The organism is Luteibacter mycovicinus, assembly GCF_000745235.1.
In the GTDB taxonomy this organism is placed as follows: Bacteria; Pseudomonadota; Gammaproteobacteria; order Xanthomonadales; family Rhodanobacteraceae; genus Luteibacter; species Luteibacter mycovicinus.
The window spans coordinates 1,195,815-1,251,719 of sequence record NZ_JQNL01000001.1 but is presented as its reverse complement, the minus strand read 5'-3'; the positions used below and the strand labels follow the sequence as shown (position 1 = coordinate 1,251,719).

Below are 55,905 nucleotides of genomic sequence, written 5' to 3'. Positions count from 1 at the left end.
TACCAGCCGAGCGCGCCCTGCGCCGCGGCGGTGACCACGACGGACACGCCGCCGCTGAGGCCCTTGAGTGCCGAGGCGACCAGCTGCATGCCCCAGACGGCCCCCATCAGTGCGGCCAGCTGCACCGAAATGGTCGCGACGAGTTTTCCGGATTCGCTCCGGGTCAGCGGCAGGCCGTAGACCCGGCCGAGCTGCACGACCATGGCGGCGTCCAGGCCGCCCGCCAGCAGCAGGTCGGCCACCGGTACCGGATTCAGGGCCACGGCCACCGCCTTGGCGACGCAATACTGGCGGATGACTCCGGACGCGACCTCACGACGCGTCGCGGCGACGCGCTCGCTGATCTGGTCGGTGAGCCGCCCGGCGAACAGCCCGGCGTTGATCGCCGAGAGCGTCTTGCCTTCCCGTTCGGCGATGGCCAACAAGCGTGATTTCAACGCCGTGACATCGGGCGGGCGCGGCTCGGACGACAGTCGCTCGTGGCCGCTGGCGTCGAGTTCGACGACCGACCGGGAGGACGGCTGGGCCGCCACGGCGATCACGTCCTCGCGCCGGACCAGTGTCGCGGTGTGCTGGCGCAGTCTCTCCAGCAGGCCGTCGCGCTCGTCGTCGCTGTAGCGATCGACCTTGTTCAGTGCGACCAGCAGCGGACGACGGGTGGTCGCGAGCGTGCGCAAGGCATCCCGTTCGTCCCGGGTGAGGTCGCCGTCGGCAACGAAGACGATGAGGTCGCTGACCTCGGCGACTTCAAAGGCGAGTTTCTCGCGCGCCTCGCCGCCCAGCTCGTTGATGCCGGGCGTGTCGATGAGAACGAGTCCCGCATTGGCGGCTTCGTCGAGGCGGGCCGCGTCGGCTTCCGTCGTCGTACCGTGCAGCACGCCGACGGTGAACGCCTCGCGGCCAAGCAGTGCGTTGCCCAGCGCCGACTTTCCCGCGGAAACGCGGCCGAACACGGCGACATGCAGTTCGTCGCGTTCCAGACGATCCAGCATGCTTTCGATGCGGCGGAAGTCCGCCGCCATCGCATCGCGCACGCCTGATGGGATCGACGGATCGTCGAGCAGTCCGCGCAGACTGGCCGCGACGGCGCCGCCGCGCTCGTCCGTCGCGGCAGCGCGAGGCACGCCGCGACGGAAGCGGTCGGAGAGACCGCGCAAGCGGTCGCGGAAGCCGCCCACCGTCGCCTTACTTCGGCAGCAGGTTGAGCGAACCGTTGACCAGTACCTCGTCGGCGATGGTCGAGGTGTCCTTGTAATCGCCGCTGCCCACGCCGAAGTCCAGGCGCTTCAGGGTACCGGTGACCGAAAGACGTGCGCCGCCGGCGTTGGGCGAGAACACGACCTTCAGTGCGACCGGCTTCGTCACGCCGTGCAGCGTCAGGTTGCCGTTGGCGATGACGTTGCCCTTGGCGTCCTTGCTGAAGCCGGTCGTGACGTAGTGCGCCGTGGCGAACTTCTTGACGTCCAGGAAATCGGACCCCGGCAGCGCGTTGTCGCGGTCGCTGTCGCCTGTCTTCGCCGTGGCGGCATCGACGGTCACGTCGAATTTCGACGCGGCGAGATTCGCGGCGTCGTAGCTGATCGCCGCATCGAACTTGCCGAACGTGCCGTCGAACTGCTGGCCCTGGAACTTGCCGCTGAAACCGAGCGTGCTGCCGGGGCCGACCTTGTAATCCGCGGCAGACGCGGCGAACGGCAGGGCCAGCGCGACGGTGAGGGCGGACAGGCGGCGGATCATCGGGTTCATGGCGTATCTCCGGGAGGGGTAGAGGTGTTCCGCTTTGCACGGCCGAACGGCAGCATGCGGCGGAGTGTGTCGTCGCGGTCGATGAGATGGTGCTTGAGCGCTCCGCCGACATGGGCGACGAGCACGGCCAGCAGGAACCAGAACAACCAGACGTGGACGGTGCCGAGCGTGTCGGACAGTCCGGGATTCTTTTCCACCAGCGCCGGCAGGTTGAACTGCTTGAAATACTGCAACGGAAAACCGTGCGCCGAATTGAACGCCCAGCCCGACAGCGGGATGGCGACGATGAGCAGGTAGAGCAAGCCATGTACCGCATGCGCGGCGATCTGCTGCCAGTGCGGTGCCGGCTCATCGGGTGGGCGACGGTCCACCGCGCGCCACATCAGGCGGAGCAGGAACAACGCCAGCACGGTGAGTCCGATCGACTTGTGCAGGGCGAACATATTGATCTTCTGCAGCGACGGCTTCAGGCCGTCCATCCAGAAAGCGAACGCGCCGTTGCCGAGGATCAGCAGCGCCATGACCCAGTGAAAGGTCTTGGCGACGGTGCTCCAACGGGAGGTGTCACTGCGCAGGGGCATCGGGGGTTTCCTTGTCGGAGCGGGTCTGGGCGTCGCCGCCACGGATGGCTTCGATCTCGAGCCATACACTGACGTCATTGCCGATGGAATTCTTGTTCGAAGTCATTCCGTACGCCGCGCGATCGAGCGTCACGGTGGACGAGAAGCCGGCCACGGTGTGCAAGCCGTAAATGGTCTTGCCGATACGGTTCACCCGGAACGGAAGATCGAGGGGCAGCGTCTTGCCACGCAGGGTGAGCTTGCCGTGGACGATGCCATCGTCGTCGGTTTTCTTTTCGACCGAGTCACTGACGTAATGCGCGGTTTTCGCGCGGTCGCTGTCGAGCAGTGACGCACCACGTACCGCCTTGTTCCACTCGGCGTCGCCCATGTCGACGGAGGCGAGATCGATGGTCGCGTCGACCGAGGACTTCGACCAGTCGTCCGGATCGAAGCGCACGGTGCCCTCGGTGACTTTCAGTCGGCCAAAGGATCGCGAGAAGCCGTTGTGCTCGACGTTGAACACGACCTGGCTGTGCACCGGATCGATCCGGTAAGCCGTGGTCGCGCCATGCGCATACAGGGGCGCGATCGCGAAGAGGACAGCTGGCAGGAAGCGGGCGTTTCGCATGAGGGGAGCCGGTTCCGGACGAGGGCCGCGCCGCGGCCGATACGAGGCAGTGTGGCCGAGCGGGCGTCGCTTGTCAGCCCGCCCGTCGCGAACGCATCGTTCACTTAACGATCCCGCAAGGCGTCGCCGGTGAGTTCGGCCAGCCGGCGGAGCCGCGAGCCGCTGGCGTCGCCGAGCAACTCACGCATGCGCTCTCCCGCATCGGCCTGGTCGAGGGTATGGCGTTCGGCAAGCGTGGCGGCCAGCGCACGGCCGAGGCTGTCGAAGATCAGGGCATAGGCGAAGGCGTGCAGCACGCCACCGCCCAGCGTTCCCAGCCCCGGAAACGCCTTGAGCGCGTTTCCGGCCACCGCAAGCACGATCGATGTGCCGGTTCGCAAGGTCATGCGGGCCTGTCGCAGGAGATTGTCGACGTCGACGTCGGTGACGTTGACGCCGTACAGGTCCGCCAGGGCCCGCACGAGGCTTGCCGCCAGAGCGCCCTGAATCACGAGGTCGGTGCCGGGTGCGACGGCGGCCATCGCGCCGACGATGGCGCGTCGCGCGTAGCGCGCGACGATACGATCGGCTTCCGCGGCTCGGTGGGCTTTTTCGTACTCACCGGTACGTTCGTGGACACGTGCGAGCACCGCGTTTTCGCGAAGCGCCTCGAGGCCCTGCGCACCCGGCGCGACAAGCCGCGCGATGGCGTCCACGAGGGCATCGACGTCAGGCTTGCGTCGGCGTGTGACGTCCTCGGTCGTGCCATCGGCGAGACGGCGGGTGAAACGCTCCTCGCCCCCCGCACTGATCGCGACGACGGCGTCGGGAATTCCGGTCGTCTGGCTGCGCACCTGCCGCACGATGCGCTCACGGTCTTCCGGCGACCACTGGTCCGCCTTGTTGATCGCAAGCACCAGCGGCTTGCCGAAGTCGCCCAGCCAGCGCAGTTCGTCGCCCTGCGTGCGCGTGAGGTCGCCGGCGCAGACGTACACGACGGCGTGCGCACGCAACGCCTCGTCGCGTGCCATGCGTTCGCGTGCGTCGCCGTCCGCTTCGGCCGAACCGGGGACGTCCGCGAGCGTCCATTCCCCACCGCGAGGCATGGCCCCCTCGAAGTGCGTCACCTCACGTGTCGTGCCGCCGCGCACGTCGCTGTCCGGGCGCGCGTCCGGTATCAGCGCGGCGATGAGCGACGACTTGCCCGTGGATATCTCGCCGAAGACCGCGACGTAGAGTTTCTCGCTGGCGCGACGCCGGTCGAGTTCGCCGAGTTCGCTGCGAATTTCCTCAACCTCGGAGCCGGATTCACGAAGCGTCTGCAGGCGCGCTTCCAGCGATGCACGGTCCGGTGCGACCACCGGTCCACGAGGTCTGCGGGGACGCAGCCACCAGAAGCCGACCGCGATGCCGCCGCCCGCGAGGATCGCGATGGCGATGCCCAGCAGCCAGCGCATGCCCTCCGGCAAACCCATGAAACGCTGGGCCAGCGCCAGTCCGCGGTCGATCGCCGCCAGCAGCAACCAGGCGAGGGCGGCGAAGCCGATGGCGGCGATGAGGAGGCGCAGGCGGCGTGACATGCGGCCATTCTACGGGCAAGCGCAGCGGTTCATGCCTACAGTCCGTCGGGACGTCAAGTCGTGCGGAAAGCTTCAGCCGCATGCCATGATCGGGTTCGAACCAGGAACCCGGCGTATGCACCACACGCTCTTCGCGAGATGGATTCTCGTGGTCACGATCCTCATGGGCGTGGCCATCCCCACATCGGCAGCCCTCACGACGGCGCCGATCCCCACCCCCCAGTTCCGCAGTTACGGCTTGCACGAGGGCTTGCCCAGCAGCAAGGTGCAGGCCGTGGTGCAGGATGCGCGCGGATTCATCTGGGTGGCCACCGCCGCCGGGTTGTCGCGGTTCGACGGCGTGGAATTCACCGTCCCGCGCATCGGGCCTCGCCGGGAACACGCGATGCCGACGGGCGGCTTGTCGGTGCTCTTCGTCGACCATGACGACAGGATCTGGATGGGCGGAGCCGAGACGGGTCTGGGCCGCTACGATCCCGACACCGGCGTCTTCGTGCAGTGGCGCGACGGGTTGACCAGCGACGACGTCCGCGCGATCGCGCAGACGCCCGATGGCGCTATCTGGGTCGGTTCGGCGAAAGGTCTCGATCGCATGCGCGCCGACGGAAGCGCCCCGGAGCGAGTGGGCGACCTCCGGGGCGGCGCGGTCAACGCATTGCATGTCGCCGACGACGGGCGCCTGTGGATTGGCGCAGATACCGGCCTGTTCGTGGCGGACAGCGACGGCAGGGTGTCGCCACGCGCGTTCACGGACGGCAGCCCGGTGCGCGTGCAGGGTATCGGGGGCGGCCCGGCGGAACTGCGGATCGCCACCGATCGCGGCCTGTTTCGTCTGACCGCCGACGCGCGTCCCGTGCGCGAACGCCGTGTCGCCGCAGGCAGAGTGTTCGGCACGCTGGCCGACAGTCACGGCATTCTCTGGATCGCATCGGCGCAGGGTCTCTCGATGCTCGACCGATTCGACCGGATGCATGACGTGGCTGGTTCCTGGACCGCCGCAGGCGGTCTCCCTGGCCGCACCGTGCGCGGCATGCTGGAGGATCGGGAGCACGGCCTCTGGTTCGCGCTGAGCGATGGCGGACTGGCGTATCTGGGTCCCTCGTGGGACGACTTCACCCGTTTTTCCCATGTCGCCACCGACCCGCACACCTTCCCCGGCCGCACGGTGACCGCGGTCGCGGCGCGCGAAGGGGGAGGCCTGTGGGTGGGCGGCTTGCGTGGGTGGATCCGCGGGTTCGATCCGGCGACCGGGCACACATCGCCCGGATTTGAACTCGGTGCGCCGCGCATCCAGTCGCTGCTCGCGCTGCCGGGGCAGCGGCTGCTGATCGGTACCGTGGACGGTCTCACCGTCGGCCGCGGACGAACCGCCCAGCCCGTTCTGCGCAGCACGATCGATCGCCCGGTCACGACCATGGCTTCCGGGCCGGGCGGTGACGTGTTCGTCGCCGCACTGGATGCCGGCCTGTTCCGGGTCGATGCCGACCTCGGCCATGCAGCGCGCGTTCGCTTCGCCGAGACGCCGAGGGGCTGGGCCGATACGCGCCAGATCGAAATGGTCGACGGCGACCTCTGGCAGGCGAGCCTGGCCGGCCTGGCCAGGCAGGACCGCGCGACGGGAGAGATGCGTTTCATCGAAGGCGTCGCGCGCGGGAGGATCAACGCGTTCGAACCTGACGGCGACGGCTTCTGGGTGGTCCGGCCCGACGCGCTCGAGCGGTTCCACTGGCAGGGCGCGAGCGCCGTACGCGACAGACACATCGGTGGCGCCGAAGGCTTCCCCTCCACCGAGATCCTCAACCTGCGTCGTGACCGTGGCGGACGGCTCTGGTTGTACGGTCAGACAGGCGTGTGGCGTTTCGACCCCGAGCATGGCCGCTTCCGCTCGTTCGGCATGGCCGACGGCCTTGCAAGCGGGGAGTTCACTCACGCCACCACGGTGCTGCTCGACGACGGCAGCATGTATGGCGGGACGCTCGCCGGCCTCGTCGGGTTTCGTCCCGACGCGCAGCGCGATCACGTCCGCCGCCCGACCATCACCGTACTGGGCGCGACGGTGTCGCGTCACGGTCGACGTGAAGTCCTGCCCATCGAAAACGGCACCCTGAACCTGGCGTGGGACGATCGCGAGCCGCGTCTCTCCGCGCGCGTCCTCTCGTTCGTCCACCCGGATCGCAACCACGTCAGGTTCGAGGTTCGCCGCGACGATGACGCCTCGCCCGTTCGGGTGGCCAGCGACGGGGAGCGCGTTTTCGAGGGTTTGCCGGCAGGCAGGTATGCCATGTCGATCACGGGCGCCGGCCGCGACGAGCTCAGCCCGGCGCTTCCCGCCGCCTTTGTCGTGGTGATGGAAGCGCCGCCATGGCAGCGCTGGTGGGCATGGGTCGGATACGCGCTGCTCGCGACGGCCGCGGTCGTCGCGGTGCTGCGCGGGACCCGGAGGCGTGTGCGTCAGGCGATGCGCATGCGGCTTGCCGAACATCAGCGACGCATGGCCGAGGAGGCGAGCGCGGCGAAGACGGAATTCATGGCGACCCTGGGTCATGAAATACGCACTCCCATGACCGGCGTGCTCGGCATGGCCGAGCTGCTGGCGCGTACGCCGCTCGATGACGCGCAGCGCGGCTATGTCGATGCGGTGCGGCGCTCGGGCGACACGTTGTTGCGTCTGGTCAACGATGCGCTCGACATCGCCCGCATCGAATCGCGGCGACTGGTGCTCGAGTCGGACTGCGTGTCCATGCGATCGGTCGCGGACGAGGTGGTGGCCCTCGCCGCGACGAGAGCGCGTGAGAAAGGACTCGCACTGACCGTCAGTGTGGACGCCGCCGTGCCCGCGACGCTGCGCGGCGACGCGGTCCGCCTGCGTCAGGTACTGCAGAATCTGGTGAACAACGCGGTGAAGTTCACGGAAGCGGGTGGGGTATCCGTCGCGCTGTCCGCATGCGCCGGCTCGCTCATCATGACGGTGTCCGACACCGGGCCGGGCATGTCGGCTGAACTTCGCGCCCGGCTGTATTCCCGGTTCGAGCAGGGTGCCTCCCCGCGGCGCGCGGAAGGATCGGGACTCGGCCTCGCCATCTGCCAGGAGCTGGTCGCGCTGATGGGTGGATCGATCGAGGTGGCGAGCGAACCGGGCTGCGGCACCCGTTTCACGGTGAGCCTGCCGATGCAGCCGTGCGCCTGCGCGGGTCACACCTGCATGCCCGCGCCCTCGTCGATCGGAACGCCGGGCGGGTGGCGCGTGCTGCTCGTCGAGGACGACCCCGTGGTTTCGGAAGTGATCGCGAACCTGCTCCGGGCGCGCGGCCATCTGGTCGCCGCGGTGAGCGATGGCCTCGCCGCGATGAGCGAATTGTCGGCCGGCCGCTACGACGTCCTTCTGCTCGATCTCGACCTCCCGCTGGTCGATGGCTTTCAGATCGCCCGGATGGTCCGCCGCATCGAAGCGATGGCGAGCCTGCCGATCGTCGCCGTGACGGCACGTTCGGCGGGGGACGAGGTCAGCGCGATACGCGAGGCGGGCATGGATGCGCTCCTACGCAAACCCATGAGTGGCGATGAGATGGACGCCGTGCTCGAGCGTGTGTGCAGGACGCCGCTCGCGGCGGCGTCCTGAGGTGTGGTGCGCTAGCCGAATCGTCTGAAGTAGGCGAGGGCGCCTGCGACCAGCAGCGTCGTCGGTAACAGGTTGGCCAGCAGCGGCGGCATGCCGTAGACGGTGCCGAAGTTGACCATCGCACCCTGCAGGAAGTACCAGCCGATCGCGAGGATGATGCCGATGAAGAGGCGCTTGCCGAGGCCACCGGAACGCAGCGAGCCGAAGGCGAACGGCATGGCGCACAACACCAGCACCAGCGTGTTGAGGGCGAACAGCGCGCGACCCCAGAACGCGACGGCGTACACGCCCGAGTTCTGGCCGTTGTTGTCGAGGTAGCGGATGTTGCGCCGCAGATCGGCCATGGACAGGTACTCGGGGTGGATCACCGACTGCTCCAGCACATGCGGATTCAGGCGCGAGGCCCAGGTCTGCGTGTCCTGGTTGGTCGAGTGCGTACCCTGGTCGTCGAGCGTCGTCGTGCGGACCTTGCTCATGATCCACTTGTTGCCGTCATGCGTGGCGCTGTCGCCATGCGAGAAGACCGACAGCTGCCCGTCCGGCGTGAAGCTGTAGACGCGTACGTCGACGAGTTTCACCGTGGTGCGGTCACCGTCCTGCACGGCGATGGCCGACTTGGCGTTGATGATCCTGCCGCCGTCACGCGCCCACAGGCCGCTGCTGGTCGAGCCGAGATTGCTCGAGCGCATGCGTACCTGGATGGCCTGCGCATGCTGGTCGCCGTAGGGGGCGGCGGTTTCGCCCATCACCACGACGGCGAGAGTCAGCACGGCGATGACGCCCGCCGCCGATCCGGCGATACGCAGCTTGGACATGCCGGCCGCGCGCAGGGCGGTCAGCTCACCGGTGGCGGCAAGTCCGCCCAGGCCGAGCAGGCCGCCGATCAGTGCGGCGTTGCTGAACATCTGATAGAGCCGGCGCGGCAGCGTCAGCATGATGTAGGCGATGGCGTCGTACAGCGAGAAGCCGTTCTTGCCGATGTTGCCCAGCTGGCGCACGAACTGCAGCAGCGAATCGAAACCGGCCAGCACCAGCCAGACCAGCAGCAGCGTGCCGAGTACGCTCATGGCGATCAGGCGGTCGGCGCGCTTGACGGTGAGGGTGGCCATTACGCGGCTCCCTTCACGCGACGCGGCGTGTTCTGCTTCCAGAAGTACCAGGCGGCCACACCGAATACGACCACGTGCAGGATCCACACGGGCACGGAGGTGTGCAGGTGGCCCTTGATGATCTGGGCGCGGGCGATCAGCTGCCAGATGACATAGAGGAAGTAAGTGAGCACGGCGATCAGCAGGCGGCCGTATCGGGCGTCGCGCGGGGCCTGCTTTGACATCGGCAGCACCATCATCATCAGGACGAGGGTGCTGACCGGCGCGGCGAAGCGGGAGACGATCTCGCCGAGGGCGTCCGGCGTGCCCGCCTTGATCAGCTGCGACATGGTGGATTCGTGAGCGGGATCGGTGTCCTCGTCGTCGTCGACGATGGACGACAGCGAGGCGTCGTTACGCTCGTACTTCATGCGGCGCCAGTTGTCGGCCGCCAGCGGCACCTCGAACTGCCAGCCGTCGTACAGGGCGAGGAAACGGTTCTGGCCGTCGCTCTCCTGGTACATGCGACCGCTCTTGGCGCTGACCACACGGACCTGCGGGTTGCCGTCGCTGTCGGTGCGGTCGGTAGCCAGGAAGGTCTTGCCCAGTACCGTGCCGTCACGGCTCAGGGTGTCGACGAAGATGATGCCGCCCTTGCCGGGCAGTTCGGTGAAGCGACCGGCGTCGAGGCCGGCGGCGATCACGGACTTGTTCGCCGCCGCGATGACCTGGTCGGCGGTGCGTGCCGACAGCGGCCCCAGCCAGAGCGAGACCAGGCCGACCACGATGGTGGCGACGACCGCCAGCAGGGTGACCGGGCGCAGCATGCCGCGCGGACCCATGCCGGACGAGGCCAGGACGTGCATCTCGCTCTCGCGGTACATGCGACCCAGGGCTATCAGGGTGCCCAGGAAGGCGGACATCGGCAGCAGCGTGGAGAGCAGGTCCACCATCTGCAGGCCGAGCACCTCGAACATGACGGAGGGCTGGATGCTGCCGTTGGCGACCTTCTGCAGGACGTTGGCAAACGCGCCGCCGGAGAAGATGACGAGCAGGACCACGGCCGTCGCAATGACACCGTAGGCAAGTTCGCGCAGGAAATAGCGGTCGAGGATGCTGAGCATTTGGTAGAATTGGCGGTTCGTGCCGCGTCAGTCCTGGCCGGCAAACCACAAGTCTAGCCTGTCCGGGCCCCGGCGGGCTTTTGCAGGACCATCAGATATGTCAGTTCAGTTCAGCCTCGGTTCCAGCGCTCCCGAATCGACCGCCACCCCGGTCGCGGTCGTCGGTGTCTACGAGAACGGTGTCCTGACCAGCGCCGCGGCGCGGATCGACACCGCCGGTCAGGGCGCCATCAAACGCCTGGTCGAGGCTGGCGACATCACCGGCAAGGTCGGCAACCTCGTCACGCTGCTGCACCCGGCCGGTGTCGCCGCCGCCCGCGTGCTGGTGGTGGGCCTGGGCGCCCAGAAGACGTTCGACGCCGCCCGCTACCAGCGCGTCACCCTGGAAGCCGCCCGCGCCGTCGGTCGCCTGCCGGTCACCGAGGCCACCAGCTGGCTGCCCGAAATCGACGTGCCGGGTCGCGACGCCGCCTGGCGCGTCCGTGTCGCCGCCCTGGCCACCGACCATGCCGCCTACCGCTATACCGCCACCGTCAAGCCGCGCGACAAGGCGCTGCCGGAGCTCGGCACGGTGAACCTGGTCGGCCCGGCCGATGGCGAGACCGGCCTGGCCGAAGCCCGCGCGATCGCCGAAGGCGTTCGCTACGCCAAGGAACTGGCCAACCTGCCGCCCAACATCTGCAACCCGGTCTACATCGCGGATCAGGCCAGGGCGTTTGCCGAGGCTCATGAAGGCGTCACCTTCGAGGCCCTCGACCGCGCCGACATGGAACGGGAAGGCTTCGGCTCGCTGCTGGCCGTTGCCCGCGGCTCGGCCAATCAGCCGCGCCTGATCATCCTGCAGTGGAACGGCGGCAAGGACGGCGACAAGCCGTATGCCTTCGTCGGCAAGGGCATCACCTTCGACACCGGTGGTATCAGTCTCAAGCCGGGTCCGGGCATGGAAGAAATGAAGTTCGACATGGGCGGCGCCGCCGGCGTGCTCGGCGCCTTCGTCGCCGCGGTGAAGCTCAAGCTCGCGGTCAACCTCGTCTGCGTCGTCCCGGCCGTCGAAAACATGCCCGACGGTGACAGCTATCGCCCGGGCGACGTGCTGACCAGCCTCGCCGGCATCACCATCGAAGTGCTCAACACGGATGCCGAGGGTCGCCTGATCCTCTGCGACGCGTTGACCTACACCGGCAAGCGCTTCGACCCGCATACCATGATCGATGCCGCCACCCTCACCGGCGCCTGCGTCGTCGCGCTGGGCAAGCATGCCAGCGGCCTGATGACCAAGGACGAGTCGCTCTCGGCCGAGCTGCTCGCCGCGGGTGAGTCCACCCTCGACCGCGCCTGGCGCCTGCCGCTCTGGGACGATTACCAGAGCCAGCTCGAGTCGGGCTTCGCCGACGTGGCGAACATCGGCGGCAAGTACGCCGGTGCGATCACGGCGGGCTGCTTCCTGGCGCGCTTCACCGAAGGCCGTCGCTGGGCGCACCTCGACATCGCCGGCACCGCGTGGGACGAAGGCCGCAAGGGCATGGCCACCGGCCGTCCCGTGCCGCTGCTGACCCAGTGGCTGCTCGACCGCGTCGCGTCGGCCGGCTGATCCCGCGACGATGCCGCGCGCCGACTTCTACCTGATCGACAAGCCGCGCTTCCGCGAGGATCCCCTGCTGCTGGTCTGCGAACTCGCCAAGCGCGCGTTCGGCGCCCAGCAGCCGACCCTGATCCTCACGCGGGACTTCGAACAGGCCGAGGCGATCGACGAATACCTCTGGGCTTTCGACGAGGATGCCTTCATCCCCCATCAGCTCGCGGGGGATGACGACGACGCCAACACGGCGGTTCTGATCGTGCCGCCGGGCGTCGAGGCTGCGGACCGGCCGATGGTGATCAACCTGCGCGATGTCTGCGCCCCGGGGCACTTCGACCGCGTGCTGGAAGTCGTGGCGGCGGATCCCGCCGAGCGCGAGGGGTCACGGGCGCGGTGGTCGGAATACAAGAAAGCCGGGTTTGAAGTGAACAAACACGACATGTGAAAAAACAAACCCGCCAGATGGCGGGTTTTTTTATCGGTGACGTCTCATGTAGGAGCGCGCCCCGCGCGCGAAAAGCCTACAAGGCGGTAATGGGGCGCCCCCTCATCGGGGTGCCGCTTCATCGCTTCGTAGGCTTTTCGCGCGCAGGGCGCACTCCTACCCAGCTGGGCGCTACGCGCCCAGCTTTTTCGCCTGCTCGCGCATCGCATCCGCCTGGCGCGTCCAGTCAGCAATGCGCTGGCGCTCCTGCTCGACCACTTCAGCCGGTGCGTTGGCGACGAAGTTGGCGTTGCTCAGCTTGCCTTCGCATTTGCGCACTTCACCCTCGATGCGGGCGATTTCCTTCGCGAGGCGTGCCTTCTCGGCGCCGACGTCGATCAGCCCCTCCAGCGGAATCAACGCTCGCATGCCACCGATCACGGCGGCAGCGGCGGCAGGCTCTTCGCCTTCGACCCACACCGGCGTTTCGACGCGGCCGAGGAACGCGATCTGCGCGGCGAACTTGGCCGCACGTGCACGATCGGCCGCGTCGCCGTCGGCGAACAGCAGCGGAATGACTTTGCCCGGCGCGATGTTCATCTCGGCGCGGATACGACGCACGCCGGTCAGCACCTCCTTGACCCATTCGACCTCGGCGGTCGCGGCGTCGTCGCCTTCGACGTCCGCGGCTTCCGGGTAGGGGCGCAGCATGATCGTTTCGCCGTCGATGCCAAGCAGCGGGCGCACGTTCTGCCAGATCTCTTCGGTGACGAAGGGAATCAGCGGATGCAGCGCACGCAGCAGCGTCTCGAGGACGTGCACCAGGGTGTAGCGGGTGGATGCGATGGCGGCTTCGTCGTTGCCGTTCAATGCGGGCTTGGACAACTCGAGGAACCAGTCGCAGAACTCGTTCCAGGTGAACTCGTACAGCGCCTGCGACGCGAGGTCGAAGCGATAGGCCGCGAGCTGTTCCTTGACCGTGCCCAGCGTGTCGCGCAGGCGGGTGAGGATCCAGCGTTCGGCTTCGGTCGTGGGCTTGACCGGTGCGATGCGCGCTTCTTCACCGAGGTTCATCAGCACGAAGCGCGACGCGTTCCAGAGCTTGTTGACGAAGGCCTTGTAGCCGCCGGCACGCTCCAGGTCGAACTTGATGTCACGACCGTGCGTCGCGAGCGAGGCGAAGGTGAAGCGCAGCGCGTCCGCACCGAACGCGGGAATGCCGTCGCCGAATTCCTTGCGCGTCGACTTCTCGATCTTCTCCGCCATCTTCGGCTGCATCAGGCCGCGCGTGCGCTTGGCCAGCAGGTCGTCGAGGCTGATGCCGTCGATGATGTCGAGCGGGTCGAGTACGTTACCCTTGGACTTGGACATCTTCTGGCCGTCCTTGTCGCGGATCAGGCCCGTGACGTAGACGTCCTTGAACGGGACTTCGCCCGTGAAGTGGTCGGTCAGCATGATCATGCGGGCGACCCAGAAGAAGATGATGTCGAAGCCGGTGACCAGCACGCTCGACGGCAGGTAACGGTCGAAACCGAGCTCGGCCTGGCGCTCCGGGTTCGGCCAGCCCAGCGTGGAGTGGCTCCAGAGGCCGGACGAGAACCAGGTTTCCAGCACGTCGTCGTCGCGGCGCAGTGCACCCTCGTAGCCCTGCGCAAGCGCCTTGGCGGCGGCCTCGGCCTCGTCGCGTGCGACGATCACGCTGCCGTTGTCGGTGTACCACGCCGGGATGCGATGGCCCCAGGTCAGCTGGCGGCTGATGCACCAGTCCTGGATGTTGCCGAGCCAGTGGCGGTACGTGCTGATCCAGTTTTCGGGCACGAACTTCACGTGGCCGTGCTCGACCAGTTCGAGGCCGCGCGCCGCCAGCGTGTCCATCTTCACGAACCACTGCCACGTGAGATATGGCTCGATGACCTGGCCGCTGCGATCGCCGCGCGGCACCTGCAGCTTGTGCTTCTTCGTCTCGACCAGCAGCTCGGCCGCTTCGAGATCGGCGAGCACCGCCTTGCGCGCGACATAGCGGTCCAGTCCGCGGTACTTCTCCGGCGCGGCGTCGTTGATCTTCGCCTCGTCGGTGAGGATGTTGATCATCGGCAGGTTGTGGCGCAGGCCGATGGCATAGTCGTTGAAGTCGTGCGCCGGGGTGATCTTCACGCAACCGGTGCCGAAGTCCTTCTCGACGTAGTCGTCGGCGATGATCGGAATCTGCCGGTCGGACAGCGGCAGGTCGAGCATCTTGCCGATGAGATGCGCGTAGCGCTCGTCTTCCGGATGCACGGCCACGGCCACGTCGCCCAGCATCGTCTCCGGACGTGTGGTGGCGACGATCAGTTCACCCGAGCCGTCGGACAGCGGGTAGCGGATCGACCACATCGAACCGTCTTCTTCCTCGCTGACCACTTCGAGGTCGGAAATCGCGGTCTTCAGCACCGGATCCCAGTTGACCAGCTTCTGGCCACGGTAGATCAGGCCTTCCTCCGACAGGCGGACGAAGGTCTCGATCACGGCCTCGGACATGCCCTCGTCCATGGTGAAACGCTCGCGCGACCAGTCGCCTGACACGCCCAGACGGCGCATCTGGCGGCCGATGATGTCGCCGGATTCCGCCTTCCACTCCCAGATGCGGGCGATGAACGACTCACGGTCGAAATCGGCGCGCTGCTTGCCTTCGGCGTTGAGCTGGCGGGTGACCACCATCTCGGTGGCGATGCCCGCATGGTCGGTACCCAGCTGCCACAGCGTGTCGAAGCCACGCATGCGGTGGTAGCGCACCAGCGTGTCCATGATGGTGTGCTGGAAGGCATGGCCCATGTGCAGGGTGCCCGTGACGTTGGGCGGCGGCAGCATGATCGTGTACGGCGTGCCCTTGCCCGACGGCTTGAAATAGCCGTTGGCCTCCCACTGGGCGTACCACTTCGACTCGATCTGGCTGGGCTCGAAACTCTTGTCCATGCGTGGGCTCTCGGATCGCGCCGTGAAGGGGCGCTCTTTGGAAGACGAAAAGACGGCCATTGTAGGCGATACTTGCCGGATGACTGAACCTGAAGTGGCCGCGATCCTCGGCGCCGAAGGGCCTTTCGCCCGTGAAGTACCGGGATTCGCCCCGCGCGAGGCCCAGCAGCGCATGGCGGAGGCCGTGGCCGAAGCCATCGCCGAGCGCGACATCCTGATCGCCGAGGCCGGCACCGGCACCGGCAAAACGTTCGCTTACCTCGTTCCCGCCTTGATGTCGGGGCGCAAGGTGATCGTTTCCACCGGCACCAAGGCGCTGCAGGATCAGCTGTTCTTCCGCGATCTGCCGCGCGTGCACGCCGTGCTGGGCAGCCGGGCCAGAACCAGCCTGCTGAAGGGCCGGGCCAACTATCTGTGCCTGTACCGGCTCGACCAGTCCGTCCGCGAGGGCAACCCGGACCGGCAGCTGGCCTCCCAGCTCTCGGCGATCCGTGCCTGGTCGGCCCGCACCCGCCGTGGCGATCGTATGGAGATGGTCGATATCCCGGAAGATTCGCCGGTCTGGCCGCGGGTTACCTCCACGCCGGAAAACTGCCTTGGCGCGGAGTGTGCGTTCTTCGACGACTGCCATGTGGTGAAAGCCCGCCGCGATGCGATGGAAGCCGATATCGTGGTGGTCAACCATCACCTGCTGATGGCCGATCTGGCGCTGAAGCAGGAAGGCTTCGGTGAAATCCTGCCCGGTGCCGACGCCTTCATTCTCGACGAGGCGCACCAGATCCCCGAACTGGCCGGCCAGTTCTTCTCGCAAAGCGTCAGCGCACGGCAGATGACCGACCTGGCCCACGACGCGCTGGCCGAAGCGCAGGGGGTCACCGGTGCGACCAGTCAGCTGCTGGAACCGGTCGAGGTGGTGCAGGACCTGGTCAGGAGGCTGCGCCTTGCCATGGACTCGCTGCCGCCGAAGGGGCCTTTCGGCGCCCTGGATCGCGACAGCACCGTCCACGATCTGCTGACCGAATTGCGCGATGTCATGGCCGCGCTGTCCGATCTGCTCGGTTCGCTGGGGGAGCGCTCGCGCGGCCTGGCCAATGCCTTCGAACGCGCGCAGATGCTCAGCCTGCGGCTCGACCGCATCGCGGAGGAACACTCGGCCAGCGACGTGCGCTGGTACGAAACCTTCCCGCGTGGCTTCGCGTTGCACGCGACGCCGCTGGACCTCGCTTCGCCGCTGCGCGCCATGCGCATGGCCACGGATGCCGCGTGGATCCACACCTCGGCCACGCTGTCGATCGCGGGCGACTTCGGTCATTTCGCCCGCCAGCTGGGTATCGAGGATCCGCAGACCCTGCACGTCGAGAGTCCCTTCGATTACAAGCGCCAGGCGCTGGCCTATCTGCCGAAGGATCTGCCGGATCCCTCCGCGCGTGACTTCACCGACAAGGTGATCGTGGCGATCCGTCCCGTACTGGACGCGTCGGACGGCCGCGCGTTCCTGTTGTTCACCTCGCACCGCGCCCTGCGGCGTGCCGCCGAGTTGCTGGAAGGGCGCGTGCCCTGGCCGCTGTTCGTGCAGGGCAGCGCGCCGCGCCATCGCCTGCTGGAAGAATTCCGCGCCAGCGGTCGTGGCGTATTGCTCGGCGCGGCAAGCTTCTGGGAAGGTGTGGACGTGGCCGGCGAAGCATTGAGTGTCGTCGTCATCGACAAGCTGCCGTTCGCGATGCCGGACGATCCCGTCCTGCAGGCGCGACTCGAGGCGCTCGAGGAAGCGGGCATCAATCCGTTCATGGGCTGGCAGGTGCCGACGGCGGTGATCGCGCTGAAGCAGGGCGCGGGGCGGTTGATCCGCGACGTGAACGATCGTGGCGTCCTGGTGCTTTGCGATCCGCGCCTCAGCACGAAGGGCTACGGCCGACTTTTCCTCGCCAGCTTGCCGCCGATGCCGCGTACGCGTGAGCTGTCGGATGTGACGGCGTTTTTCGCTCAGGGCGAATTGGCTGGTTGAGCCTGGCCGGCCCCGCCTGCGCGGCCTTGTCCAGTCGGAGCCCTCGCCTGCGGCTACCGGCCCCGAGGGTCACCCCCGCCGTCTCTTTGGTGTACCGAGGTGGGTTGGTGGTCGAGCGGGGTGTGGCTTCTTCGCTTCGTTGGCTTTTCGCGCGCAGGGCGCGCTCCTACAGGCCGCCATGTATCCCACCATTGCGGTCGCCGTGCGGTAGGAGCGAACCCTGTTCGCGAACCCTCACCCCGGCTAAGGCGAACGAGGCCATCCGAAACAGGCAGGCGAGCGGTCCAAGCCAACGACGCGACACCACACGCCGCGGCAAAACAAAGGCGATGGCGCAAGCCGAGCCCGCGACGGCCAGCCCCAACACCCCGCGCAGTATTTCGCCAGAACTCGCCCCGTCGAAGCCACACGCCAGACGGTGGGTCACCTCACGCGGAGCCCACCATCGCCCTCACTATCGACGAGGGAGACCCCCGATGTTCCGCTGGACGCAGACGATTACCGCCAAGGTGCTTGGCATCGGGCTACTGGCCCTGCTCATGTTGATCCCACTGACCCAGGCCGACGGCCTCGTGCGCGAGCGGCAGTCGATGCGCGACACCGCGTCGGCACGCGTCGCCGATGGATGGGGCGGTGAGCAGACTATCGGCGGCCTCGTGCTCGCCGTTCCCACGCGCAGCGAAACCCACGACGCGGACGGCAAGCTGGTCGCCAGCCATGACGGCACCGAAATCGTACTGGCGGACGACCAGAGCACTGTCGCCGACCTCAGCGTCGAAAAGCGCCGGTTCGGCATGTACGAGGTACCGGTGTACACCGGCGACGTCACGTTGCGCGGTCGTATCCTGCCCGAAGACATCCGTCGTTTCGCCGCGGACAGCGGTTCGACCTGGTTTCCCGGCAAAGCGGAACTGCGTCTGCTGATCGCCGATACGCGCGGCCTGCAACACATCACCTCGGTCACGGTCGACGGCAAGCCCGTGCGCCTGGCGTCGTCGACGGCACGCATGGGGCCGTACACGGTGTTGTCCACACCCATCGCCGTCGACCCGGCCCGCGACACGCCGCTGGACTATGTGATGACCCTGCGCATTGCGGGCACCGAATCGTTTTCCGCGTTGCCGCTGGCCCGCAACAACAGCGTGCGGGTCCGTTCGCCGTGGCCCGATCCGAGCTTTACCGGCGCCCTGCTACCGGGAACGCGCAGCGTGACCGCGAAGGGCTTCGACGCTTCGTGGCAGGTGCTGGATCTCAATCGGGCCTACGGGCAGCACTGGCGTGCCGACGACAAGGATGTCGAGGGGCGGCTCGAGTCGTCGGCGTTCGGCGTGAAGCTTTACCAGCCTGGCGGGGTATACCAGCAGAACGACCGTGCCGGTAAATACGGTCTGCTGTTCATCGCGCTGACCTTCGTCGCCTTCTTCCTGTTCGAAGTACTCAAGGGCCTGCGCCTGCATCCCGTGCAGTACCTGCTGGTGGGCGCCGCCATGACGAGCTTCTACGTCCTGCTGCTGGCTCTTTCCGAGCAGATCGGCTTCGGGCCGGCCTACGCGGTGGCGGCGGGCGCGGTGGTGTCGATCGTGGGCGGTTACGCCGTGGCGGCGCTGCGCGCCCGACGGGCCGGGTTCACCCTCGGCGGCGTCCTCGCGCTGGTTTACGCCATACTGTACGGCCTGATCGGCGCCGAGCAGTACGCGCTGCTGATCGGCGCGGTCGTGCTCGTGGCGGTAGTCGGGCTGCTGATGTACCTGACCCGCCGGATCGACTGGTACGCCCAGGGAACACCGTTCAACCCCACGCCGGATACGCCATGAACTTCCTCGCCATCGAAACCTCCACGGAAGCCTGCTCGGTCGCCCTCGTCCACGGCGACGAGGTGATCGAGCGCAGCGAGATCGCGCCGCGCAGGCATGCGGAACTCGTTCTGCCGATGGCCGACGAGCTGCTCGCCGAAGCGGGCCTGAAGCGCGAGGCGCTCGATGGCATCGCCGTCGGCCGTGGCCCCGGTGCGTTCACCGGGGTGCGCCTGGGCGTATCGCTGGCACAGGGCATGGCGATGGCGCTGGATGTTCCAGTCGTCACCGTGTCGTCGTTGCAGGCGCTCGCACTGGAAGCGCCGGAAGACGATGCGGCCATTCTGTCTGTCATCGACGCGCGCATGGGCGAAATTTATGTCGCGGCGTGGCGTCGCGAGAACGATGGCAGCGTGAGCCTGATGGATCGTGAACGTGTGGACACGGCGGCCGCGCTGGTGTTGCCTGACGCATCCGCATGGCACGTCGTCGGTACGGGCTGGGCGACATACGAAGCCGTGCTGCGCGAGCGGATCAAGGCACCGATCCGCTCGGCGGACGGTGCGTTGTTCCCGCAGGCGCGGCATGTCGCGGAAGTCGCGGCGCGCATGTTCCGTGACGGTCAGGCCGTCGCGCCGGAGCTGGCCCTGCCGGTCTATCTGCGGGACAAGGTGGCGCTGACCCTGGTGGAGCAGGGGCGGGCCTGAGGCTCGCCGGATCGTCAGCGCGAAACGATCACCGCCTCGATCACCGCACACACGTGCTCGAAGCACGCGTCGTCCAGCCACAGACTGTTGGTGATCGTCAGCGTGCGCGCGGCGAAATCGCGGGCGTTCGGTACATCGTCGCCGCCCGGCATGGCCTCGAGGTATTCGTAGTCGGGCAGGGCGTGGACGAACATGCGCGCCACGCCATGCCGCGATGACCACAGGCGTTTCAGCACCGCGTCGCGCATGGCTTCGTCGGGTAAACGAAGCATCAGATAGGGCCACGTTCCGCCCTCGTCGGTGAAGACGTGGACGCCGGGAATCGATGCCAGCGCGGGCACACGTGCGGCGGCCTGCGCGCGCGTGGCCTCGATAAACCCGGACAAACGTCCGAACGCGCGCGCGCCCACCGCGCGCCGCCATCGCCCCACGCGGTGCAACGGAAAGTCAGCGCTGAAATCCTCGCCCGCCGCACCGATCAGGTCGCCGCGCCGCAGCGCGCGCCGCAGCGAATTGCCGTAGGCGAAGCCAAGTCCCGACGGTCGGTACAACGCCGCGTAGCCCGCGAGTTCGAGCGAGCGACGGATTTCCCACCCCGGATGCCAGCGCACCACGCGGTGCGAGGCGCGGCGGAAGCGCTCGCGCCAGACGTCGTCCTGGGCCACCAGCAGACCGCCCTCAAAGATCGACAGGCCCTTGCCTGCCGCGAGGCTGTAGAAACCGATGTCGCCGAGAGTTCCGGCAAAGCGACCGTCGATGCGCGCACCGAGTGCCTGCGCCGCGTCTTCGATGGTCAGCGCGCCGGCGGCGTGCGCGATGGCATTCGCGCTGGCGACATCGGCGGTTCGCCCGCCCAGATGAGTCGGTACGACCGCCAGTGTCTGCGGACCGCAGGCGGCTTCGAGTCGTTGCGGATCCATGTCGAAGCTGCCAGGCAGCAGATCCACCAGTCGCGGCACGAGTCCGGCGCGGCGGATGGCCAGTGGCACCAGCGGGCAGGTAAACGCGGGGATGGCGACTTCGCGCCGCGAGCGGGCGTATTCGGAGAGCGCCGTCAGCGCGACGGTCAGCGCGGCGGTGCCGGAACACTCCAGCTGCGTTTCTTCCACACCGAGCCACGACGCGGCGAGCGCGGTGAGCGGCGCGCGGACATCGCCACCCAGGTCGGCGATGCCCAGCGGTAGGCCGGCGGTGGGCGGCGATTCGGGCTCAGGCCGGAACCACATCGCTCACCGTCTCATCGCCGCGTTCGGCGAAGGCGAGGCAGACGATGCCGGCGACGATCGCGGCGGCACCGAGGATCTGGGTGAGCGTCACCGGCTCGGCGAAGACCCACCAGGAAAGCAGCATCACGCTCACCACTTCGAGATGGGAGGCGGCGAAGGCGGGACCGATGGGTGCATGCTTGAGCAGGCTCATCCAGGTGAGGAAGGCGCCGATGTAACCGACGATGGCGCCGTAGATCCATGGATGCGAAAACACGCGCGCCAGCCACGCCGTGCTCATTTCCACCGGCAGCGCATGCGTGCCGGCGATCTTGAAGCAGACGAGGTTGAGCGTGTCGAACGCGAGCAGCAGGCCGAAGCCGATGAGATAGAAACGCTTCACGAGCCGGCTCCCACGACGGCGACACCCGCGGCGACGAGCAGGATGCCGGTGACGCGCAGCGGGCTGAGGCGTTCCCTGAACAGGAAACGCCCGGCGATCATGATCGCCACGATATTGATCGAACCGAGCAGCACGCCTTCGGACAGCGGCACCAGCGACAGGAAGGCGATCCAGACCAGAAACTCGGCGACATAACAGCCGATGCCGGTCCAGATCCAGGGCCGCGCCAGCATGTACTTCCAGCGGGCGAGGCCATCGCCTGCACGCTCATCACCGGCGGCGGCTTTGAACGCAAGCTGGCCGCCCGTGTCGAGCACGACATTGGCGATCCACAGCGCGAGCACCAGCCCGTGCATCGATCAGGCCGCCATGCGTGTGGGGCGTGCGTCGCGGGCGATGCGGCCGAAGAAGTCGGCCGTCCGCTCGATCAGCATGCGGCGTTCGCGGTCGATCGTGATCATGTGGTAGCTGTCGCCCAGCAGCAGCATTTCGATCGGGCCGCGTACGCGACGCGCGACCATGTCCGCATTGGCGACGCTGGCCACATCGTCGTCGGTGGCGTGCGCGACGAAGCATGGCGCGACGACATCGGGCAGGCGACGGCGCACGTCGCGCGCCAGCTTCACCATTTCGGCCAGCGCGTGCCACGGGTTGCCAGGCAGGCCGGCAGCGGCGCTGTCCCCGGAGAACATCGCCTGGCTGATCTGCGCGCGGAGCCGCTCGTCGCGGATGCCGAAAGGCGGCTGCTCGATGAAGCTGCGATGACGGCCGATACCGAGACGCTTGAACAGCGGCAGCAGGAACGACAGCTTGCCGGTCCAGCCGATGGACCAGCCGTCATAACGGAAGGTGGCACCGAACACGCCGACGCCGTCGACCCAGCCGGGCTGCACGGCCGCCAGACGCAGCGCGAGTACGGCACCCATGGACAGCCCGGCGACGAACAGGCGATCGACCCGGCCGCGAAGCTCTTCGGCGGCGGATTCGACGCTGGCGTACCAGTCCTCCCACGAGGTGGCGACCAGGTCTTCCTCCGTCCCGCAGTGACCGGCGAGGCGAACACCGACGACCGTGAAGCCGGCGCGGTTGAGTCCCTTGCCGACCATGCGCATCTCGGCCGGCGTACCGGTGAGGCCGTGGATCAGCAGGACGCCGTCGCGACCGCCTTCGAACTGGAATTCCGTCGGGTGGCTCACGCCGGACCTCACTGACTGGTTTCTGAGGGAGGCATGGTGCCGTGGCGTGGTTTCAGCCGGCTTTCTGGCCTGACTGAAGGGGGAAACGCAGTTCCACACGAAGGCCACCGGCCGTTGCATGCAGGAAGGTGACCCGTGCCGCATGCCGTTCGGCGATGCTTTCGACGATGGCCAGGCCGAGACCGGTGCCGTCCTCGTCCACCCCGGGCACGCGAAAGAACCGCTCGCCCAGCTGGGTGAGGAAGACGTCCTCCACGCCGGGACCATCGTCCTCCACGGCCAGTACGGCATCGCCGCCATCGCAGGCGACCGAGACGGTGACGCTGTGACCGCGTCCGGCGTAGTGGAAAGCGTTGTCGATCAGGTTGTCGATGACTTCCTGGACTTGCAGCGCGTCGCCTCGCACGAGGCAGGGCGTCTCCAGTCCTTCGTAGCCAAGGTCCATGCCCAGTCCCAGCGCCTGATGTACGCGCATGGCGACCGCCTCGGGCACGACGGTCGACAGATCGATCACCGCCATCCCGTCGTGATCCGGAAGATCGGGCGACTGCGTACGGGTCAGCGCCAGCAGCTGCGCCGAGGTACGGGCGGCGCGGGCGGCGAGGCGGTGCACGTGGCGCAGGGCTTCCTCGCGCTGGCTGGGATCGTCGATGGCCTCGTAGCGCTCGACGTGGAGCTGGATGCCGGCCAGTGGCGTCCGCAACTGGTGCGCGGCATCCGCGATGAAGCGCTCCTGCAGACCCAGCATGTTGCGCATGCGTGCGAAGAGGTCGTCGATGGTGCGAGTCAGCGGCAGGATCTCCACCGGCACGTCTTCCTCGCCGATGGGTCCCAGATCGTGGCCGCGGCGACTCAGTCTCGCCGTCAGCGGCTCGAGCACGCCCAGACCGTGGCTCACGCCGAACCAGACCAGCGACAGCACGGCGACGATCAGCAGCGCTTCGATCGGCAGGGTGAGCAGCAGGATCTCGCGGGCCCGGGCATGCCGGTCGCGCAGGTTCTCGGCCACCGTGATGGTCAGCACGTCGCCGTCTTCGTGGTGATTGGGCACGCGCATGATCGCGCCGCGCAGCGGGCGATGGCCCAGCGAGGTGTCGTAAAGCAGGGGTGGCGAGTCCGTGGCGACGGGCTCGCCCGGCCCGGCGAGCTCGGCGTTGCCGATCATGCGCCCGTGCCGGTCGCTGACCACCGTGTAGTAATTGCGACCGTCAGGGTCGTATTCGAGCAGGAAGCGGGCCTGTGCCGTGAGTTCGCCGCGCAGTGCATCGTTGCCGATCATCTCAGACAGCGTCAGCGCCGAGTCGGAGAGATCGGAATCGTGTACGCGGTTGGAATAGGCCAGCGCGGCAAAGTAGACGACCACGGCGTCCAGCAGCAGCACGCCGAGCACCGGGACGAGCAGGAAGGTCAGCAGGCGCCGACGCAGGCTCGGTCGGGCGGAGCGCTGCGCCGCGTGGCGCCGTTCAGGCATCCGCGGCTTCTTCGAGCAGGTAGCCCAGTCCGCGGATGGTGCGGACGTTGGTGCCCGAACCCTGCAACTTGCGGCGCAGGCGGTGCAAGGCGATGTCCAGGCCGTTGTCGGTCAGGTCCTCGTCCCAGTTGCACAGGGCTTCCACCAGCTGCGCGCGGCTGGTCACCTTGTCCGCACGTGAGGCTAGGGCTTCGATCAGGCCGAACTCACGCGCCGTGAGGTCCAGCGGCGTGTCGTCGATCCAGGCGCGATGGCCGGGGATGTCCAGACGCAGACGACCGATGCGGAATTCCGGCGCACCCTGACTGGTCCGGCGACGGAGCAGGGCGCGGACGCGGGCGTCGAACTCGGCCAGTGCGAACGGTTTCACGAGGTAATCGTCGGCGCCCAGGTCGAGCACGCGCACGCGCTCTTTCAGGCCCTCGCGTGCGGTCACCACGAGCACGGGAAGGCTGGCGCCACGTTTGCGGGCACGCGCCAGCACGTCGCTGCCGTCGAGCAGCGGCAGGCCGAGGTCGAGTACCAGCAGGTCGTAGTCGTGGTCGCGCAACGCGTGGTCGGCGCTGGCACCGTCGGTTACGTGGTCTACAGCGTGGCCGCCCTGTTCGAGGGAGGCTCGCACGGCCGCGGCGATGGCGGCGTCGTCTTCGGCTAGGAGGATGCGCATGGTGGACAAGGATACGCTCCGGAGTGGTTCGGGCGCATGTTGTCGCGGCAGGCTTTCGGATCGCTTTCCTGTCCCAATTGCGAACGATTCGCATTGTGGTTTACCATCCCGGGCTGCTATCGGCGTTTCAGGGGCGATCCACCACATGCGCGATACCGTCGACCGGCAAAGCCGCGCGTTCTGGCTCAAGCACCTGCATCGCTGGCACTGGATCAGCTCCGCGATCTCGCTGGTCGTGCTCCTGCTCTTTTCGGTCACCGGGTTCACGCTCAACCATGCCGGCGCGATCGAAGCATCGCCCCGGGTGGTGCGACACACGGCGACCTTGCCGCCCGGACTGAGGGCGAAACTGGTCGACCCCGGTCGCAGGTCGGCACCGGTGGCGCCCGCGGTGGCCGCCTTTGTCGAATCGAAGACGGGCATGCGCATCGATGGTCGCGACGGCGACTGGAGCGAGGACGAAGTCGAGGTCGCGCTGCCGCGTCCCGGTGGCGACGGCTGGGTGAGCATCGACCGGGAAACCGGCGAGGTGCAGTCCGAAACCACAGATCGCGGCTGGCTGGCGTATGCCAACGACCTGCACAAGGGCCGCAACACCGGTCCGGTCTGGAGCTGGTTCATCGATGTTTTCGCGCTGGCCTGCGTCGTCTTCGCGCTGACCGGCCTGCTGCTGCTCAAGTTGCATGCGGGTCAGCGCCGCATGACCTGGCCGATGGTCGCCCTTGGCTTCGTCCTTCCCGTGGTCATCGCCCTCCTTTTCATTCACTGACGGAATTTCGTATGCGTCGCTTATTGCCTTTCGCCTTCTGCCTCACCGTCGCCGCGCCGGCCTTCGCCGCCGACATGAAACTGACGGTGGAGATCCCGGAGCTCAAGGTCGCCGAATACCACCGGCCTTATGTCGCCGTATGGATCGAGCGCGAGGACCACACGGTCGCCGCCAATCTCGCCGTCTGGTACGACGTCAGGAAGAAGGACGGCGAAGGCACCAAGTGGCTGAAGGACATGCGCCAGTGGTGGCGTCGTACCGGCCGCGATCAGACCATGCCGATCGACGGCGTATCCGGTGCGACGCGCCCGGCGGGCCAGCACCAGCTGCGCTTCACCGACGGCAAGCCGCCGCTGGGCACGCTCGCCCCGGGACACTACGAAATCGTCGTGGAAGCCGCGCGCGAAGTCGGCGGTCACGAAACCCAGCGCATCGCATTCGACTGGCCCGCGAAGGCCAGCACGCATCTGTCCGCGAAGGGCAGCGCCGAACTCGGTCAGATCAACCTCGACCTCAACCCGTAACGGAGTTACCCGATGATGAAGCACGCATTCGTTCGCGCCGCGCTCGGTGCCGCCCTGGCTCTCGCTCTTCCGATGGCCGCCCAGGCGCACAAGATGTGGATGGTGCCGTCCGCCACGGTGGTTTCCGGTGACGACGCCTGGGTCACCGTCGATGCCGCCGTCTCCAACGATTTGTACTACCCCGATCATTTCCCGGCACAGCTCGACCAGCTGGTGATTACCGCACCGGATGGCAGCACCGTGCAGGCGGAGAACGAAAACAAGGGCAAGTACCGCAGCACGTTCGATCTTGCCGTGCCGCAGAAGGGCACGTATCGCATCGCGCTGGTCAACCAGGGCGTATTCGCCACGTACGAACTGGACGGCCAGAAGAAGCGCTGGCGCGGTAACGCCACGGACCTCAAGGCCGGCCTGCCCGCGAACGCGAAGAACGTCGAAGTCAACGAAATGGCCTCGCGTGTCGAGACCTTCGTGACCCAGGGTTCGCCGAGCACGGGCGCGCTGAAGCCGACGGGCAAGGGCATGGAACTGGTCCCGGTGACCGCGCCGAACGATCTCGTGTCCGGAGAAAAAGCGACCTTCCAGTTGCTGGTGGACGGTAAGCCGGCCGCGGATGTAAAGGTCGTCGCCATCGATGGTGCGACGCGCTATCGCAATGCGCAGGATGAGATGGACACGACGACGGACAAGGACGGGAAATTCTCGTTTACCTGGCCCGCCGCCGGGATGTACTGGGTGAATGCTTCGGCCGATGACAAGAAGACCTCGACGAAGGAAGCGAAACAGCGTCGCCTGGGCTATACGGCGACGCTCGAGGTGTTGCCGCAGTGATCCGGGCGGTCGCCCGCAGGGCGGGTGCCCGACGGGCGTTTGTCGTCCCGGCCGTTTTAGTGCTGCTGGCGCTGATGGTCTCGCCCGGGGCGGGCGCGAAGGATGTGCGCCGCTTCGAAGGCGACACGATGGGGACGACCTGGTCGGTGAATGCCGTGTTGTCCAATGGCGCGGACGATCGCGCCATCGAGGCGGGCATCCAGGCCGAGGTGGATCGCGTCGTCGCGCAGATGAGTACGTACGAGCACGACTCCGACCTCAGCCGTTTCAACCGCGCACCGGCGCGCACGTGGCAGACGTTGCCGCCGGAGTTCTACGGCGTGCTGCGCTATGCGCTCGGGCTGGCGAAGGATTCCGGTGGCGCGTACGACCCGACGGTGGGACCGCTGGTGAACCTGTGGGGATTCGGCCCGGACAAACGCCCCCGCGAGGCGCCGACCGCCGCGGAGATCGCGGCAGCGCGGGGACGCGTCGGATGGGACCGCATCCGTCTCGATGATGCGGGCCATCGCGCGTGGCAGCCGGGTGGCGTCTACGTGGATCTGTCGTCGGTGGCCAAGGGCTTCGGTGTCGATCAGGTGGCGCGTTTTCTCGATGCATCCGGCGTCGCGGCCTATCTGGTCGAGGTCGGCGGGGAGTTGCGCGCGCGCGGCCGCAAACCCGACGGTACGCCCTGGCACGTCGGTATCGAGCGTCCGGGCGCGGCTTCCGGCGCGCTCGATTCACCGGACGAGGTTGAGCGGATCGTTTCGCTGACCGATCGTGCGATCGCCACCTCGGGCGATTACCGCCACTATTTCGAAACGGGAGGCAAGTTCTACTCGCACCATATCGATCCGCGCACGGGCTTTCCCGTGGCGCATCGCATCGCCTCGGTCAGCATCATCGCGGACGACTGCATGCATGCCGATTCGCTGGGCACCACGATGACCGTGCTGGGGCCGGACGAAGGCATGGCGTACGCCAGGCGCCACGACATCGCCGTGCTCTTCATCCTGTACGGCGAGGATGGAAAATTCATCGAGCGGATGTCGCCGGGGTTTTCGAAGGCGCTGCATCCGTGACGAAGCGGGACCGATTCTTGCGGAGCGATGCGTGAGGGTGCCGATCGGACAGATCGCGATCGGTATCGCGCTGGCCGCCGTGGCCACGTGGTTCGCGACCCTTCACGATTTTACCGGCACGCACGCGTCGGACTGGCCGCGCACGGGGCTGGCTTCCGCGATCGTCGTCGGGTGGGCGGCCCTCACCGTGGCGCTGAACCGGCGACGAGCTCCCGTCGCTGTCGACACCGGTTCGGACACCATCCACGTCGTGTACGCCACGCAGACCGGCTATGCGGCCGAGCTCGCGAACCTCACGGCGGCCACCTTGCGTCACGGCGGCGATGCCGTGGCCTTGCAGTCGATCGACACACTGACCCCGGCGACGTTGCAGGGAGCGAAACGCATGCTTTTCATCGCCAGCACGACGGGCGAAGGCGACGCGCCCGATCCCGCTACGGGTTTCCGCCGGGACGTCATGGCCGGTGCGCTGGCTCTGCAAGGCCTGTCGTATGGCTTGCTGGCGCTGGGCGACCACGATTACGAGGACTTCTGCGCCTTCGGGCACGACCTCGATCGCTGGTTGCGCAGCAGTGGCGCCGTACCGGCTTTCGACCTTGTCGAAGTGGACAACGGCGATCCGGGCGCGCTGCGTCACTGGCAACACCACGTCGCCGAGTGGGCCGGTTCACCCGAGGCGCCCGACTGGGTGCGTCCGGCTTATCAGTCGTGGCGGCTGGTCGAACGCCGGTTGCTCAATCCCGGTAGTGCCGGCGGCCCATGCTTCCACATCGCCCTGGCACCGGTGGACGCGGCGCATCTGCGTTGGGATGCGGGGGACGTTGTCGAAATCGGACCGCGTCGTGGGCGCGATGATGAACAGATACATCCTCACCGCGAGTATTCCATCGCCTCGCTGCCCTCCGATAAAACCCTGCATCTGGTGGTCCGTCAGCAGCGGGACGCGACGGGGTCGCTGGGACTCGGCTCGGGCTGGCTGACCGCACTTGCCGATATCGGTGACGCGGTCGATCTGCGCGTCCGCCGTAACGAAGGCTTCCATGCGCCGGGCGACGACCGTCCGATGCTGCTGATCGGCAATGGCACGGGGATCGCGGGTTTGCGTGCCTTGCTGAAAGAACGTGTGGCACGCGGACACGTGCGCAACTGGCTGATCTTCGGTGAGCGGCACGCCGGCGTCGATCGTCTCCACGTGGATGAGCTGGAGCGATGGCGAGCGGACGGCCGGGTGGAACGGCTGGACCTGGTCTGGTCGCGCGAGACGCAGGGCCCACGTTACGTGCAGGACCGTCTGCGTGCCGCGGCTGATGACGTGCGTAGCTACGTCGACGACGGCGCGGCGATCTATGTCTGCGGCAGCCTCGCGGGGATGGCTCCCGGTGTGGATGCGGCCTTGCGCGGCATCCTCGGCAAGCGGGCCGTCGACGACATGCTCGCCGACGGCCGCTATCGCCGCGATGTCTACTGACGCTCAGACCACGCGCAGCGTCACGACGCCTTCTTTGTAGCTTTCGAAACGCAGCGCGGTCAGGTCGGCGATCCACTCGACGTCTTCCGCGATTTCTTCCGGATGATCGCCTGCGATAGCGATCACGCGCGAGCCCGCCGCCCGTCCCGCATCGATGCCCGCTTTCGCGTCTTCGAAGACCAGGCAGTCCTCAGGCGCCGCACCCATGCGTTTTGCGCCGAGCAGGTAGCCCTCGGGATGCGGCTTGCCGTCGGTGACGATTTCACCGGTGACCATGAGCGGCGGCGGCACGATCCCGGCCGCGGCCAGACGCCCGGTGGCCAGGGTGGTGTCGGCCGAGGTCACGATGGTCCACGTTTCCTGAGGCAGCGCGGCGAGCAGTTCGAGTGCGCCCGGAATCGGCACGATCCCTTCGACGTCGTTCACTTCCTCGTTGTACAGGCGCTCGTACGCGGCATTCACGTCCACACCCGGCGGGGCGAAACGGCGCACCGAATCCAGCATGCGCACGCCGTGCAGACGGGGGAGGACGTAATGCCAGTCCAGACCGTTCTCGTCACACCAGCGTTTCCAGATCTTCTCGACGAGGACGCGTGAGTCGATCAGCGTGCCGTCCATGTCGAAGAGCAACGCGCGGGTCTGGATGACCGTGTCCGATTCAAGTCGCATGGTGCCTCCGGTAGGGGAAATTCCTTCACCATACCGGAGGTGTGCGGATACGTCAGCGTGCGGCCTGGGCGGCGTGGTTGCGGATCGCCTCGGCCAGGATCGTGCTCACTTCCTCGGAGGCCTTGCGCGATGCGTCGGCCTGCCTGCGGCCCCATTCGGCCATCGTCTTGCCTTGCAGTGCGCGCTGCTGCCCGATCTGTGCCATCTGCCGCGCGATGGCGGCCTGCTCGCGGCCGATGGCGTCGTTACCGGCCACATAGGCGGCTTCATCGCGCGGACCGGTCGACGTCATCTGTTTCGAGATCAGCTCACTCTGTTTCGCGCTCAGCTTCGCCATCTGCTCGCTGAGCACTTCCTGCTTCCGGTCCAGTCCGGCCTGCTGGTCCGCCATGATCGCGGCCATGTCGGCGGGCTTTGACGGCGCCGCGTAGGCCTGGTGAATGCGTTTCACGTACGCGGGGTCGCGGATCACCCAGGCCTGCCTGCCTTGACGGAACCACACAAAGTCTTTGCCGACATCCCGGTAAGCGGCCTCCGCGCGCTGAAAATCGCTGCTGCTGCCACTGGCGACGTGAATGTCGTTGGAGAAGTAGAAGAAGCCGTTGGTGGGCTCACCATGAACGTCTTCCGACCATACCGCGGGCGCCGGCGGGGCTGGCGGTGCCGGCGGTACCGAGGCCTGAACGGGCGCAACGGGTGCCACTGGCGCGACAGGTGCCACGGGCGCGACCAGCGACGTGGCGGACATCGGTGCGGGCGCAGCCGCTGGCGCGGGTGTGGCGGCGGGTGCCGGCGCCGGTGGCGTGGGCGGTGGCGGCATGTAGAAGCGCGACACCGTCGTCTTGCTCTGGTCCGCCGCCACCACGCGCCACGGGAACACACCCACGGCGGCGATCGCGGCGACGAGGCACCAGGTCAGCACACGGGGATGACTATCGTTGGCCTGAGCGAGCATGAGCAGTCTCCTCTTCAGCGAATGAAAGGTGGGCGAGGCACCGGGCAGCGCGTGATGCGGAGGCGGAGTCACGCCGAGCCGCAGCAGCAGGCGGCCGTACGTTTTCGTGATCGTGCCGCCCCGCGATACGACCAGCGCGTCGCACGCGGCTTCACGGCAAAGGGCGTACTCGCGTACGGCGAAGTGAACCACGGGGTGGAAGAAGAACAGGGCGCGGGCGATCGCGGGGATCCAGCCGAGCATCAGATCGCCACGGCGCACGTGCGCGAGTTCGTGCATCAGCGCGAGATCGAGATCTTCGTCGCTGAGGCGTACCTCGAGCGGCAGGAGGATGGTCGGGTGCCGCAGGCCGACGACCTGAGGCGAATCCACTTCGGGCGATACCGCGAGTCGGGGTGACCGGTGAAGGCCCGTCTCGCGGGCGCGACGGGCGCAAAGCGTTTCGATGCGGACGTCGTCGTGAGGCATCGCGCGATGCACCACCCCCGCCAGCCTGCGCCAGCGCAGGCTGGCGACAGCGGCTTGAACCGCGACGGCCAGCAGCCAGATGAACAGCAACGTGGCCGTCCACGAGACGGTGCCATCGCCGGCGGGCATCGTATCCATGGCGCCGGGCAGGGTGAGCGGCGCGATGGTCGTCACGGGCTCGACGGGGGCGATCGTCGCCGCGGGCAACAGCGGGAGGCCGAGCAGCGTCGGCGACACGATGCCTGCGATCAGCTGGGCGCCGAGCAACCACCACAAGGTCGCCTTCGCCGAGGCCGACATCGTGGGAACGAGGCGGCACACGGCGTACACCACGCCGGCCAGCAGCACGGCCTGCACCGAGGCATGGACGAGGCGCGAGAGCAGCGTATCGAAGAGAGCCTCCATGTCAGCGCCCCTTGCGTCGCGACTGCAGGGTATCGACGAGCGCTTCGAGTTCCGCCAGTTCGCTGTCGCTGACCTGGCCGCGTTCGGACATCCAGGCGACGAAGGGCGACACCGAACCCTGCAGCGTCTTCTCGACGAAGCGGGCCACGGCGCCGGTCATCACTTCTCCGCTGCCGTTGGTCACGCTGTAACGGTACATGCCGTCGACGTGCCGGCGCGTGAGATACCCCTTCGCACGCAGGCGTTCCATCATCGTCAGCACCGTGGAGCGAGCCAGGCCACGGCTCTCCCCGAAGGCGGCACACACCTCCGCGACCGACGATTTCGGTGTTTCCTCGATGTGCTGGAGAAGGGCGAGTTCCTGATCGCCCACGGTCTTGTTGCGCATGCCACCGCTCCTGACTACAGATGTAATCAGCCTGCGCCTGACGACACGTGTAGTCAAGCATGACCTTCGGCACGGACCCATGAAAAAAGCCTCCGCCGTTAGGGCGGAGGCTTTCGGGTACCTCGTCGGTCGCGAAGGCGAAGGCCTCCGCGAGAGATCAGGCGGCCGCGTCCTTGAGCTTCTTGAGCGGACGGACCTTGACCTTGACCGAGGCGGGCTTGGCGGCGAACCAGCGCTCTTCACCCGTGAACGGGTCCTTACCCTTGCGCTTCGGCTTGGCCGCAACGGCGACGGAGGTGATCTTCAGCAGGCCGGGCAGCGTGAACGTGCCAGCGCCCTTCTTGTGAACCGACGCGTTGATCGCGCCTTCGAGCGAGGCCAGAACAGCCTTGACGCTCTTGCTGTCGACGCCGCTCTGCTCGACGATGTGCGAGACGAGCGTGGACTTCGAAAGCGGATCCTTGATCGGCTTGAGAGCAGCCGGGGCCTTAGCAGCCTTCACGGCGGCCTTGGCGGGAGCCTTGGCAGCCTTCTTCGCCGCCGTTTTTTTGGTCGTGGCCATGGTTATCCTTGTCACTTGAATCGAATGAGGCGGCCTTTCCGGCCGGTGCCCAGCGGGCGACTCACTCTAGCGTTGCTTTCGTCCGCTGAAAATAGGGTCCGCGAAGTTTTTTTGCATTTCGAGCCCTTTTTTTCAGGTTCCGTGTGACGCAGTGCGGAAAATCCCCCGTCAGGAGGATGTCTCCGCCATGCCTGCTAGAACCTTGTCCAGCGTCAGCGGATAGTCGCGGATGCGCACGCCGCACGCGTTGTACACCGCATTGGCGATGCAAGCGCCCGCTCCCGAGATACCGACCTCGCCGAGTCCCTTGATCTTCAGGGGATTGGCCTTGTCATCCAGTTCAGGCAGGAAGATCGCCTCCATCGGGCCGATGTCCGCGTTGACCGGCACGTGGTATTCCGCGAGATCGTGATTGACGAAAGCGCCGTGACGCGGATCGAGCACGATCTCCTCGGACAGTGCGGAGCCGACGCCGAAGATCATGCCCCCCAATGCCTGCGACCGCGCGGTTTTCGCATTGAGTATGCGGCCGGCGGCAAACACGCCGAGCATGCGGCGCAGACGGATCTCGCCCGTATCCATGTCGACGCCCACTTCGGCGAAGAAGGCTCCATACGAGTTCTGGTTGTACTTTTTGTTGTTACTGCCGGGCTCGATGCCGCCATCGGCGGACAGGCCGTCGACGCCCGCAATGGCCGAATAGCTCACGCGCTTGTCGCCATGGGAGACGTGTCCGTCTTCGAAGCGCGCATGTGCGGGATCGATGCCTGCCGATTGGCAAAGCCGGGTGCGAAGCTGCATGCACGCGTCATACAGGCCTGACCCGGCACTGGCGGCGCCGAACGAACCGCCTGAACCCGGGGTTTCGGGGAAATCCGAGTCGCCGAGCAAAATGGTGACGCGCTCCATCGGCAAGCCGAGCAGGTCCGCGGCGATCTGCGTGAATACCGTATACGAGCCCGTGCCGATATCCGTCATGGCCATCCGGGCGGTGAGCTGACCGGTGGCATCCAGATGGACGTGCGCTTTCGATGCCTGCAGCATGTTTCCGCGTACGGCGGACGACATGCCCATGCCCATCAGCCAGCGTCCGTCACGGACCTGCCCGGGTTTGGCGATGCGTTTATCCCAGCCGAAGCGACATGCGCCTTCACGCATGCATTCGACGACCTGGCGGGACGAAAAAGGGACGCCGAGTTCGGGATCCACGGGGGGCTCGTTGCGGACGCGCAATTCGATCGGGTCGATGTCGAGCGCGACGGCCAGCTCATCCATGGCGCCTTCGAGCGCGAGCAGGCCGACCGCCTCGCCCGGCGCGCGCATCGAAATGGCGGGCGGCAGGTCCAGATCGACCTGGCGGTGCGTATTCCTGCGGTGCTCGCCCGCATAGCGGGAACGCGTGCCGAGCACCGTCGGTTCGAATTCATCGTTGCCGGGCTCGTTACCCGACCACGCTTCATGCGCCTCGGCAAGGATATGGCCCTGCGCATCCGTGCCCAGGCGAACGCGCTGCACGGTGTTGGTGCGGTGCCCCACGACGTGAAAGAGCTGCTGGCGGGTGAGGGCAAGCTTGACCTTGCGGCCCGTGGCCCTGGCGGCCAGCGCGGCCAGCACGGCGTCGGGCTGTACATCGAGCTTGCTACCGAAGCCGCCACCGATATAAGCGGAGAGAAGCCTGACCTTTTCGGGCTCGATACCAAGCGTGGCCGCGAGCGCCTTGCGCCCTGGCGTAGGCATCTGGTTCGACGTCTGGACAACCAGCCGGTCGCCGTCCCAGCTGGCGATCGTGGCGTGCGGCTCCATCGCGGCATGGAACTGGAACGGCGTGGTGTACGTCACGTCCAGCTGGTGAGGCGACTTTGCGTAGGCGGCATCGAAGTCGCCCTTGCTGGTATCGGCTTTCGCGAAGGACAGATCCTCCGGCTTGCGCGCACCGTCGATACCGGCCACGAGATCGAAGCGTCCAGGCTTCCCGTCGTATTCCGGCCGGATCAGTCCGGCGGCATGGCGCGCCTGTTCATAAGACTTTGCAACGACCAGCGCGACGGGTTGGCCGTAGTGCCTGATCTCATCGCCGACGAGCTGAGGAATGGCATCGTCCGACGACGTGTCCTGCGGCGGTACGTTCTTCGCGGTGATCACGTGGATGACGCCCGGCGCACGCTCGGCCGCCGACGTATCCATCCGGATAACGCGTCCGAGCGCGATCGTCGCGAGCACGGGGAACGCGTACGCCACATCGCCGACGCCACCGTGTTCCGCGGCGTACGCAGCCTTGCCCTGAACCTTCAGCGGACCATCCACGCGGTCGACCGGCTTGCCGGTGAAGCCGCCCGGGTTATCGTCCAGCGGCGTGTGCCCCACCACCGTGTCCATGCGAATCGTCATGCGTCGGTCCTCCCGCTGGCTTCGACCAGCACCGCACCCAGGGTGCGGCGGGCAAGCACTGGTTTGAAATCGTTGTGCCCCTGACCACGCGCATCGGCCAGCGCGTTCTCCGCGAGGGTGCGCAGCGACACTTCGTCGCTGCCGACACCCGCGGCGGCGCGCTCGAGCTCATCGTCGCGCCATGGCATGGGGCCGACGCCGCCAAAGGCGATGCGAGCGTCGGCAATCCGGCCATCCTCGAAATTCACGATGGCCGCTACCGAGATCAGTGCGAACGCGTACGACGCGCGATCGCGCACCTTGCGATACACCTGCCGTCCCGGCGGCGGAGGGGGCAGGGTGACGTGCGTGATCAGCTCACCGTCCGCCAGCACGTTTTCCACCTGAGGCGTGTCGCCGGGCAGGCGATAGAACTCGCCGATCGGAATTTCACGCACATTGCCATCGGCGGCTACCGTGTGAATCACGGCGTCCAGCACGCGCATCGCCACCGCCATATCGGACGGATGGGTCGCGATGCATGAGTCACTCGCGCCGACGATGGCGTGGATGCGGTTGTACCCGCCGATAGCTGCGCAGCCGCTGCCGGGGTGGCGCTTGTTGCACGGCATGGCGGTGTCATAGAAGTAGTAGCAGCGGGTACGTTGCAGCAGATTGCCGCCCGTCGTGGCCTTGTTGCGCAGCTGCCCCGACGCACCGGCGAGCAAGGCACGCGACAGGACGGGATAGCGTTCGCGCACGCGGGGATCGGCGGCCAGGTCGCTGTTGCGCACCAGCGTGCCGATGCGCAGGCCGCCGTCCGCGGTTTCTTCGATAGCGTCGAGACCGAGACGGTTGATGTCGATCAGATGTTCGGGCGTTTCCACTTCCAGCTTCATCAGATCGAGCAGGTTCGTGCCGCCGGCGATGAAGCGCGTGCGGCGATGCGCCGCCGCGGACGAGGCGGCATCGGTCGGCGTGGTCGCGCGTGCGTAGGTGAACTGTTTCATGCGTCGGTCTCCGCGGCGTCGGCAATTGCGGCGACGATGTTGGGATACGCACTGCAGCGACAGAGGTTGCCGCTCATGCGTTCACGAATCTCCTCGTCGGTCAGCGTCGGCGAGCCGGCGACGTCCGTGGTGACCACGCTGGGCCATCCGGCGCGCACTTCCTCGAGCATGCCGGTGGCGGAGCAAAGCTGTCCCGGCGTGCAATAGCCGCACTGGAACCCATCGTGCCTGACGAAGGCGGCCTGCAGCGGACTCAGCACATCGCCCGTGGCCAGGCCTTCGACGGTGGTGATCGAGTCGCCGTCGTGCATCACCGCCAGGGTCAGGCAGGCATTGATACGACGGCCTTCGACCAGCACCGTGCATGCGCCGCACTGGCCGTGATCGCAGCCCTTCTTAGAGCCGGTGAGCCCGAGATGTTCGCGCAGCGCATCGAGGAGGGTCACCCTGGGGTCAAGGTCGAGCACATGGGTGGTGCCATTGATCCGCAGGCGGGCCTGGACGGTATCGATACCGTCGACGCGTTCGGAAGTGTGGTTCATGACGCCGCTGGCTTCTGCGTCGTGGCGCGCCGCGTCGATCGACGAGGTGTTGGTCTTCGGCTGCATGCCGCTCTCTCCGTGGGTGGGCGACGAATACGCGTCGCTGCCTGGGTGAAACCATGCTTTTATCGCTCGCACCGTGAACGTCGCGCGGCGGAACGCGCCGTTGGGGTTCCCATGCTCTTTACATGTCGACGCGGTCAGTCGCGATCGAGAAGCCCGGCAGCGATGGCGCGTGCGACATCGTCTTCGGTATCTACGTCGACAGCGAGTGCGTCGGCGCGGATCGCGAGCGGCGCCTCATCCGACCAGAGGGCGCGAAAACCGGTGTCGCCGCGGAGGTGCGCGGCGCGCGCCAGCGTGGCCGCACGCAGCACGGCGGGTACGCCCAGGGTCTCGCCGTACGCGGTTACCGTATCGCGCGCGCCATCGTGTGCGGCGAGCAGCCTGACGAGATGTGCTTCGTCGAGCGCCAGCTGATCCACGACCACGACGAGCACCGGGTCGTGGCGTCCGGCGAGCGCATCGGCCGCCAGTCGGAGTGACGATGCCATGCCCGTGGCCCAGTCCGGATTGAATACGGCCATGGCGCCGTTCAGCTGGCCGCACAGGCGTTCGGCATAAGCGCCAAGCACGGCAATCGTCTTGCCCGGGCCGGTGGCATCGACCAGACGCGATACACGGGCGATGAGGCTTTCGCCGTCGAGGGTCAGAAGCTGTTTCGGTCGCCCCAGCCGCTGGCTGCCGCCCGCTGCCAGGATCACGGCATCGTGGCCGCCGATCACGATGCCCGCGCGCGATCGCGCTGGCAGACCTGAGCGAGGATGGACAGGGCGATGCCGTGCGGGGTTTGTGCGCCGATGGGCAGGCCCGCGGGAAGATGCAGCCGGGTCAGATCGTCGTCGTCCACACCATCGTCCTTCAGTCGCTCGACGCGGGTGCCGATCTTGTTGCGGCTGCCAAGGATACCGACGGCGAACGCCGGGGAGCGCAGCGCATGCGTGGCGACCGCGTGGTCGATCTCGGCGTCGTGGCTGAGCGAGTACACGGCGGTGCGTTCGTCGAGGGCGAGTTCGCCCAGCGACACCGCCAGGCTGCGCGAGTCGTAGCCGGTCAACGCGATGCCGGGCGGCGGTTCGGCCGGCCCATGCGGCCGCAACAGGACGACTTCCACGCCCATCGTCGGCGCAAGCTGCGCGACGGCGAGCGTCACCGGGTCGCCGCCGACGGCGACGAGGCGCAGGGGCGGCATGTGGACGCAGGCGTAATGATGATCGTCGGGCGCGACGTGGCCTTCCACGATATTCCACGCGCCGCTATCGCGGTCGGTCAGTACCGTCACGGTACGCCGCTCGCGGCGGGCGATGCCCAGCGTGTTGGCGTAAGCCGACGGTTCGCGCAGCTCCCGGACGAAGATGCCGATGCGCCCGCCGCAGGTAAGCTGGATGTCCAGGACCGGACTGCCGACACCGTAATCCAGCAGGCGCGGGCGCCCGTCGGCCAACACCATCGCGGCCTCGCTGGCGACGGCGGCCTCGACGCATCCACCGGAAACATAGCCCGCGACGCGCCCGTCCGCAGCGATCAGCATTTCGCTATATAGCGGCCGCGGGGATGGGCCGTCGGTGGAGACCAGCGTCGCGAGGGCGACACGGCCGGCATGGGCGAAGTCGCGCAGGGAAGGCAGCAGGTCGGCGATCAGGGCGTAGTCGGGCCAGGCTGGCCAGACCGGCGCGGCGGATGGGTTCAAGGCGTTCATCGCGGAAGTCTGGCACGATTGCGTGTGAAGGGCCCGGCGCGGCCGCATACGTCCCGCTTACGCCCATTGTGCTTTCCTGAGCCGATATGTCCCCACTCATCGATCGTCACGGCCGTACCAAACGCAAGCTGCGGATCTCGCTGACCGACCGCTGCAATTTCCGCTGCACTTACTGTATGCCCGAGCACCCCGACTGGTTGCCCCGAAGCAGCCTGCTCGACCGGGGCGAGGTGGTGCGCCTTGCGGGATTGTTCGTCGACAGCGGCATCGATCAGATCCGTCTGACCGGCGGTGAACCGCTGTTGCGCCGCGACCTGCTCGAGTGTGTCCGGGAGATCGGCGCCCTGCGCAAACGCGGCCTGCGCCGCCTGTCGATGACCACGAACGCCTCGCGCATCGCACCGAAGGCGCGTGAACTCGTGGCCGCCGGCATCGACGATTTCAACGTGAGCCTGGATGCCATCGACCCGGACACCTTCCGTCGGCTTACCCTGCGAGAGATCGCACCGGTGCTGGACGGTATCGACGCACTGACCGACGCCGGCGCCAACATCAAGCTCAACGCGGTCGTCATCCGCGGAGACAACGAAAAGGACATCGTGCCGCTGCTGGAGTGGGCGATGGCTCGCGGCATTCCCTTGCGGTACATCGAATACATGCCGCTGGATGCACCGGGACACTGGAAACGCGATGCCGTGGTGTCCGAGGCGGACATGCTGGCCGCGATCGGCGTCAGCCATCGTGTCGACCACCAGCCCCGGAGCAGCGATCCGGCGACACCGTACCTTGTCGACGGGCATTACCCGTTAGGCATCATCTCCACCGTTTCCAACCCTTTCTGCTCCACCTGCGATCGCCTGCGCCTCACGGCGACGGGCGAGCTGTTCACCTGCCTGTTCTCGCCGCTCGGTACACCGCTGGGTGCGCGCATGCGCGAAGGCGTCACTGACGAAGTTCTGGGTGAGCAGGTGCGCCGCGCCGTCTGGCTCAAGGATGCGGGCTACGCCGCACGGCCGGGGCCCGTGGACCGGCCGGTGACCATGCATGCGATGGGTGGATAAGTAAGTCATTTTTTCGGATCTGTCATGAAACAAGTCGTTTTCGAACTCTTCGCCAACCTCGAGCGTCTGGCCGGCCAGCATGAGTGCGTCATCGAGGTCACCGACGATGTCGGCACGGTGGGCGACGCGGTAGCGCGCCTGGCATCGGCGCGTCCCGAGCTTGCGGGACCGCTGGATCGCTGCGCCTGCGTGTCTGGCGACACCATCGTCCGCCGTGCGGACGCCTTGCCGGCCGACGGCCGGATCGCCCTGTTGCCGCCGGTCGCGGGAGGCTGAGTCATGAACCGTGACGTTCTCTCGCATCTTCCCGTGGCGGTCGAACCCTTGCTCGAACTCGAGGCGCACCCCGAATGCGGTGGCCTCGCGCTGTTCGTCGGGACGGTCCGCGATCACCACGAAGGCCGTTCCGTCAGGCACCTGGCGTATACCGCGCACGAGCCGCTCGCCGCGAAGATCATCCGTGAGGTCGAGCAGGCGACCCGCGAGCGCTACGGCGTGCCGTATGTGCGGATCGTCCACCGGCTCGGCGATCTGTCCATAGGCGATATCGCCATCGTCTGCGTCGTGCGGGCCCCTCATCGCGCTGAAGCCTTCGACGCGTGCCGCTATGCGGTCGATGCGGTAAAGCATGGCGCGCCCATCTGGAAAGAAGAGTTCTACACGGACGGAAGCAGTGCCTTCGTGGAAGGTTGTTGCATCCGCGACGACCTCGACGAAGAGGCGCCCCATTCGCATCACCACCATTCGCATACGAGCCACGGATGAAAGACGTCAGCCAGAAACCCGACTCCCTGCGTATCGCGCGCGCCACCGCCACGCTCCACGCGCCGGCGGCATGTATCGACCTGTTGCGCACGGGCGAAACCGAGAAAGGCGACCCGCTGAAAACCGCGCGGGTCGCCGGCATTCTCGCCGCGAAGCGCACGGATGAACTGATTCCGCTGTGCCACCCGCTGCCGATCCATCGCGCGGACGTGCACTACGAACTGTCGGACACCAGTGTCCGCATCGTGGCCGAGGTGCAGACCATCGGCCCGACCGGTGTCGAGATGGAAGCGCTGACCGCAGCCAGCCTGGCCGCCCTGACCATCTACGACATGCTCAAGCCTTACGCGGAGCCCGAAGAGCTGCACATCGAGGATTGCCGGCTCGAGCGCAAGGTCGGCGGCAAGTCGCATTACCGCCGCGCGCTGCTGACGTCCCGGAGCGCCGCCGTTGTCGTGCTTTCCGACACGGTGGCCAGCGGCGCGAAGGCGGACACGGCCGGTGCCTACGTGCGCGACGCGCTGATCCGCGCGAACTTCGATCCGGTGGAATACGCGGTCATCGCCGACGACGCTGCCGTGCTGGGCGATCTGCTGCGTTCGCTCGTCGCCGCCGGCACGGCGCTGGTGGTGACCGTCGGTGGCACCGGCCTGAGTCCGCGCGATATCACGGTGGACACCGTCAAGCCGATGCTCGATATCGAGATCCCCGGCATCATGGAAACGGCGCGAGCCTTCGGCCAGCAACGCATGCCGTTCGCCATGCTGTCGCGCGGCGTCGCGGGTTACGTCGGTGAATCGCTGGTGCTGACCTTCCCGGGCAGTCGGGGTGGTGCCAGCGAGTCCCTGGCGGCGACCTTGCCCGGCATCGTGCACCTTCTCGAAACCGGCCGTACCGGCGGAAAGCACGCAGGCGGTTACGGGGAGCCGCACTGATGGCGCTCCTTCCTCTTGGGGAAACCTTCGAGCACTACCGTCGGCACGTGGAGCGACTCCCGACGCATCATGTCGCACTCGAACTAGCGCTGGGCGCTGTGCTTGCGGAGTCCGCCATCGCGCGCATCGCCCTGCCTCGCTTCACGCAGAGTGCGGTGGACGGCTACGCGTTGCGCACCGTCGACGGGCAGGCTGAGCGTTCACTGGTCGGCACCTCGGCCGCGGGCGATCCCGCCGATGTCGTCGTCGGGCCGGGTCAGGCCGTCCGCATCCTTACCGGAGGCGTGCTCCCGCAAGGCGCCGACGCCGTGGCGCGGCAGGAGATCGTCCAGCGTACCGGCTCCGGCATCGCACTCACGGAGGCGGTGCGCGTGGGTGAGGCCATTCGCCACGAGGGTGAGGAACTCGCGGCGGGTGCGACCATCGCCGAGGCGGGGCAGCGTGTCACCGCCGGCCTCATCGCGGCGCTGGCCATGGCCGGCGTGGAGACGGTGGAGGTCTATCGTCGCCCACGCGTCGCCGTCCTGGTGACGGGCGATGAAGTGGTGCGCGCCGGCGAGCCGCTCGGCCCTGGCCTGGTGTATGACGCGAACGGTCCGTTGCTTCGTGCGTGGTTCGTCGAGCACGGATACGGCGAGCCGGTGGTCGCTTACGTGCGCGACGACGAGGCGGCGCTGGAAGAAGCCATGAGTGCCGCACTGGACAGCGCCGATCTCGTGGTGACCAGCGGTGGTGTCTCCGTCGGCGACCGCGACTTCGTACCAGCGGTGGCCGACCGTCTGGGGGTGCGCAAGGTGTTCTGGAAGGTCGCGCAGAAGCCCGGCAAGCCGCTCTGGTTCGGCACGCGTGAGGGAAGAGCGCTGCTGGGTATGCCGGGCAACCCGGCGGCCGTGCTGGTGTGCCTGTCGGTGCATGCACGCGCCGTGCTGGCGCAGCTCGAGGGCGAGGCCGTCGATCAGCCGGCGTGGCGGCAGGGTCGGCTCGGGGCGCCTGTCGAGGCCGATGGAGAGCGCGATCGCCTCGTCCGGATGCGTCTGGACATGAGCGACGGTGTGGCGTCGCTCGATGTGTTGCCGCGTCAGGAGTCGCACATGCTCAGCAATCTGGCGTCCGCGCACGCGCTGGTCTGGTTGCCGTCACGCGCCGAGGCGTTCGCCGCTGGCGAGCGCGTGGCGTGGATCCCGTTGTGACCTGATGTGACAAGGGCCCGGTATGACCGGGCCCTTCGTTCTTACCAGGCCTTCACGTCCGACACGACGACCGTGTAGTCGGTCATGTCCGGCGAGTAGCGGAAGAGGCGGCCGAGGTCGAAATCGACGCTCTTGCCCGGTTCGATATTGGACGTGCCTGCCGGCCAGCCCTGCTTGCTGGCGACGACCTTGCCCGAGGCATCCTTCGCGTCGATGCGGATCTGCGCGGCGGCGGCTTCGGCGCACTTGTTGACCAGGTTGCCCTTCATGCTGAAGCGCGGCTGGCCCGAACCCTGCTGGAGCTTGACGCCGAAACCTTCGACGGCGAAGTCCTTGGCGGCACAGGCGGCGTGGGCGGACAACGGGGCTGCGACGAACAGCGCGACGGCGATGGCGATCTTCTTCATGGGTGACATTACCTGTCGATAGGGGAAAGGCTGCGCCGCTCGTGAGAGAGGGCGTTAGCTGACGTATCGGCAGGTCGCAGGGGGACTTTAGGCGAAATATGACAGGGGTTTTTTTGGCTCGGCTTGCGCCATCGCGTTTGGCTTTGTCGCGGTGTGTCGTGTCGTGTTGGAGAGCCGGCGGGGGTGACCCTCGAGGCCACGCCTTCGTCGACCCCTCAGGGAAGGGCCGCTACCGCGGCCGTGTATCAATGGCCTTCGGCCGGGTCGGGCTCCGACTGGGGGTTTTCGAGTCGGCTGTCCCTGCCTCCCCGAAAACGGCCGGTCATCCATGACCGGCCCCGCCTGCGCGGCCTTGTCCAGTCGAAGCCCTCGCCTGCGGCTACCGGCCGCGAGGGTCACCCCCGCCGTCTCTTTGGTGTACCGAGGTGGGTTGGTGGTCGAGCGGGGTGTGGCTTCTTCGCTTCGTTGGCTTTTCGCGCGCAGGGCGCGCTCCTACAGGCCGCCATGTATCCCACCACTGCGGTCGCCGTGCGGTAGGAGCGAACCCTGTTTGCGAACCCTCAGCCAGGCTAAGGCGAACGAGGCCATACACCCCAGGCAAGCGAGCGGTCCCATCCAACGGAGCGAACCGCCGCTCGACCCACCCGCAACCTCAGTCCCCCAAAGAGCCGGCGGGTGCCACCCTCGCGTCCGGTAGCCGCAGGCGAGGGCTCCGACTGGAAGAGGCCGCGAGAGCGGGGCCGGTCAGGGATGACCGGCCGTTTTCGGGGAGGCAGGACAGCCGGCTCGAAAACCCCCAGTCGGAGCCCGACCCGGCCGAAGGCCATTGAGATACGGCCGCGGTAGCGGCCTTTCCCTGAGGGGTCGCCGCAGGCATGGACGCGAGGGTGGCGCCCGCCGGCTCTTCGACGTGACACCACACGCCGCGACAAAACCAAACGCGAAGGCGAAGCCGAGCCCGACAGCCTACCCGGCAACGGCGAACAAATCGGCGATCGGCTGGACCTCAGGCTCGAACCAGCGCTTCACCGGCGCAAAACTGCGGCGATGGGCATCGCACGGCCCCAGACGGGAAAGCGCATCGAGATGCTCGGGCACGCCATAACCTTTGTGCTTCGCAAAGCCATAGCCAGGATGCATCGCATCCAGCGCATGCATGTGCCGGTCGCGGCTGACCTTGGCCAGGATCGAGGCGGCGCTGATGGCCGGCTCGGTGGCGTCGCCGCCGATGACCGCGCGGCCTTCGCAGGGCAGGGTGCGCGGCAGGCGGTTGCCGTCGATCAGCGCGATGTGGGGAGTGTGCGACAAGCCCATCAGGGAACGCGTCATGCCGACCATCGTCGCCTGGAAAATGTTGATCCGGTCGATCTCCTCGCGCTCGACGAAGATTACGGACCAGGCGATCGCGCGTTCGATGATGCGGCCGTAGAGCTTCTCGCGGACGTCCTCGTTCAGCTGCTTGGAGTCGTTGAGGCCACGGATCGGGCGGGCCGGATCCAGGATGACGGCGGATACGACGACCGGCCCGGCCAGCGGGCCGCGGCCGGCCTCGTCCACGCCCGCAACGACGAGGTCGCGGGCGAGCTGGGAGCTGACATTGCGCTTGCGGGGCATGATGCGAAGCCTAGTGTCCGGCGCTGGCCGTCGGCAAGTCCGGTACCGCGATCAGGTCGGCGATGGCGTCCGCCGCGTGATCGGCGGCGCGGCCTTCCAGGCCGCCGCGCAGTTCCTGGTGCAGGAACTCGAAGGCGGCAACGATGGCGCCGCGGCGTTCGCTGTCGCCGAGGAGTTCCAGCGTCGCGCGGGAGAGGTTGTCGGGGGTGCACTCATCCTGCATGAACTCGGGGACCAGCAGGCGTTTGCCGAGGCCACAGGCTCGCGCGAGGATGTTGGGCAGGCTGTAGACGTCCGTTTTCAGCATGCGCAGTGCGACGGCGATCCGGTAGCTGGTGGGCGAGACGCGGTAGCCGACCACCATCGGGCGTTTTGCCAGCATCGCTTCGAGCGTGGCCGTGCCGGAGGCCAGCAGGACCGCGTCCGCGGCCAGCATGACGTCGTGTGCCTGGCCATTGGTGAGTATCGGCGGGGTACCCGGGAAGTTCGCGAGCAGGGCTTGCAGCTGCGCGTGGACGCGCTCGTTGGCCGACGGCACGACGATCCGCACGGCTGGCATGGCTTCGGCGACACGGCGCGCGGCGGCGATGAAGATCGCGCCGACGCGTTCGATTTCGCTGGGTCGACTTCCCGGAAGCACGGCAAGCACCGGGGCGTCGTGGGGCAGACCCAGCGTCTCGCGGGCAGCGGCACGGTCGGAAACCATCGGAAAGCGATCGGCCAGTGGATGGCCCACGAAGCGCGCGTCGATGCCATGCTTCGCGTAGATCGGCGGCTCCATGGGGAACAGGCAGAGCACGCGGTCGGCGGAGCGACCGATTTTCTCGGCACGCTTTTCGCGCCAGGCCCAGACCGAAGGGCTGACGTAATGCACGGTGCGCAGACCGGCCGCCTTGAGCTTGCGCTCCACCCCCAGGTTGAAGTCCGGCGCGTCGATGCCGACGACGACAGCGGGACGCAGGGAAAGAAGTTTGCCAAGGAGCGCCTTGCGGAGGCCGAGCAGGCGGGGCAGGTGTTTGACCACCTCGGCAAAGCCCATGACGGAGAGTTCGCGGATGTCGTACCAGGACTCGAAACCCTGGGCGAGCATGCGCCGGCCGCCGATGCCGACGAAGCGGGCGCCGGGATAGCGCGTACGAAGCGCCTCGATGAGCTCGGCACCGAGCTGGTCGCCGGAGTCTTCGCCCGCGACGAGCGCGATGACCGGGGCGTCGGTGGAGGAGGGGGTGTGCTGCATGGTGTACGGGTCTCCCTCGACCGGCGTGCCGGCCTGGCGAAGTGTCGGCGCCCCCTGGCGCCGACGGGCATTACCGGGCGAGCGAGCGCTCGCTGCGATCCAGGAACTCGAGCATCTGGCGGACGTCTTCGCTGTTCTCCGCTTGCGAGAGCAACTGCTCACGCGCTTCGGCCAGAGGCAGGCCGGCCATGTACAGCGTGCGGTAGGCGCGCTTGATGGCGGCGATGCGGGCCGTGTCGAAGCCACGACGCTTGAGGCCTTCGCTGTTGATGCCGCGCGGACGGCCACGGGTCTCGTTGGCCATCATGACGAACGGCGGAACGTCCGAGCCTACGAGGCAGCCCATGCCGATGAACGCGTGCGCGCCCACCTTGCAGAACTGGTGCACGCCCGAATAGCCCGACATGATGGTCCAGTCGCCGATTTCCGCGTGTCCGGCCAGCGCCGAATAGTTGGAAAACACCACGTGATTGCCGACCTGGCAATCGTGCGCGATGTGCACGTAGGCGAGCAGCCAGTTGTCGTTACCGATGCGCGTGATGCCGCCACCGTCGCCGGTACCGCGGTTGATCGTGACGAACTCGCGGATGAGGTTGCGGTCGCCGATGATGACCTCGGTGCGCTCACCCTGCCACTTCTTGTCCTGCGGTGCGCCACCGATGGAGGCGAACTGCGAGATTCGGTTGTCGCGACCGATGACGGTCGGGCCTTCGATCACCACGTGAGGACCGATGGTGGTTCCCTCGCCGACGACGACGTCCGCACCGATCACGCTGAACGCGCCGATGCTGACGTTATCCGCGATGCGCGCGGACGGATCGATCTGCGCGGAGGGATGAATCATTTGTCGTTCCTCGCTGCGCACATCAGTTCGCAGCAGGCGACGACCTTGCCATCGACGAGGGCCCTGGCTTCGAACAGGCCCATGCCGCGGATGAGGCGCTTCAGCGAGACTTCCATACGCAGCTGGTCGCCCGGGGCGACCACGGCGGAGAAGCGCGCGTTGTCCACCTTGACCAGGTAGAACAGCGGGCTGCCGCTCTGGCCATCCATCTGGCTGGTGATCTGCGTGAGCAGGCCGGCGGTCTGTGCCAGGGCTTCGACGATCAGGACGCCGGGCATGACCGGATGACCCGGGAAATGACCCTGAAAGAACGGCTCGTTGATCGAGACGTTCTTGATCGCCACGATCGACTTGCCCGGCTCGATCTCGATGACGCGATCGACCAGCAGAAACGGATAGCGATGCGGCAGGAGTCGCTGGATCTGCTCCACGTCGACGGGGAGCGTCACGGCGGCTTTCGATTCGGTCATTGCCCTTTTTCCTTTTCCAGCGCCGCGATGCGGCGCACGTATTCGTCGAGATGTTTCATGCGCGCTGCGTTCCGCCGCCATTGGCGGTTTTCCTGCAGCGGGGTGCCGGAGGAGTACTCGCCGGCTTCCCTGATCGATGACGTGACCAGGCTCTTCGCCGTGATGGTAACCCGGTCGGCCAGTTCGAGGTGGCCCAGCACCCCCGCGTTACCGCCGATCAGGCAGTAACGGCCGATCTTCGCGCTGCCGGCGACCGCCGAGCACCCGGCCATGGCCGTGTGGGCACCGATATGCACGTTATGGGCGATCTGGATCTGGTTGTCGAGGCGGACATCCTCTTCCAGCACCGTATCTTCCAGCGCGCCGCGATCGATCGTGGTGTTGCTGCCGATCTCGCAGTCGTCCCCGATACGGACCCCGCCGAGCTGGGGAAGCTTGATCCAGTGGTCGCGGTCGAAGGCCAGGCCGAAGCCGTCGGAGCCGATCACCGCGCCCGGGTGGATCAGGACGCGCCTGCCCAGGGTCACGCGGATCACCAGGGTGACCCGGGCGACGAGGCGCGAACCCGCGCCGACCACGCAGCCCGGCCCGATCGTGCAATGCGGGCCCAGGATCGCGTTTTCCTCGATGACGGCGTTGTCCTCGACCACGCAGCACGGACCCACCGATGCGGTGGGGTGAACGCGGGCGGACGGTGCCACCACCGCGCTGGGGTGAATGCCGCGCGGTGACGCGGGGTGTTTTTCGAAGAGGGCGGCGATCTTCGCGTAGGCCACGTAGGGGTCTTTCGCGACGAGCGCGGCACCGTTGCGCAGTGGCAGCTGATCCGCGCCGAGCACGACGATGCCGGCCTGCGATTCGGCCAGCTGCGAGGTGTATTTCGGGTTGGACAGGAAGGTGAACTGGCTGGCCGTAGCCGCGGCCAGCGTGCCGACGCCGTCGACCGTCGTGGTCGGATCGCCGTGGGCCTCGAGGCCGAAGCGCTCGGCCAGCTCGGCCAGGGTGTACTGCGGATTTCCGCTCATGGGGGGCTCCCAAAGAAAAGGGGTGGCCGGGTTTGCACCGGCCACCCCTCTTATTATCGTACGAAACGGCGATGCCGCTTCGTTGGCTTTTCGCGCGCGGGGCGCGCTCCTGCGGTGTCGCTTAGAACGTGTTGCCGAAGGTGAACTGGATGCGTTCGACGAAGCGGTTGTCGGCGTCCTTCTTACGGAACGGCACGGCGAAGTTGATGATCAGCGGGCCGATCGGCGCCTGCCACTGCAGGGACAGACCGGTCGAGGCGCGCAGCTCGCTGGCGTCGAACGAGCCGTAGTCCTTGTAGACGTTACCGACGTCGACGAACCAGGAGACGCGGGCGGTGTTCACGTCCTTGAGGAACGGCAGCGGCAGGAACATCTGCGCCGTGCCGAGCACCTTGAACGCGCCACCGACCGGCTGGCCGTAGCTGTAGTAGCCGCCCGTGCACTTGCCCTTGCTGTCCGGCGTGGAGGAGGTGCTCCCGCCGTCGCACAGGCGGGGACCCAGGGTGTTGTCCTGGAAGCCGCGGACGTCACGCACACCACCGGCGTAGTAGTTCTCCCAGAACGGGAACGCCACCTTGTCGCCCTTCTGGTACTCGACGATCGGGTTGCCGCTGGCATCCTTCGCGATGGTGCCGTCGGCATTCATCTGGTACGACGTGTTGCTGTAGGTCGTGCCGTAGGTCTTGCCGTAACCGACCTGACCGTCGAGGTAGAGCACGAAGCCCTTGCCGATCGGCCAGTAGTGGTTGGCTTCGCCGAACAGCTTGTAGTACTGCACGGTCGAACCCGGCAGCGCGCCGGACACCGAGGCCGTCAGCTGGCCGCCGCGGGTCGGAGCCCAGTAGCTGTTACGCGTGTCATGCGTATAGCCGAGGCTGGACGTCCACGAATGGATCGTCTTGTTGCCCAGCGCGTTCTGGTAGCCGACCAGCGCTTCCGGCGTGTAATACGACGTGTTGATCAGGTTGGAACTGACACCCAGGCTCGTCGACACGGAGTCGAAGTCGGTGATCGGGAACGACAGGGTCGTTTCGAACGACTTGGTGCTGTACGTGTAGTTCGCCAGATCGGTATCGCCGTAATCCAGCTTGCTGTAACCGAGGTTGTAGCCGAGCTGGATGCCGGAATCCGTGAGATACGGATTGGTGTAGCTGGCGTTGACGCGCTTGTAGTACGTGCTGGTTTCCGCGCCGATCGAGAAGCGGTCGCCGGTGCCCAGGAAGTTGTTCTGCGACACGGAGGCCGAGAGGATGATGCCCGAGTACTGCGAGTAACCGACGCCGAACATCAGCGAGCCGGCGGACTGCTCCTCGACCTTGGCGGTCAGATCGACCTGATCGACGGTGCCCGGCACGAGTGCCTTGTCGATGTCGACGGTCTTGAAGTAGCCAAGGCGCTGCAGACGGGTCTTCGAACGATCGATGGCGCCCTGCGAATACCACGCGCCTTCGAGCTGACGCATTTCACGACGCAGCACCTCGTCTTCCGTGCGGGTATTGCCCTGGAAGACCACGCGACGGACGTACACGCGCTTGCCCGGCTCGATGAAGAGCGTGAGGTCGGCGGTGCGCTTGTCCTTGTCGAGCTTGGGAATCGGGGTGACCTTGGCGAACGCGTAACCGATGTTGGCGAGGATGCCCTTGATGGCGTCATCGCTGGCTTCGATCGCGCCGCGGTTGAAGGTGTCGCCCTTCTTGATGAAGACCAGCTTGCGCAGGGTTTCTTCCGGAAGGATCAGTTCGCCGAGGAGCTTCACGTCGGAGACGGTATAGACCTCGCCTTCCTTCACCGACGCATCGACGTACATCGCGCGCTTGTCGGGGCTGATCGCGACCTGGGTCGAATCGATACCGAAGTCGGCGTAACCGCGATTCATGTAGTAGTTGCTGAGCTTCTCCAGATCGCCGGAGAGCTTTTCGCGCGAGTACTGGTCGTCCTTGGAGTACCAGGACAGCCAGTTGCTGGTGTTGGACTCGAAACCTTCGCGGATGGCCTTATCGGTGAAGGCCTTGTTGCCGACGACGTTGATCTCCTTGATCTTCGCCGCCTTGCCTTCGCGGATTTCGATGTCGATCGCCACGCGGTTGCGGTCGAGCTGGGTCACGTGCGGATCGACCGACACGTTGTACTTGCCGCGGTTGTAGTACTGACGGATGAGTTCCTGCTGGACGCGGTCGAGTGACAGGCGGTCGAAGGTCTCGCCTTCGGCCAGGCCGATCTCCTTCAGACCCTTGCGCAGGTCGTCTTCCTTGATGTCCTTGTTACCGCGCAGCGTGAGCTTGGCGATAGCCGGGCGTTCGACGACCTTGATCACCAGGATGTCGCCCTGGCGGTCGAGTTCGACGTCGCTGAAGAATTTGGTCTGGTACAGGGCGCGGATGGCGGCCTGGGCCTTGTCGTCGCTAAGGGTTTCACCCTTTTCGATCGGCAGGTAGCTCAGCACCGTGCCTTGCGCGATACGCGTAAGGCCATCGATACGAATGTCGGAAACGACGAACGGCTCGAAAGCGGCAAGCGCATTGGCGGACAGGGAGGCGAGCAAGATCAGGGCGGCGATACGCTTCATCGTCGATTCCGTTGGGTTAATTCCAGTCGCCGGCGGACGAGGCCGGTGACCGAAGAGGAGCACGCGCCGGACTCGTGCCCGGCGTCGTTCGGCTACGGGCGCGGGAGCGTCCGGGGCCTGGGTGATACGGATGTGTCAAGAAACAAGCAGTCGCTGGATGTCGTTGAAGAACGCCAGCCCCATCATGGTGAACAACAGGGCGATGCCTACGTACTGGCCAGCGATCATGGTGCGCTCGCTGACCGGGCTGCCTTTGACCAACTCGATAAGGTAATACAGCAGGTGTCCACCGTCCAAGACCGGGATGGGCAGGAGGTTCAAGATCGCAAGACTCAGCGAGACCAGGGCCAGGAAGCTGAGGAACCAGCCCAGGCCGCGATTGGCGGAATCGTTGGCGACCTGCGCGATGCCGATGACGCCGGACAGGTTCTTGGTGGACGCCTGACCCGACAACATCTTGCCGATCAGGTTGAAGGTGGAGGTGGTGCCCGCCCAGGTCGCGCGCAGCGACTCGCTGAAAGCCCGTACGGGGCCGTAGCGGAGCGTGGCGGCTTCCATGGCCTGGCTGCTGACGCCGATCAGCCAGCGGCTGGGCTGGCCCTGTTCGGAGCGCATGCGTGCGGTGACGTCGAATGTCTTCGCCTGGCCGTCGCGCACGATACCGATGGCCAGCTTCGGCGAGATGGCGGCCTGCTCGGGGACCAGCGTGGTGAAGTCGGAGAAGTCGGCGACCGGCTTGCCGTTGACACTGACGATGCGGTCGCCGCTATGAATGCCGGCGGCGGAGGCCGGATCGCCCGGAACCACCTGACCGACCACGGGCGGCGCCTGCAGGCCGAGGCCGAGCTGGGTCAGGCGCTTGCCGATGTCGTCGCTGTCGGCGAGCTTCTGGATCGGCAGGACGACGTCGCGCTGCGAGCCGTCGGTGCCCTTCACGTGGACAGGCAGTGGTTCGTTGCCGAGCAGGCCGTTGACCACGCCGTTCAGCGCGTCGCTCCAGGTGCCGACGGCCTCGCCGTTGACGGCGAGAAGGCGATCGCCGGGGCGAATGCCGGCCTGTTCGGCGATGCTGCCCTTGTCGGCGGCCACGATGGGAGCGAAGTCGGGCTTGCCGATCATATACATCGCCCAGAAGGCGGCGATGGTGAAAATCAGATTGAATGCCGGACCGGCGGCGACGATGGCGATGCGTTTCCACACGGACTTGCCGGTGAACTCCTGGTCGCGCCAGGCCGGATCGACGTCACCCTCGCGGGCATCGAGCATCTTGACGTAGCCGCCGAGCGGAATCGCCGCCACCTGGTATTCGGTGCCGTCCTTCGCGACGCGACGCCACAGCGGCCGGCCGAAGCCCACGGAAAAGCGGAGCACGCGAACGCCACAGCGGCGTGCGACCCAGTAGTGGCCGAATTCGTGGAAGGTCACCAGCACGCCAAGCGTGACCAGCAGCCAGAACACGGAACCGAGGAAGGGGCTCATCAGGAAAAGAGGGTCTCGAAGATAAAAAACGTTGGAGTGGAGCGAGTTTAGCAGTAAGCGCGGTGGAGCACGCCCCGTGCCGCCCGGCGAGCTTCCCCATCACGCTCCACAAGCGTCTGGACATCGACCACGGGTTTGGCCGGCAGTTCCTCAAGAACGCGTTCGACCACCTCGGAAATACCGAGGAAGGGCAGCGTTCCGGCCAGGAACGCGTCTACCGCGACCTCGTTGGCGGCATTGAGGATGGCGGTGGCGTCGCCTCCGGCCCGGAGGGCGTCGAAGGCCAGGGCCAGGCAGCGGAAGGTGTCCGTGTCGGGTTTTTCGAAGTCGAGACGGGCATGCGTGGCGAGATCGAGCGGTGCGACGCCGGCCTCGATCCGCTCCGGATAGGCGAGGGCGCAGGCGATGGCCGTGCGCATGTCGGGGTTGCCGAGCTGGGCGAGCATCGACCCGTCGACGTAGTCGACCATCGAGTGAACCAGGCTCTGCGGATGCACCACCACGTCGATGGCGTCCGCGGGTGCGCCGAACAGATGATGCGCTTCGATCACCTCCAGGCCCTTGTTCATCAGGGTGGCGGAGTCGACCGAGATCTTCCGGCCCATCGACCACTTGGGGTGCGCACAGGCTTCATCGGGCGTGATGCCGCCCAGTTCCGCCCGGGTGCGGCCGCGGAACGGGCCGCCCGAGGCGGTGAGCACCAGCCGGCGCACGCCAGCGCGTGCCAGTTCGGGCCGGCCGCCGGGCAGGCACTGGAAAATGGCGTTGTGCTCGGAGTCGACCGGAATCAGATCGCCGCCACCGGCGCGCAACGCCTCGAGCAGCAGGGCGCCGCCCATGACGATCGATTCCTTGTTGGCCAGGAGCAGGCGTTTGCCCGCACGTGCGGCGGCCAGCGTCGAGTCGAGTCCCGCGGCACCGACGATGGCGGCCACGACCGTGTCGCAGAGCGGACCCGCGGCCGCCGCGCTGACCGCGTCGGCGCCGGATGCGACATCGCAGCGAACGCCAAGCGCCGCGAGGCGACGGGCGAGGTCCGCTTCCATCGAAGGGTCCGCGACGATGGCGAGGTCGGGACGGAAGCGTGCGCAGAGGGCGGCCAGCGCTTCGGTGCCCCGGTTGGCGACGAGGACGGTGGCGCGGAAGCGATCCGGGTGCCGTGCGATGACGTCGAGCGTGCTGCCCCCGATCGAGCCCGTGGCACCGAGGACGGCGACGTTGCGGATAGCCATGGCCTACAGGCCCAGCAGCATCTTGCCCGCCACGAAGATCGGCAGGGCGGCGAAGACGCTGTCGAGGCGGTCCAGCAGTCCGCCGTGGCCCGGGAAGAGGTTGCCCGAATCCTTGACCTCGGCGTGGCGCTTCATGAGGCTCTCGAAAAGATCCCCGACGACGGCGATCGCGACGGTCAGCACGCCCAGCACGCCCAGCCCGATCAGGTGGGCGGCGTCACTCACGCCAAGCATCCAGCCGCCGAGCACGGCGACCAGGGCGCCGCCGAGCACGGCGCCATAGACGCCCGCCCAGGTCTTCCCCGGGCTGATACGTGGAGCGAGCTTGCGGCGGCCGAACTGGCGGCCGCTGAAATAGGCGCCGGTGTCGGCGGCCCAGACGATCATGAGGGAAAGCAGGGTCCACCAGTGGCCACGGTCGCTGCCGTGCAGGGCCATGGCGGCGGCGAAGGTCGGCACGATGACCAGGACGCCCGTGCCGATCTTCAGCAGGCGGTTCTCGGCGTTGGGCGCCGCGGCGAAGGTGAAGTGTCGCAACCAGAAGCAGCAGCCGATCCACCAGGCCACGCCCACGAGAGTCAGTACGGTGAGCAGGCCCGGCGTGGCGATGAGCAGAACGGCGAGCAGCAGCGCGGCGGCACCCGCCACGACGATGCCGCGGCCGACGGCGGTGCGGCAGCCCGCCAGAAGGCTCCACTCCCACGCGGCACCGACGAACACCAGCGCGATCACCGCGGCGAAGTACACGGTGGGCGGCAGGAGGATCAGCGCGAGAACCAGTGGAAGCAGGATCAGGGCGGTGGTGATGCGTTGTTTCAGCATGGCGGTCCGGCGTCAGCCTTGGGCGACCTGTTCGCCGGTGCGGCCATAGCGGCGCTCCCGGCGGGCATAGTCGTCGAGAGCCTCGGCGAGGCAGGCCTGGTCGACGTCGGGCCACAGGGTGTCTGTGAAATAGAGCTCGGCGTAGGCGATCTGCCAGAGCAGGAAGTTGCTGACGCGACGTTCGCCGCCGGTGCGGATGAACAGATCCAGCGGCGGCTGATCGGCGAGACAGGTGTACGTGGCGAGGCGGGTCTCGTCGATGTCGCCGGGGGCGAACTCGCCACGGCTCGCCGCTTCGGCGGCCAGCCGTGCGGCGTTGGCGATATCCCAGCGGCCGCCGTAGTTGACGGCGATATTCAGGTTGAGCGCCTCGTTGCCGCCGGTCCGCTCCATGGCGTCGAGCATCCGCTGGCGGAGTTCCGGCGCGAAACCGTCCAGGTCGCCGACGAAGCGGATGCGGACCCCGTGGCCATGCAGCTCGTCCACTTCCTTGTCGATCGCCTTCAGGAAGAGCTCCATCAGCGCCGACACCTCGGTGGCGGGGCGATTCCAGTTTTCGCTGGAGAAGGCGAACAGGGTGAGCGAGGCGATGCCGCGCTGGAGGCAGAACTCGACGGCTTTGCGCACGGCTTTCTGCCCGGCGTGGTGGCCGAACGTGCGCGGGCGAAGGCGCTGTTTGGCCCAGCGCCCGTTGCCATCCATCACGATGGCGAGATGGCGGGGAACCCTGCCTTCGTCGGGCCTCGCGGTCATGGATGCGGTCCGATGGCGCGTCAGAGCGCCATCAGCTCCTTTTCCTTTTCCTTGACGACGTCGTCGACTTCCTTGACGAACTTGTCCGTCAGCTTCTGGATGTCGTCGTCCGCACGCTTCTGGTCGTCTTCCGTGATTTCCTTGTCCTTGAGCAGCTTGCCGACATGCTGCACGGCGTCGCGGCGCACGTTGCGGATGGCGATCTTGGCGGCTTCGCCTTCCTTCGCGACGCTCTTGGCGAGCTCCTTGCGGCGCTCCTCGGTCGGCGGCGGGAAATTGAGGCGGATGTCCATGCCCATCGTGGTAGGGGTGATGCCGAGGTCGGAGGCCATGATGGCCTTCTCGATCGGGCCGATCATGCTCTTGTCGAACGGCTTGACCGACAGCGAGCGCGCGTCGGGCGTGCTCACGTTGGCGACCTGCGACAGCGGGGTGGGCGAGCCATAATAGGGGACGACGATGTTGTCGAGGATCGACGCGTTGGCGCGGCCGGTCCGGATCGTCTTGAGGTCGTGCTTGAGGGAGTCGATGCTCTTGCCCATGCGGGTCTCAGCATCTTTCTTGATGTCGTTGATCATGGGCTGGTTTCCGGTCGAACTGGTCAGCAGACGAGTATAGCAGTGAGGGCGCGTGCGGCCGTGCCGCAGCGCGCCAAGGATCGTCGGCGCCCCTCAGGGCGCCGGATAGCGGCGGATTCAGCCGGCGTTGACGAGCGTGCCTACGGGCTCGCCCTGCATGATGCGCATGAGGCTTCCCGGCTGGGTCATGTCGTAGATGCGGAGGGGCAGCTTGTTCTCGCGGCACAGCGCGATGGCGGCGGTGTCCATGACCTCGAGACGGCGCTCGATCACCTGGTTGTACGTGAGGTGGTCATAGCGCTCGGCGGTCGGGTCGCGCTTCGGATCGGCCGAGTAGATGCCGTCGACCTTGGTCGCCTTGAGCAACAGGTCCGCACCGACTTCGACAGCGCGCAGGGCGGCCGCGGAGTCCGTCGT

At 67.0% G+C, this 55,905-nt stretch carries 52 protein-coding genes (2 of these 52 running past the window's edge); 16 read left to right on the top strand and 36 right to left on the bottom strand.

The genetic code is table 11. The features are described 5' to 3' along the window. The 5 genes from FA85_RS05690 to FA85_RS05670 all read right to left on the bottom strand — a co-directional run. Window positions 1–1,178 carry the 5' portion of a DUF697 domain-containing protein gene (locus tag FA85_RS05690; RefSeq protein ID WP_036110949.1) on the bottom strand. 166 nt of this gene lie to the left of the window's left edge, so 1,178 of the gene's 1,344 nt are visible here — the first part of the coding sequence; it begins with the start codon at window positions 1,176–1,178; its stop codon lies beyond the left edge, outside the window. 7 nt (window positions 1,179–1,185) lie between these two features. Further along, the gene (locus FA85_RS05685) at window positions 1,186–1,737 is read right to left on the bottom strand and encodes a YceI family protein (RefSeq protein WP_036117184.1); all 552 of its coding nucleotides are present in this window, start codon (window positions 1,735–1,737) and stop codon (window positions 1,186–1,188) included. Between the two features lie 5 nt (window positions 1,738–1,742). Beyond that, entirely contained in the window at window positions 1,743–2,327 is a 585-nt protein-coding gene (locus FA85_RS05680) for a cytochrome b (protein ID WP_036110952.1), read from the bottom strand. After that, complete coding sequence (locus FA85_RS05675; protein WP_036110954.1) at window positions 2,311–2,937, bottom strand: YceI family protein; 627 nt, start codon at window positions 2,935–2,937, stop codon at window positions 2,311–2,313. The genes FA85_RS05680 and FA85_RS05675 overlap by 17 nt, the downstream gene beginning before the upstream one ends. 104 nt (window positions 2,938–3,041) lie before the next feature. Beyond that, on the bottom strand, window positions 3,042–4,496 hold the full coding sequence (locus FA85_RS05670; RefSeq protein WP_036110957.1) for a GTPase: 1,455 nt from the start codon (window positions 4,494–4,496) through the stop codon (window positions 3,042–3,044). A 115-nt stretch (window positions 4,497–4,611) separates the two neighbouring features. On the opposite strand from FA85_RS05670, the gene FA85_RS05665 reads away from it, so the two are divergent. Next, window positions 4,612–8,115, top strand: a complete 3,504-nt coding sequence (locus FA85_RS05665; RefSeq protein ID WP_036110960.1) for a hybrid sensor histidine kinase/response regulator — start codon at window positions 4,612–4,614, stop codon at window positions 8,113–8,115. 11 nt (window positions 8,116–8,126) lie between these two features. Here the strand turns inward: FA85_RS05665 and lptG are convergent, their stop codons facing one another. Beyond that, a complete protein-coding gene (gene lptG, locus FA85_RS05660; RefSeq protein WP_036110964.1) occupies window positions 8,127–9,224 on the bottom strand; it encodes an LPS export ABC transporter permease LptG in 1,098 nt (365 codons plus the stop codon). Next, window positions 9,224–10,327, bottom strand: a complete 1,104-nt coding sequence (gene lptF / locus FA85_RS05655) for an LPS export ABC transporter permease LptF (RefSeq protein WP_036110966.1) — start codon at window positions 10,325–10,327, stop codon at window positions 9,224–9,226. The genes lptG and lptF overlap by 1 nt, the downstream gene beginning before the upstream one ends. A 97-nt stretch (window positions 10,328–10,424) precedes the next feature. Between lptF and FA85_RS05650 the strand changes: the two genes are divergently transcribed. After that, entirely contained in the window at window positions 10,425–11,918 is a 1,494-nt protein-coding gene (locus FA85_RS05650) for a leucyl aminopeptidase (protein WP_036110969.1), read from the top strand. 10 nt (window positions 11,919–11,928) lie between these two features. Then, window positions 11,929–12,351, top strand: coding sequence for a DNA polymerase III subunit chi (locus FA85_RS05645; RefSeq protein WP_036110972.1), 423 nt, complete (start codon window positions 11,929–11,931; stop codon window positions 12,349–12,351). 171 nt (window positions 12,352–12,522) lie between these two features. On the opposite strand, the gene FA85_RS05640 is transcribed toward FA85_RS05645, so the two are convergent. Beyond that, window positions 12,523–15,282, bottom strand: coding sequence for a valine--tRNA ligase (locus tag FA85_RS05640; protein ID WP_036110975.1), 2,760 nt, complete (start codon window positions 15,280–15,282; stop codon window positions 12,523–12,525). A gap of 79 nt (window positions 15,283–15,361) precedes the next feature. Here FA85_RS05640 and yoaA point away from each other — a divergent pair, with 79 nt between their 5' ends. From yoaA to tsaB, 3 genes are all read left to right on the top strand, one after another. Then, on the top strand, window positions 15,362–17,287 hold the full coding sequence (gene yoaA / locus FA85_RS05635; RefSeq protein ID WP_036110978.1) for a DNA repair helicase YoaA: 1,926 nt from the start codon (window positions 15,362–15,364) through the stop codon (window positions 17,285–17,287). A gap of 476 nt (window positions 17,288–17,763) precedes the next feature. Beyond that, window positions 17,764–19,101 carry a cell envelope integrity protein CreD gene (gene creD / locus FA85_RS05630; RefSeq protein ID WP_036110979.1) on the top strand — a complete coding sequence of 446 codons (1,338 nt, stop codon included), beginning with the start codon at window positions 17,764–17,766 and terminating at the stop codon, window positions 19,099–19,101. After that, window positions 19,098–19,787: a tRNA (adenosine(37)-N6)-threonylcarbamoyltransferase complex dimerization subunit type 1 TsaB gene (gene tsaB / locus FA85_RS05625; protein ID WP_036110982.1), complete on the top strand. Its 690-nt coding sequence runs from the start codon at window positions 19,098–19,100 to the stop codon at window positions 19,785–19,787. The genes creD and tsaB overlap by 4 nt, the downstream gene beginning before the upstream one ends. A gap of 14 nt (window positions 19,788–19,801) precedes the next feature. Here tsaB and FA85_RS05620 read toward each other — a convergent pair whose 3' ends face one another. The 6 genes from FA85_RS05620 to FA85_RS05595 are packed head-to-tail and all read right to left on the bottom strand — an operon-like array spanning window position 19,802 to window position 24,729. Then, a complete protein-coding gene (locus tag FA85_RS05620; RefSeq protein ID WP_036110985.1) occupies window positions 19,802–21,013 on the bottom strand; it encodes a DegT/DnrJ/EryC1/StrS family aminotransferase in 1,212 nt (403 codons plus the stop codon). Further along, a complete protein-coding gene (locus FA85_RS05615; protein ID WP_036110988.1) occupies window positions 20,997–21,395 on the bottom strand; it encodes a DMT family transporter in 399 nt (132 codons plus the stop codon). The genes FA85_RS05620 and FA85_RS05615 overlap by 17 nt, the downstream gene beginning before the upstream one ends. Then, window positions 21,392–21,751 carry an EamA family transporter gene (locus tag FA85_RS05610; RefSeq protein WP_036110992.1) on the bottom strand — a complete coding sequence of 120 codons (360 nt, stop codon included), beginning with the start codon at window positions 21,749–21,751 and terminating at the stop codon, window positions 21,392–21,394. Before FA85_RS05610 ends, FA85_RS05615 begins: the two co-directional genes overlap by 4 nt. Window positions 21,752–21,754: 3 nt before the next feature. Next, entirely contained in the window at window positions 21,755–22,591 is an 837-nt protein-coding gene (locus tag FA85_RS05605) for an alpha/beta hydrolase (RefSeq protein WP_036110995.1), read from the bottom strand. Window positions 22,592–22,643: 52 nt separating this feature from the next. Next, window positions 22,644–24,062 carry a sensor histidine kinase gene (locus tag FA85_RS05600; RefSeq protein WP_051943357.1) on the bottom strand — a complete coding sequence of 473 codons (1,419 nt, stop codon included), beginning with the start codon at window positions 24,060–24,062 and terminating at the stop codon, window positions 22,644–22,646. After that, window positions 24,055–24,729 carry a response regulator gene (locus FA85_RS05595; protein WP_036110998.1) on the bottom strand — a complete coding sequence of 225 codons (675 nt, stop codon included), beginning with the start codon at window positions 24,727–24,729 and terminating at the stop codon, window positions 24,055–24,057. Before FA85_RS05595 ends, FA85_RS05600 begins: the two co-directional genes overlap by 8 nt. Window positions 24,730–24,874: 145 nt before the next feature. Between FA85_RS05595 and FA85_RS05590 the strand changes: the two genes are divergently transcribed. The 5 genes from FA85_RS05590 (at window position 24,875) to FA85_RS05570 (ending at window position 29,385) form a co-directional block, all read left to right on the top strand. Then, complete coding sequence (locus FA85_RS05590; protein ID WP_036111000.1) at window positions 24,875–25,498, top strand: PepSY-associated TM helix domain-containing protein; 624 nt, start codon at window positions 24,875–24,877, stop codon at window positions 25,496–25,498. An 11-nt stretch (window positions 25,499–25,509) separates the two neighbouring features. Further along, window positions 25,510–26,022 carry a DUF2271 domain-containing protein gene (locus tag FA85_RS05585; RefSeq protein WP_036111003.1) on the top strand — a complete coding sequence of 171 codons (513 nt, stop codon included), beginning with the start codon at window positions 25,510–25,512 and terminating at the stop codon, window positions 26,020–26,022. Window positions 26,023–26,037: 15 nt separating this feature from the next. Then, window positions 26,038–26,853, top strand: a complete 816-nt coding sequence (locus FA85_RS05580) for a DUF4198 domain-containing protein (RefSeq protein ID WP_036117188.1) — start codon at window positions 26,038–26,040, stop codon at window positions 26,851–26,853. A 74-nt stretch (window positions 26,854–26,927) separates the two neighbouring features. After that, on the top strand, window positions 26,928–27,917 hold the full coding sequence (locus tag FA85_RS05575; protein ID WP_051944190.1) for an FAD:protein FMN transferase: 990 nt from the start codon (window positions 26,928–26,930) through the stop codon (window positions 27,915–27,917). A gap of 31 nt (window positions 27,918–27,948) precedes the next feature. Then, complete coding sequence (locus FA85_RS05570; RefSeq protein ID WP_197056487.1) at window positions 27,949–29,385, top strand: sulfite reductase subunit alpha; 1,437 nt, start codon at window positions 27,949–27,951, stop codon at window positions 29,383–29,385. A gap of 3 nt (window positions 29,386–29,388) precedes the next feature. Here the strand turns inward: FA85_RS05570 and FA85_RS05565 are convergent, their stop codons facing one another. The 9 genes from FA85_RS05565 to FA85_RS05525 all read right to left on the bottom strand — a co-directional run bounded on the left by FA85_RS05565 (window position 29,389) and on the right by FA85_RS05525 (window position 38,510). Beyond that, complete coding sequence (locus tag FA85_RS05565; RefSeq protein WP_036111007.1) at window positions 29,389–30,054, bottom strand: HAD-IA family hydrolase; 666 nt, start codon at window positions 30,052–30,054, stop codon at window positions 29,389–29,391. A gap of 52 nt (window positions 30,055–30,106) precedes the next feature. Then, entirely contained in the window at window positions 30,107–31,882 is a 1,776-nt protein-coding gene (locus tag FA85_RS05560; RefSeq protein ID WP_036111010.1) for a M56 family metallopeptidase, read from the bottom strand. A 1-nt stretch (window position 31,883) separates the two neighbouring features. Beyond that, the gene (locus tag FA85_RS05555; protein WP_036111013.1) at window positions 31,884–32,270 is read right to left on the bottom strand and encodes a BlaI/MecI/CopY family transcriptional regulator; all 387 of its coding nucleotides are present in this window, start codon (window positions 32,268–32,270) and stop codon (window positions 31,884–31,886) included. 157 nt (window positions 32,271–32,427) lie between these two features. Then, a complete protein-coding gene (locus tag FA85_RS05550; RefSeq protein WP_036111016.1) occupies window positions 32,428–32,832 on the bottom strand; it encodes an HU family DNA-binding protein in 405 nt (134 codons plus the stop codon). A gap of 168 nt (window positions 32,833–33,000) precedes the next feature. Further along, on the bottom strand, window positions 33,001–35,214 hold the full coding sequence (locus FA85_RS05545) for a molybdopterin cofactor-binding domain-containing protein (RefSeq protein WP_036117192.1): 2,214 nt from the start codon (window positions 35,212–35,214) through the stop codon (window positions 33,001–33,003). 2 nt (window positions 35,215–35,216) lie between these two features. Then, on the bottom strand, window positions 35,217–36,209 hold the full coding sequence (locus tag FA85_RS05540; protein WP_036111019.1) for an FAD binding domain-containing protein: 993 nt from the start codon (window positions 36,207–36,209) through the stop codon (window positions 35,217–35,219). Next, complete coding sequence (locus FA85_RS05535; RefSeq protein WP_428977058.1) at window positions 36,206–36,751, bottom strand: 2Fe-2S iron-sulfur cluster-binding protein; 546 nt, start codon at window positions 36,749–36,751, stop codon at window positions 36,206–36,208. The genes FA85_RS05540 and FA85_RS05535 overlap by 4 nt, the downstream gene beginning before the upstream one ends. A 200-nt stretch (window positions 36,752–36,951) precedes the next feature. Next, the gene (locus tag FA85_RS05530) at window positions 36,952–37,536 is read right to left on the bottom strand and encodes a nucleotidyltransferase family protein (protein WP_036111022.1); all 585 of its coding nucleotides are present in this window, start codon (window positions 37,534–37,536) and stop codon (window positions 36,952–36,954) included. Continuing rightward, window positions 37,533–38,510: an XdhC family protein gene (locus tag FA85_RS05525; RefSeq protein ID WP_036111026.1), complete on the bottom strand. Its 978-nt coding sequence runs from the start codon at window positions 38,508–38,510 to the stop codon at window positions 37,533–37,535. The genes FA85_RS05530 and FA85_RS05525 overlap by 4 nt, the downstream gene beginning before the upstream one ends. Before the next feature lie 86 nt (window positions 38,511–38,596). Here FA85_RS05525 and moaA point away from each other — a divergent pair, with 86 nt between their 5' ends. From moaA to FA85_RS05500, 5 genes are read left to right on the top strand one after another with little or no spacing between them, the layout of a single operon-like run. After that, complete coding sequence (moaA, locus tag FA85_RS05520; RefSeq protein ID WP_036111029.1) at window positions 38,597–39,571, top strand: GTP 3',8-cyclase MoaA; 975 nt, start codon at window positions 38,597–38,599, stop codon at window positions 39,569–39,571. Window positions 39,572–39,595: 24 nt separating this feature from the next. Next, entirely contained in the window at window positions 39,596–39,847 is a 252-nt protein-coding gene (locus FA85_RS05515; protein WP_036111031.1) for a MoaD/ThiS family protein, read from the top strand. 3 nt (window positions 39,848–39,850) lie between these two features. Continuing rightward, window positions 39,851–40,336, top strand: a complete 486-nt coding sequence (locus tag FA85_RS05510; RefSeq protein ID WP_051943361.1) for a molybdenum cofactor biosynthesis protein MoaE — start codon at window positions 39,851–39,853, stop codon at window positions 40,334–40,336. Beyond that, window positions 40,333–41,271: a bifunctional molybdenum cofactor biosynthesis protein MoaC/MoaB gene (gene moaCB / locus FA85_RS05505; RefSeq protein ID WP_036111034.1), complete on the top strand. Its 939-nt coding sequence runs from the start codon at window positions 40,333–40,335 to the stop codon at window positions 41,269–41,271. The genes FA85_RS05510 and moaCB overlap by 4 nt, the downstream gene beginning before the upstream one ends. Beyond that, window positions 41,271–42,461 (top strand): molybdopterin molybdotransferase MoeA, encoded by a 1,191-nt coding sequence (locus tag FA85_RS05500; RefSeq protein ID WP_036111038.1) that lies wholly within the window; start codon window positions 41,271–41,273, stop codon window positions 42,459–42,461. Before moaCB ends, FA85_RS05500 begins: the two co-directional genes overlap by 1 nt. Before the next feature lie 41 nt (window positions 42,462–42,502). On the opposite strand, the gene FA85_RS05495 is transcribed toward FA85_RS05500, so the two are convergent. The 13 genes from FA85_RS05495 to pyrH form a co-directional block, all read right to left on the bottom strand. Next, complete coding sequence (locus FA85_RS05495; protein WP_036111039.1) at window positions 42,503–42,868, bottom strand: hypothetical protein; 366 nt, start codon at window positions 42,866–42,868, stop codon at window positions 42,503–42,505. A 966-nt stretch (window positions 42,869–43,834) separates the two neighbouring features. Beyond that, window positions 43,835–44,482, bottom strand: coding sequence for a ribonuclease HII (gene rnhB / locus FA85_RS05490; protein WP_051943363.1), 648 nt, complete (start codon window positions 44,480–44,482; stop codon window positions 43,835–43,837). Between the two features lie 10 nt (window positions 44,483–44,492). Continuing rightward, on the bottom strand, window positions 44,493–45,719 hold the full coding sequence (gene lpxB, locus FA85_RS05485; RefSeq protein ID WP_036111042.1) for a lipid-A-disaccharide synthase: 1,227 nt from the start codon (window positions 45,717–45,719) through the stop codon (window positions 44,493–44,495). Window positions 45,720–45,789: 70 nt separating this feature from the next. Beyond that, window positions 45,790–46,563: an acyl-ACP--UDP-N-acetylglucosamine O-acyltransferase gene (gene lpxA, locus FA85_RS05480; protein WP_036111044.1), complete on the bottom strand. Its 774-nt coding sequence runs from the start codon at window positions 46,561–46,563 to the stop codon at window positions 45,790–45,792. Further along, the gene (gene fabZ, locus FA85_RS05475; protein ID WP_036111046.1) at window positions 46,560–47,033 is read right to left on the bottom strand and encodes a 3-hydroxyacyl-ACP dehydratase FabZ; all 474 of its coding nucleotides are present in this window, start codon (window positions 47,031–47,033) and stop codon (window positions 46,560–46,562) included. The genes lpxA and fabZ overlap by 4 nt, the downstream gene beginning before the upstream one ends. Beyond that, window positions 47,030–48,058 carry a UDP-3-O-(3-hydroxymyristoyl)glucosamine N-acyltransferase gene (gene lpxD, locus FA85_RS05470; protein ID WP_036111050.1) on the bottom strand — a complete coding sequence of 343 codons (1,029 nt, stop codon included), beginning with the start codon at window positions 48,056–48,058 and terminating at the stop codon, window positions 47,030–47,032. The genes fabZ and lpxD overlap by 4 nt, the downstream gene beginning before the upstream one ends. Window positions 48,059–48,179: 121 nt before the next feature. Continuing rightward, a complete protein-coding gene (gene bamA, locus FA85_RS05465; protein ID WP_036111052.1) occupies window positions 48,180–50,624 on the bottom strand; it encodes an outer membrane protein assembly factor BamA in 2,445 nt (814 codons plus the stop codon). 135 nt (window positions 50,625–50,759) lie between these two features. Next, entirely contained in the window at window positions 50,760–52,103 is a 1,344-nt protein-coding gene (rseP, locus tag FA85_RS05460; protein ID WP_036111055.1) for an RIP metalloprotease RseP, read from the bottom strand. A gap of 47 nt (window positions 52,104–52,150) precedes the next feature. Continuing rightward, a complete protein-coding gene (locus FA85_RS05455) occupies window positions 52,151–53,329 on the bottom strand; it encodes a 1-deoxy-D-xylulose-5-phosphate reductoisomerase (RefSeq protein ID WP_081907642.1) in 1,179 nt (392 codons plus the stop codon). Window positions 53,330–53,338: 9 nt separating this feature from the next. Then, window positions 53,339–54,157, bottom strand: coding sequence for a phosphatidate cytidylyltransferase (locus FA85_RS05450; RefSeq protein ID WP_036111061.1), 819 nt, complete (start codon window positions 54,155–54,157; stop codon window positions 53,339–53,341). Between the two features lie 12 nt (window positions 54,158–54,169). After that, the gene (gene uppS / locus FA85_RS05445; RefSeq protein ID WP_036111063.1) at window positions 54,170–54,910 is read right to left on the bottom strand and encodes a polyprenyl diphosphate synthase; all 741 of its coding nucleotides are present in this window, start codon (window positions 54,908–54,910) and stop codon (window positions 54,170–54,172) included. 20 nt (window positions 54,911–54,930) lie between these two features. After that, complete coding sequence (gene frr / locus FA85_RS05440; protein ID WP_036111065.1) at window positions 54,931–55,488, bottom strand: ribosome recycling factor; 558 nt, start codon at window positions 55,486–55,488, stop codon at window positions 54,931–54,933. 117 nt (window positions 55,489–55,605) lie between these two features. After that, a protein-coding gene (gene pyrH / locus FA85_RS05435; protein WP_036111068.1) for a UMP kinase crosses the window boundary here: on the bottom strand, window positions 55,606–55,905 show its end. 423 nt of this gene lie beyond the right edge of the window; only the last 300 of its 723 coding nucleotides appear in the window; its start codon lies beyond the right edge, outside the window; it ends in the stop codon at window positions 55,606–55,608.

Excerpts from the sequence above, each read along its gene's own strand:
- FA85_RS05685 (WP_036117184.1), bottom strand. The coding sequence starts at position 1,737 with ATGATCCGCCGCCTGTCCGCCCTCACCGTCGCGCTGGCCCTGCCGTTC.
- FA85_RS05680 (WP_036110952.1), bottom strand. The coding sequence starts at position 2,327 with ATGCCCCTGCGCAGTGACACCTCCCGTTGGAGCACCGTCGCCAAGACC.
- FA85_RS05675 (WP_036110954.1), bottom strand. The coding sequence starts at position 2,937 with ATGCGAAACGCCCGCTTCCTGCCAGCTGTCCTCTTCGCGATCGCGCCC.
- FA85_RS05670 (WP_036110957.1), bottom strand. The coding sequence starts at position 4,496 with ATGTCACGCCGCCTGCGCCTCCTCATCGCCGCCATCGGCTTCGCCGCC.
- FA85_RS05665 (WP_036110960.1), top strand. The coding sequence starts at position 4,612 with ATGCACCACACGCTCTTCGCGAGATGGATTCTCGTGGTCACGATCCTC.
- lptG (WP_036110964.1), bottom strand. The coding sequence starts at position 9,224 with ATGGCCACCCTCACCGTCAAGCGCGCCGACCGCCTGATCGCCATGAGC.
- lptF (WP_036110966.1), bottom strand. The coding sequence starts at position 10,327 with ATGCTCAGCATCCTCGACCGCTATTTCCTGCGCGAACTTGCCTACGGT.
- FA85_RS05650 (WP_036110969.1), top strand. The coding sequence starts at position 10,425 with ATGTCAGTTCAGTTCAGCCTCGGTTCCAGCGCTCCCGAATCGACCGCC.
- FA85_RS05645 (WP_036110972.1), top strand. The coding sequence starts at position 11,929 with ATGCCGCGCGCCGACTTCTACCTGATCGACAAGCCGCGCTTCCGCGAG.
- FA85_RS05640 (WP_036110975.1), bottom strand. The coding sequence starts at position 15,282 with ATGGACAAGAGTTTCGAGCCCAGCCAGATCGAGTCGAAGTGGTACGCC.
- yoaA (WP_036110978.1), top strand. The coding sequence starts at position 15,362 with ATGACTGAACCTGAAGTGGCCGCGATCCTCGGCGCCGAAGGGCCTTTC.
- creD (WP_036110979.1), top strand. The coding sequence starts at position 17,764 with ATGTTCCGCTGGACGCAGACGATTACCGCCAAGGTGCTTGGCATCGGG.
- tsaB (WP_036110982.1), top strand. The coding sequence starts at position 19,098 with ATGAACTTCCTCGCCATCGAAACCTCCACGGAAGCCTGCTCGGTCGCC.
- FA85_RS05620 (WP_036110985.1), bottom strand. The coding sequence starts at position 21,013 with ATGTGGTTCCGGCCTGAGCCCGAATCGCCGCCCACCGCCGGCCTACCG.
- FA85_RS05610 (WP_036110992.1), bottom strand. The coding sequence starts at position 21,751 with ATGCACGGGCTGGTGCTCGCGCTGTGGATCGCCAATGTCGTGCTCGAC.
- FA85_RS05600 (WP_051943357.1), bottom strand. The coding sequence starts at position 24,062 with ATGCCTGAACGGCGCCACGCGGCGCAGCGCTCCGCCCGACCGAGCCTG.
- FA85_RS05595 (WP_036110998.1), bottom strand. The coding sequence starts at position 24,729 with ATGCGCATCCTCCTAGCCGAAGACGACGCCGCCATCGCCGCGGCCGTG.
- FA85_RS05590 (WP_036111000.1), top strand. The coding sequence starts at position 24,875 with ATGCGCGATACCGTCGACCGGCAAAGCCGCGCGTTCTGGCTCAAGCAC.
- FA85_RS05585 (WP_036111003.1), top strand. The coding sequence starts at position 25,510 with ATGCGTCGCTTATTGCCTTTCGCCTTCTGCCTCACCGTCGCCGCGCCG.
- FA85_RS05580 (WP_036117188.1), top strand. The coding sequence starts at position 26,038 with ATGAAGCACGCATTCGTTCGCGCCGCGCTCGGTGCCGCCCTGGCTCTC.
- FA85_RS05575 (WP_051944190.1), top strand. The coding sequence starts at position 26,928 with ATGGTCTCGCCCGGGGCGGGCGCGAAGGATGTGCGCCGCTTCGAAGGC.
- FA85_RS05565 (WP_036111007.1), bottom strand. The coding sequence starts at position 30,054 with ATGCGACTTGAATCGGACACGGTCATCCAGACCCGCGCGTTGCTCTTC.
- FA85_RS05560 (WP_036111010.1), bottom strand. The coding sequence starts at position 31,882 with ATGGAGGCTCTCTTCGATACGCTGCTCTCGCGCCTCGTCCATGCCTCG.
- FA85_RS05555 (WP_036111013.1), bottom strand. The coding sequence starts at position 32,270 with ATGCGCAACAAGACCGTGGGCGATCAGGAACTCGCCCTTCTCCAGCAC.
- FA85_RS05550 (WP_036111016.1), bottom strand. The coding sequence starts at position 32,832 with ATGGCCACGACCAAAAAAACGGCGGCGAAGAAGGCTGCCAAGGCTCCC.
- FA85_RS05540 (WP_036111019.1), bottom strand. The coding sequence starts at position 36,209 with ATGAAACAGTTCACCTACGCACGCGCGACCACGCCGACCGATGCCGCC.
- FA85_RS05535 (WP_428977058.1), bottom strand. The coding sequence starts at position 36,751 with ATGAACCACACTTCCGAACGCGTCGACGGTATCGATACCGTCCAGGCC.
- FA85_RS05525 (WP_036111026.1), bottom strand. The coding sequence starts at position 38,510 with ATGAACGCCTTGAACCCATCCGCCGCGCCGGTCTGGCCAGCCTGGCCC.
- moaA (WP_036111029.1), top strand. The coding sequence starts at position 38,597 with ATGTCCCCACTCATCGATCGTCACGGCCGTACCAAACGCAAGCTGCGG.
- FA85_RS05515 (WP_036111031.1), top strand. The coding sequence starts at position 39,596 with ATGAAACAAGTCGTTTTCGAACTCTTCGCCAACCTCGAGCGTCTGGCC.
- FA85_RS05510 (WP_051943361.1), top strand. The coding sequence starts at position 39,851 with ATGAACCGTGACGTTCTCTCGCATCTTCCCGTGGCGGTCGAACCCTTG.
- moaCB (WP_036111034.1), top strand. The coding sequence starts at position 40,333 with ATGAAAGACGTCAGCCAGAAACCCGACTCCCTGCGTATCGCGCGCGCC.
- FA85_RS05500 (WP_036111038.1), top strand. The coding sequence starts at position 41,271 with ATGGCGCTCCTTCCTCTTGGGGAAACCTTCGAGCACTACCGTCGGCAC.
- FA85_RS05495 (WP_036111039.1), bottom strand. The coding sequence starts at position 42,868 with ATGAAGAAGATCGCCATCGCCGTCGCGCTGTTCGTCGCAGCCCCGTTG.
- rnhB (WP_051943363.1), bottom strand. The coding sequence starts at position 44,482 with ATGCCCCGCAAGCGCAATGTCAGCTCCCAGCTCGCCCGCGACCTCGTC.
- lpxB (WP_036111042.1), bottom strand. The coding sequence starts at position 45,719 with ATGCAGCACACCCCCTCCTCCACCGACGCCCCGGTCATCGCGCTCGTC.
- lpxA (WP_036111044.1), bottom strand. The coding sequence starts at position 46,563 with ATGATTCATCCCTCCGCGCAGATCGATCCGTCCGCGCGCATCGCGGAT.
- fabZ (WP_036111046.1), bottom strand. The coding sequence starts at position 47,033 with ATGACCGAATCGAAAGCCGCCGTGACGCTCCCCGTCGACGTGGAGCAG.
- lpxD (WP_036111050.1), bottom strand. The coding sequence starts at position 48,058 with ATGAGCGGAAATCCGCAGTACACCCTGGCCGAGCTGGCCGAGCGCTTC.
- bamA (WP_036111052.1), bottom strand. The coding sequence starts at position 50,624 with ATGAAGCGTATCGCCGCCCTGATCTTGCTCGCCTCCCTGTCCGCCAAT.
- rseP (WP_036111055.1), bottom strand. The coding sequence starts at position 52,103 with ATGAGCCCCTTCCTCGGTTCCGTGTTCTGGCTGCTGGTCACGCTTGGC.
- FA85_RS05450 (WP_036111061.1), bottom strand. The coding sequence starts at position 54,157 with ATGCTGAAACAACGCATCACCACCGCCCTGATCCTGCTTCCACTGGTT.
- uppS (WP_036111063.1), bottom strand. The coding sequence starts at position 54,910 with ATGACCGCGAGGCCCGACGAAGGCAGGGTTCCCCGCCATCTCGCCATC.
- frr (WP_036111065.1), bottom strand. The coding sequence starts at position 55,488 with ATGATCAACGACATCAAGAAAGATGCTGAGACCCGCATGGGCAAGAGC.